The following is a 57671-nucleotide window of genomic DNA, read 5'->3' on the forward strand; positions in this document are numbered from 1 at the left end:
CCCGTTACGGCTTCAACAAAATGACCCCGAAACTGTTTTTTACCGATCTGCTGAAAAACACCCTGCTCGGCGCTGCAATTGGCCTGCCTCTGATCTGGGTGGTGCTGATGCTGATGGAAAAATCCGGCAACCTGTGGTGGCTCTATGCGTGGCTGGTCTGGAGCGGTTTTCAGCTGTTGATGCTGGTGCTGTACCCGAGCGTGATCGCACCGATGTTCAATAAATTCACCCCATTGACGGACGCCGGCCTGCGCGCGCGTATCGAGGGCTTGATGCAGCGCGTCGGCTTTGCGTCCAAAGGTTTGTTCGTCATGGATGGCTCCAAGCGCAGCGCCCATGGCAACGCCTATTTCTCCGGCTTTGGCGCAGGCAAGCGCATCGTCTTTTTCGATACCCTGCTGGCGCGCCTGGCGCCGCATGAAATCGAAGCTGTGCTGGCACATGAACTGGGCCATTTCAAGCTCAGGCACATCGTCAAGCGCATCGTCGTGATATTCGCGGTGTCGTTAGTATTCCTGGCCTTGCTGGGTTATCTGAAGCAACAGCTGTGGTTCTTCACCGGCCTCGGTGTCAATCCGTTACTGCTGTCCGACCTGTCGAATAACGATGCGATGGCGCTGATTCTGTTCGCGCTGGCACTGCCGGTTTTCACCTTCCTGCTGTCGCCGCTGTCATCGATCACTTCACGCAAACATGAATTCGAAGCAGACGCATTTGCTGCCAAATATACCAACGCCGACGATCTGGTTACAGCGCTGGTGAAACTGTACGAGGACAATGCCTCGACGCTGACGCCGGACCCGCTGTTCTCGGCTTTCTACGATTCGCATCCGCCCGCTGCGGTGCGCATTAAAAAACTGATCGCTGCAAAACCGATCGCGACACATGGTTGATCACTACAAACCCAAGCCTGGCAAAGCTGCAAAAGCCAGCATCGCCAGCGCCGTCGGTGTCGTCATCGCCGCCCATGGCCGCCATTATCTGGTCCATGCGACGGTGGATGCCAAGATGTTGAAACTGCACTGCGTGACCCGTGGCAAGAAGAGCGATGTGGCAGTCGGCGATAAGGTCAATCTGAACATGACCTCGCAAAATCAGGCCGTGATCGAGTCGATCGCTGAACGACGCAGCCTGTTATACCGCTCGGATCAGTACAAATCCAAGTTGCTGGCAGCCAACGTCACGCAATTATTTATCGTGGTGGCAACCGAACCCGGCTTTTCCGACGATCTGATTTCGCGCGCGCTGGTTGCGGCCGAAGCGGCGGGCATAGCCGCCCACATCATATTGAACAAGACCGACATCGTTGCCTCCCTGCCAAGAACACGCGAACGCCTGCGCGCCTATGCCAACCTTGGTTATCCGGTACATGAAGTGTCGGCCATCGGCATGCCGGAGCAAACCATCGCAACCCTGATGCCGCTGCTGCAAGGCCAATCGACGATCCTGATCGGCCAGTCCGGCATGGGAAAATCATCGCTCATCAACCTGATCGTGCCGGATGCCGCTATTGCCACCAGGGAAATTTCAGCGGCACTGGATACCGGCAAACACACCACGACCTTCACCCGACTGTATGAGGTCAATCCCTCCGCCAACGACGAAACCACCATCATCGACTCGCCGGGATTTCAGGAGTTTGGCTTGTACCAACTGAGCGAAGGCATGCTGGAACGGGCGTTCCGCGAATTTGAACCGTTCCTTGGCAAGTGCAAATTCTACAACTGCCATCACCTGACAGAGCCGAATTGCGCCGTCCTGCAGGCGCTGCAGGAGGGAAAAATTGCCGCCATGCGTCATCAGTTGTACAAACAACTATTGCATGAATCATCACAAACGCTATATTGAGCCCGTCCCGCAGCGCTGCCGCCGGCAACCATCAGAACGCCATCTGACAGGGTATCTTTTTAAGCAATATCCCTTATAATCGAACAGGTTAGAAACTTCGGCGGCAGGTCCAACACTGGCCGCCGTTTTCATTTATGGCAATCAAACACTACCTTCAGTTTTCCGACTTCACGCTGGATGAGTATGAGTACGTGATCGAACGTACCCGCGTCATCAAACGCAAGTTCAAGAATTATGAGCCGCACCATCCGCTGCTCGACCGCACGCTGGTCATGGTGTTCGAGAAAAACTCGACCCGCACCCGCTTGTCGTTCGAAGCCGGCATGCATCAGCTCGGCGGCGCGGCAATTTACCTGAATACGCGCGACAGCCAGCTCGGGCGCGGCGAGCCGGTTGAAGACGCCGGTCAGGTGATGTCCCGGATGTGCGACATCATCATGATCCGTACCTTCGGTCAGGACATCATCGAACGCTTCGCTGCCAACTCGCGCGTGCCGGTCATCAATGGCCTGACCAACGAACATCATCCCTGCCAGGTACTGGCCGACGTGTTCACCTACGTGGAACAGCGCGGCTCCATCGCCGGCAAGACCGTCGCCTGGATCGGCGACGCCAACAATATGCTGTATTCATGGTTGCAGGCGGCGCAGGTATTTGGCTTCCACGTGAATATCTCGACCCCCAAGGGCTACGACCTCGATCCGACCCTGGTGAGCGCCGACAGCCGGCACTACACCTTATTCGACAACCCGTCGGAAGCTTGTGCCGGCGCGCACCTGGTCACGACCGACGTCTGGACCAGCATGGGTTACGAAGCTGAAAACGCCGCACGCCTGAAAGCCTTCGACGGCTGGATCGTCGATCAGGCCAAAATGTCGCGTGCACAGCCGGATGCCCTCTTCATGCATTGCCTGCCGGCGCATCGCGGCGAAGAAGTTTCGGCCGAAGTCATCGACGGCCCGCAGTCAGTCGTGTGGGATGAGGCGGAAAACCGACTGCACGTACAGAAGGCGCTGCTGGAATACCTGGTGGTGGGAAAACTCGATTCCTGACACCCGGGCCAGCACATTGAAGCGGTATGCCACGCAGCATCTGAAGCGGCATAATGACGATTCAACGCCGGGTGAATGCCACACACTTAAACAACACTGAAACATTAGAAAGCGAACCATGAGCGACGTAAAAAAAGTAGTTCTCGCCTATTCTGGCGGCCTCGATACTTCAGTCATTTTGAAATGGCTGCAAGATAACTATCAATGTGAAATCGTCACGTTCACCGCCGATCTGGGCCAGGGTGAAGAGCTGGAGCCGGCGCGTCAAAAAGCGTTGAAGTTCGGCATCAAGCCGGAGAACATCTACATCGACGACGTGCGTGAAGAATTCGTGCGCGACTTCGTGTTCCCGATGTTCCGTGCCAATACCGTATATGAAGGCGAATACCTGCTGGGCACCTCGATTGCGCGTCCGTTGATCGCCAAACGCCTGATCGACATCGCGCGTGAAACCGGTGCAGACACGATCTCGCACGGTGCGACCGGCAAAGGCAACGACCAGGTCCGTTTTGAACTCGGCGCCTATGCACTGATGCCAAACGTCAAGATCATTGCGCCGTGGCGTGAGTGGGATTTGCTGTCGCGTGAAAAACTGCTGAAATACGCAGAAGACGCCGGCATCGAAATCGACATGAAACACAAGCAAGGCGGCGCACCGTATTCGATGGATGCCAACCTGCTGCACATCAGCTTCGAAGGCCGTCATCTGGAAAACCCAAGTGCCGAAGCCGAAGAAAGCATGTGGCGCTGGACCGTCAGCCCGGAAGCCGCACCGGATCAAGCCGAATACCTCGACATCGAATACGAAAAAGGCGACATCGTTGCACTGAACGGCCAGCGCATGTCGCCGGCCACGGTATTGACTGAGTTGAACCGTCTCGGCGGCAAGCACGGCATCGGTCGTCTGGATCTGGTCGAGAACCGTTTCGTCGGCATGAAATCGCGCGGCTGCTACGAAACCCCAGGCGGCACCATCATGTTGCGCGCGCATCGTGCAATTGAATCGATCACCCTGGATCGCGAAGTCGCCCATCTGAAGGATGATCTGATGCCGCGTTACGCATCGATGATTTATAACGGTTTCTGGTGGGCTCCAGAGCGTATCGCACTGCAAACCCTGATCGACCAGACCCAACAAAGCGTCAACGGCTGGGTCCGCATCAAGCTGTACAAAGGCAATGTGATCGTCGTATCGCGCGATTCCAAAACCGATTCGCTGTTCGACATGAAGATCGCTACTTTCGACGAAGACGGCGGCGCTTACAACCAGGCGGATGCCGGCGGCTTCATCAAGCTCAATGCATTGCGTCTGCGGATTGCCGCGAATGCGCGTAACCAGCGCGGACAATAAAGCTGAGGCAGTCACGGAAAGTCACTTGATGCCCATCAAGTGATGCAATAAATCAGCCCCATATCGCTATGGGGCTTTTTTTGCGCAAACTAATTCATTGTTACAGCCAGGGAACACATTCTCAGGCACGCAATTCTGCCGGCTTGTTGCGCCACACAACGGCGCCATGAAACGCCATCAGCGCGACCGCAATCCATATCGGCCCGTAAGTCCACAGGCGCCCGCTTGAGAATGGCTCGTCGAGAAACAGCAACGCCACCACCAACAGCAGAACCGGCTCGACATAGCCTAACAGCCCGAACACCGCCATCGGCAACAGTCTTGACGAGAGTAAATAGCAACTTTGCGCGACTGCACTGAGTATGCCCAAACCTGGCAACAGCAACCAGAACCGCGGTTCGGCCAGCAATATGCCGAGAGGCGGATTGCTGAAGTACAAAAAAAGCAGCGCCAGCGGCAAGATGCAAGTGAGCTCGGCGATAAAAACGATCAGCGGCTCCAGATTGATTTTTCTGCGCAGCATAAAGTACGGCGGATAACCCAGCGCGACCAATAACGTCGGCCATGAAAAAGCCTGTGCAATCAAGAATTCGTGCAGAACCCCGCATGCGGCGAAACCAACCGCAAGCCACTGCAGCAAATTCAGGTGCTCGCGGTAAACAACGCGTCCTGTAAACACCATCGCCAGCGGCAAAACAAAGTAGCCTAGCGACACATCGGTCGCCCTGCCATGCAGCGGCGCCCAAGTGAAAAGCCACAGTTGTATTCCCATCAAACCCGCACTGACCGGCAGCATCAGCCACAGCCGCGGCTCTCTCCTTAAACGCGCCGCAAATTCACCTAAAGATGTCCGGTGTTTTGGTTGGGCGACGAAAAAAAGGATTCCCAAAAATGTCCATAGGATGCGCCACGCGAAAAGATCGTTGCCGTTCAGCGGAGATAACAGCGTGACGTAGCCGGACAGGAATGCGAACATGAACGAGGCCGCCAACGACAGCAGGATGCCGCGACCTGAAGAAATTTGACTCATTGAAATAGTAGATCCCGCCTTGAAATTTGGCATAATTGTGCCGGCTTTATTACTTTCACCCATTCCACCACGACAAGGTTCTCCCATGAGCGCGCAATTCGATCACGTATCCGTCCTGAAACAAGCCAGCGTCTACTTTGACGGAAAATGTGTTTCGCACACCATCATCCTCGCCAACGGCAGCAAAAAAACCCTGGGCGTCATCCTGCCTTCGTCACTGACATTCAATACCGGCGTAGCCGAAGTAATGGACGTCACCAGCGGCATCTGCCGCGTGCGCCAAAAAGGGCAGCAACTGTGGACCAAATATGTCGCCGGCGACCGCTTTGATGTTCCGGCCAATTCCAGCTTCGAGATTGAAACTATCGAGACCGTCAACTACGTTTGTCATTACGCATAACATTGCAACGGCAAGGAAGCGCCATGCCAATTGAAAAGGGCATTCGATTTATCGAATGCCCTTTTTTGATCACACAAAAATCGGCTCAGGCTCCAGCGCCACGCCAAAGCGCGCCATCACATCAGCCTGTACCGCTTGCGCCAGGCGCACCACATCCTGTCCGCTGGCGCCGCCCAGATTCACCAGCACCAGCGCCTGTTTCTGATACATTCCCACCGGTCCCAGCGTCCGGCCTTTCCAGCCGCATTGATCAATCAACCAGCCGGCTGCGAGTTTGAAACGGCCGTCCGCTTGCGCATAGCTGACCAGTTGCGGATGTAGCGCCAGCAATGCATCGCGTTGTGGCGCGGGAACGATCGGATTCTTGAAGAAACTGCCGGCGTTTCCGAACACTGCAGGATCGGGTAACTTGCGCGTGCGGATGGCGATCACGGCGGTGCTGATGTCGCTCGCGCCAGGCGTCTCGATGCCGCGCGCCGCCAACTCTTGAGAGACCTCGCCATAACGCACATCGGCTTGCCAGCGCTTGGGCAGTGCAAACGTGACATCGAGCACGACGGCGCGGTCGCGCAAGCGATGTTTGAATACGCTGTCGCGATAGGCAAAAGCACAATCTTCACAGTGCAGGGTCAGGATCTCGCCGGTAACGAAATCAAATGCTGTCAGGGCATGAAACCGGTCTTGCATCTCGACGCCGTAGGCACCGATATTTTGAATCGGTGCCGCTCCCACGTTGCCAGGAATCAGCGACAGATTCTCCAGGCCGCCCAATCCTTGCGCCAACGTCCATTGCACCAGGCCATGCCAGTTTTCTCCGGCCGCTGCACGGACATAGGTCGCATCGGCATCCTCGCCGACGATCTGAATACCTTGATTGCAGATATGCAACACCAACCCGCCAAAATCCTGGGTCAGCACCAAATTGCTGCCGCCGCCCAGCACCAAACGCTGCAATTGCGACAATTTCGGGTCGGTGCCAAGCCGTTGCAGATCAGCGACTGAAGACACGGGCAAATAGGCGTAAGTCTTGGCATCTATACCAAAGGTGTTGAACGCGCGCAGTGAAAAATTGGTCTGTACCGGCAAATCGGCTGGCGGCAGGGTGTCGGGGATGGTGATTGAGCTCATAGCCCCGGGATTATAGACGCAAGTCGCAGCAACATAGCTAAGTGTAAGGAGTTAAGACATAGCCACCCGGTTTCTTGTCCGCTAGAATGCAGGATAGAATGTGCGGTGGATGACAAGTCATGCAGCGGACCGCACAGCAAAATTAGCAGCAAGCAATCAGAAACTATTAAGGAAATACCCAAAATGCCATCATTTGATACCGTCTCAGAAGCCAATCTCGTCGAGGTCAGGAATGCCGTCGATCAGGCCAGCAAAGAGATCGCCACCCGCTTCGACTTCAAAGGCAGCGATGCCCGCGTCGAACTGAAAGAACGCGATCTGACGGCGTACGCCGATTCCGAATTTCAACTGGCACAAGTACGCGACGTGCTGACCGGCAAGCTGGTTAAACGCAATGTCGATGTGCGCTTTCTGGATATCGGCAAGATTGAAAAAACCGGCGGCGACAAGGTCAAGCAAGTCATCAAGATCAAGAACGGCATCGAATCCGAGGATGCCAAGAAAATCGTCCGCGTGGTAAAAGACAGCAAGCTGAAAGTACAGGCCAGCATCCAGGGTGACGCGGTCCGTATCACCGGCGCCAAGCGCGACGATCTGCAAGCGGCGATGGCGATGCTGCGCAAGGAAATTGCGGACCTGCCGCTGGAATTCAATAATTTCCGCGACTAACCAATCCCCATAGTCTGGACGATCTCAATCGCGGAAAAGCGCTGGCCAGCCATCCTTTTCTGCCCATCTGCAGTCAATCTCCGTTCCCGGAAAGTCGAAGCCCATGCGCTTGCTCACCCTGACTGCCAGTGTTTTGCTGTGTACCACGGCGCTAGCGGCGCAAGCAACCGACATCGGCGTGGTTGGCCTGTTTCCCGGCAAGGCGGTGCTGGTCATTGATGGCGCCGCGCCCAAAACCTATTCGGTCGGTGACAACATCGGCGGAGAAGTCCGCCTGACTGCCGTCACCGGCTCAACCGCGTCGCTGCTGGTAAAAGGCAAGCTCCAGATCATCGGTATCGGCGAGTTCGTCAGCCGCAGTGCGCCAGGTGCCAGCGCCAGTGCGACATTGAAGGTCAATGGCCAGGGTCACTTCGTCGCGCAGGGCCAGATCAACGGCGGCATCATGACGCTGCTGGTGGATACCGGCGCAACCGTGATTGCATTGCCGGCGGCCGATGCCATCCGGCTCGGCATCGACTATAAGAAAGGCCAGAGAGCCACAATGAACACCGCCAACGGCTTGACATCGGCTTACCGTGTCCAGCTGAATACGGTAAAAATCGGCGATATCGAACTGAATCAGGTCGATGCCGTGGTGCAGGAAAATGGCCTGTCGTTTGCACTGCTCGGCATGTCATTCCTGAATCGCACCGAGATGCGCCGCGAAGGCGACATGATGGTACTGACCAAACGATTCTGATAACGGATTACAACACAAAGGGTCTGTTCGGATAACCGGACAGACCCTTTTCACCTATCAGGAAGGCATGCCGTCCAACAGGTCTATTTACGCCACACTCTTCAGCAAACGGCGTTGCTTGACCGCCTCAGCCAATCCCTCCAGCACGGCAATACTTTGTTCCCAGCTGATGCAACCGTCGGTCACCGACTGGCCGTAGGTCAATTCCTTGCCCGGCACCAGATCCTGACGACCGGCGACCAGATGCGACTCGACCATCACGCCAACGATACGATCGTCGCCGGCGGCGATTTGACTGGCGATATCGGCACACACCGGGATCTGGTTTTCAGGCTTCTTCGAGCTGTTCGCATGCGATGCATCGATCATCAGGCGTTGCGCCAGGCCGTTGGCGGCGATGTCCTTGCAAGCGGCGTCGACACTCGCGGCATCGTAGTTCGGCGCTTTACCGCCGCGCAGAATGATGTGGCAATCCTCATTCCCGTTGGTCGACACAATCGCCGAGTGACCGCCTTTGGTGACCGACAGGAAGTGATGCGGCTGCGATGCTGCTTTCATTGCATCAACTGCAATTTTGACGTTGCCGTCGGTACCGTTCTTGAAGCCGACCGGGCATGACAGGCCGGATGCCAGTTCACGGTGCACTTGCGACTCGGTGGTACGCGCGCCAATCGCGCCCCAGCTGATCAGGTCGGCGATGTATTGCGGACTGATGACATCGAGGAATTCGGTCCCGGCCGGCAGACCCAGCTCATTAATGTTCAGCAACAGCTCACGCGCCATACGCAAACCATCGTTGATACGGAAGCTGTTATCCATGTACGGATCGTTGATCAGACCTTTCCAGCCAACGGTGGTGCGTGGCTTTTCGAAATACACACGCATGACGATTTCCAATTCGCCTTTCAGACGGTCGCGCTCTCCGACCAGACGACGCGCATATTCCATCGCTGCCTTGGTGTCATGGATCGAGCAAGGACCGATCACCACCATCAGGCGATCGTCCTGACCGTGCAAAATGCGGTGCAACGCAATGCGCGAATCGGCCGCCGTCGTAGCGACTTTTTCGGAGCAAGCAAATTCGCGGATCAAATGGGATGGGGGGGTTAACTCTTTCATTTCTCGAATGCGCAAGTCGTCGGTGCGTGGCATTTTTTTCTCCTGGCTCAAAAGTGACTGGGTATAAAAAAACCGCCATCGCGGGCGGTTTTTTTGAAATTTCGGTTTGTTCCGTTATTACGAACGCTTACCGCTTTTCACCGCCGTGGGGCTGGAATAGCTAAAGTAAAAATAAAAGTAAGCGTGTGCAAAAGACATTTTTTTGGGTAACAAGTTGAAAATCTGTGTCAGATAGTGCAGCAATTCTGAAAATTTGGCAAGTCCGCTCAGGCCACCATCTGAAAAAATAGTGAGGCACACCGACGGAAATTGCCACTCGCGAAACAAATCAATGCCAATCGGCAACAAAATAACCGAATGCGACTGACCGCTACCCTTCTCCGGAAATCTGCGCTGCTTCAACTGCGGCGACTGCCAGCGTACCTTTGGTCACCATGAGGATATGTTGAATGCCATCTTCGTCATAGACTTCGCCAATAGCTTCAAAGCCAAAACGGCCGTAGAAACGTTGCAGATGCGCCTGCGCACCAATCTTGATGGCATGCCCCGGGAACAGGCGAGCGGCCTGTGCCATTGCCTGATCCATCAACTGCTGACCGGCGTTGACGCCGCGTAAAGCCGGTGCGGTCACCACCCGGCCTATGGATGGCTGTTGATAAGCCAAACCTGGCGGGACGATGCGCGCGTAGGCTCCCAGGCAGCCATCGGCCAGATAACCAAGACCATGCCAGCATTCCGGATCAATGCCATCCGCGTCCTGAAAGACGCAAGCCTGCTCAACCACAAACACACGCTGACGCAACGCCAGCAGGTCGTAGATCTGCACCGCACTCAACGCGTGAAACGGTAGCCACGACCACTGCAACTCCGGCTTATCGCCGCTAACAAGCGCTGTCGCCATCTTCTGTCCCTGTTCTTTTAGGCAGTTCCGCCAACCGTCACGCCGTCAATCCGCAACGTCGGCTGCCCCACGCCAACCGGCACGCTTTGACCTTCTTTACCGCAGACACCAACGCCCGGATCGAGCCGCATGTCGTTACCGATCATCGAGACGCGATGCAATACGTCAGGACCGTTGCCGATCAGGGTGGCGCCCTTGACCGGATAAGTGACCTTGCCGTTCTCGATCATGTAGGCCTCACTCGCCGAGAACACGAATTTGCCGTTGGTGATATCGACCTGGCCACCGCCGAAGTTCACCGCATACAAGCCGTTTTTGACCGACGCCAGAATCTCGGCCGGGTCTTTGTCGCCCGCCAGCATGTAAGTATTGGTCATGCGCGGCATCGGTATATGGGCGAACGATTCGCGACGGGCATTGCCGGTCACCGGCATCTTCATCAGACGCGCGTTCATGGTGTCCTGAATGTACGCTTTCAGGATACCGTCTTCAATCAGCGTGGTGCACTGGGTTGGATTGCCTTCATCATCGATGTTGAGCGAACCTCGGCGATCCGCCAGCGTGCCGTCATCCACCACCGTCACGCCCTTGGCCGCAACCCGCTCGCCAATGCGGCCGGAGAATGTGCTGGAACCCTTGCGGTTGAAGTCGCCTTCGAGTCCGTGACCAATCGCTTCATGCAACAAAATCCCGGGCCAGCCATTGCCAAGCACCACCGTCATCGGACCGGCCGGCGCCGGACGTGCGTCCAGGTTCACCAATGCCGAAGCGACAGCTTCAGCTGCATACTTTTCCAGCAAGGCATCCGTAAAATAACTATAGCTGTAACGGCCGCCGCCGCCACTGCTCCCCATTTCACGACGGCCGTCCTGTTCCGCAATAACGGTGACAGACAAACGTACCAGCGGGCGGATATCGGCGGCGATAACGCCGTCGCTACGCGCCACCAGCACTACGTCGTACTCACCTGCCAGGCCCGCCATGACCTGCACGACGCGCGGATCCTTGGCGCGGGCGATGCGTTCGACACGCTCCAGCAATTTTACTTTTTCAGTGGCGTCCAGCGATACCAGAGGATCGTTCGGCAGATACAGGGAACGGCCGCCGCTTTGCTGCATGGTGCCGGCAATTTTGACCTTGCCGGCGCCTTGACGTGCAATCGTACGGGTAGCGATAGCGGCGTCGCGCAATGCCCGCTCGGAGATTTCATCGGAATAGGAAAACGCCGTTTTGTCGCCCGAGATCGCACGTACGCCGACGCCCTGATCTATCGAGAAGCTGCCGGTCTTGACGATGCCCTCCTCCAGACTCCAGCCTTCGCTCTTGGTGAACTGGAAGTACAGATCGGCGTAATCCACCTTGTGCGTAAACATGGTCGCCAATGCTTTTTGCAGGCTGGATTCATCGAGGCCGAACGGGGTCAGCAGAACATCGCGAGCGACGGCGAGCGCGCCGAGATTGGGTTCAAATGGTTTCATATTGTTGAGCGCCTTGCGATGTGGACAGATTAAGACGGATTGTAGAGCATCCGATTGGGATATGCAGCAAATGGACCGAAGCTGAATGGTCTAACGTAATGCCAACAGGCATTTGAAGCATTTTTCCGGACCGGTAGACAACACGGCTACAAACCCAATGCCTTTTGAGCGGCATGCCGAAGTTGCATCACAAGCTGGCAAGTATCGATTGCCAGCTTGCGCGGGACTGCGACTAATACTGCTACTGCATGAACCAGCCGTGGCTGACGACTATCGATTGTCCGGTCAGCGCATTTGACTCGAAGCCGCCAAGGAAGATCGCTGTCTGTGCGACGTCATGCACAGTGGTGAACTCACCGTCAACGGTATCTTTCAACATCACGTTCTTGATCACCTGGTCTTCGGTGATCCCCAATTCCTTGGCCTGCTCCGGAATCTGCTTCTCCACCAGCGGGGTACGAACAAAGCCCGGACAAATGACGTTGGCGCGAATCTTGTTCTTGGCCCCTTCCTTGGCGACCACTTTTGCCAACCCGATCAGGCCATGCTTGGCAGTGACATACGGTGCTTTCAGCGGCGACGCTTCATGCGAATGTACCGATCCCATATAAATGATCGAACCGCCATTCCCGGCCTTGATCATTTCCCGCATGGCCGCACGCGTGGTGAGGTAAGCGCCATCCAGGTGAATCGCCAGCATTTTTTTCCAGTTATCCAGGGTCGAATCGACGATAGGCGCGATGATCTGAATCCCGGCATTGCTGATCAGCACGTCGATGCTGCCATAGGCGGCAACCGCATCTGCGATGCCTTTGTCAACCTGCGCTTCATCGGTAACATTCATGGCAACCGCCATTGCCGTACCGCCGGCCTGGGTGATTTCGTTGGCGGTCGCGGTCGCGGCGTCCAGCGCCAGATCGGCGATCACTACCTTGGCGCCGGCGCGCGCGTATTCAATGGCAATTTCTTTACCGATACCGCTGGCTGAACCCGTAATCAGTGCGACTTTATCTTTGAGAGACATGGCATTCCTTTACTTTGAGTTGGCGAGATAATCATAAGCAACAGTGCCTAGCGGCAAAGTCAGATCGGACAAAATGTGTACCGCAGACAGTACTTCGAGTACCGGCAAATCGGCTATCGGCGCCAGTGCGTGCGGGCGCAGATCCAGTGCGCCGGGGCCGCTCCAGGCGCCCTTGATCGTAATATCGGTCAGGCTGTACTGAACGATTTCGCAAATGCGCGGCGTACCGTCGACATGAGGAATAATCTTCAGCAGGAAGCTGGGCGCTTCGAGCGATTTTTTGATGGTGTCGTTGTCCAGCGCCTTGTGCTTGTATCCCATGGTGCCAATGGCAATCTGGATGTCGCTGTAAGACAACGTGCCGACCATCGTATCCTTATGCACTCTTAGCTGCGGTTCACCCATCTTCTTCGGAAAACCCCACAACTCGCGACCACCGGCAATCGGCGGCTGATCATTCAAATACATGCTGTGCACATAGCCCCCGGCTACACCGTCCAGCGTTACCGGAATCACCTGACCCGATTCACAATAGTGACCGAAGCCGGTTGAATCCGGCATCTTGATGAATTCGAATTTAACGACAGGCTCAACAAATTGCAGTGGTGCAGGAATGATTTTCTTGAGCGCTACGGGGTCGGTACGGTAAGTAATAATCAGGAATTCCCGGTCGACAAAGCGGTAGGGGCCGGGAGGAAAAGCAGGGTTATGCAACGGCATGGCAAATGCATTCCGGCGGATATCGTTTTCAGTCATATATCTCCCTGATGATGAAAAAACTACTACGGGCAATATTGCTCTTTCGACTCAAGCATTTTACAGAGATGTTTGCAGGCAGGCAGAACCCGGCCTGCATTCAAAAGTATGGTCACAACTTGCGGTGCCGCAACGCCGGCAAACTCTCCCGCACCCCCTGCATGAATTGAGGGTCGATGTCGCCGCTGACAACCCCTTCACCGTCTGCCAGCAGCGCTTTAATTTCACCCCATGGATCAATCAGCATGCTGTGGCCCCAGGTGCGGCGGCCGTTTGGATGGTCACCGCCTTGCGCTGCCGCCAGTACGTAACACTGGTTTTCAATCGCGCGGGCGCGTAGCAGGATTTCCCAGTGGGCTTTGCCGGTGGTGTAGGTGAAGGCGGCCGGCATCACGATTAAGCTGCAGGCGCCCATCGCGCGGTAAAGCTCGGGGAAGCGCAGGTCGTAGCACACCGAGAGGCCGACTTTGCCGCACGGAGCGTCGAAGGTGGTGACGTCTTTGCCGTAGGAGATGGTGCGCGCTTCGTCGTAGGATTCGTCGCCTTTGGTGAAGTTGAACAGGTGAATTTTATCGTAGTGGCTGACGCGCTGGCCGTCAGGGCCATACACGAGAGTGGCGTTGAGGACTTTGCCTGCTTCTTCCGAGACCAGCGGCAAGGTGCCGCCGATTAAGTGGATGTTGTGTTCTTTTGCCAGTTCGGCCATGAAACTCTGGATCGGGCCGTCGCCCAGCGCTTCGGCGATGGCGACTTTGTCGCTGTCTTGCCATCCCATGATGGGCCAGTATTCCGGGAGCAAGACCAGTTGCGCGCCTTGGTGAGCGGCCTCAGCGACCAATCTGCGGGCGCTGCCGAAGTTTTCCTCGACCTCGGGTGTCGATACCATCTGGATGGCGGCGATTTTGAATGGGGTTGTGGCTTGAGTCGTCATGTCGATACTCCGAGTCGGGTTTGATTTCGCTTGCGTCCGTCATTGTTGCAAGCGCTGGATTACATTCTACGCATCCGCTACCGGCTGCCAACGGGAATTGCAGGACCGGCCTTGCTTCCAGCCGGCTCTTCCTTATGTCCTGCCTTCGTGACTATCGGGTCATTCCACGGACCGGTAATATCATATTCAAAAGTGAAAGCACGCATCAACGGGTCGCGCAGGAACAATTGCGCTAAAAATGTACCGATGCCAACCACCGGATTAATCGCCAGCACCGCCAGCGACGCTGCACCGGCGTTGATTTCCGGTAGCACGGCGACGTGCAGGTTCTGTGTTTCCTTGGCGATATCGGCGTTACCGCTCATCAATACCGTGGCGGCAACACCGCGCATCTTGAAGTTGTCCGTGCTGGCCTTGCCCTGCGCAATGGTGGCGGTGCCGACCATGTTGTCGAAGGCGAAACCTTCCGAGAACACGTCACGGAAATCCAGAGTCAGACGACGTGGCAATGACTGCAGGCTGAGCACGCCGAGCAGCTTGGCGGCACCGGCGTCGACTTTGAGGAACTGGCCTTCTTGCATGTCCAAATTAATCTGGCCCGACAATGACGGCATATCGATTGAAAATGGCAACCCCTTCCAGGTGACATCGCCATCCATGCGACCTTTGGTCCCCCGCAGCACGTGGGCAAAACCGAAACGCTCCAGCAGTTTTCCGGCATCGTTAACATCTAGCGCATAAGTCAGATTAGTCGTGTTGCTGTCGTTAATTGTGGTCCATTTGCCGGCGGCTTTTAGCTCGGCATCGGGATTGCGGATCGATAATTGCTGTATGCGCCATTCAGTCCCGACATCGGCGCGTACGTTGTTGGCGGCCAGTTCCAGTCGTCCAAGCTTCCTGCCCAATAGTTGAAAATCGTCAGCAACGATGTCGAGCCCCGGTATCTGGGTCGCGGCATCCTTGCTTTCCAATATTTCTTTTACGTCCGAAGCGGCATTTTCCGGAATGATCAACGACGACAACCGTGCAGTTACCTTGCCCAGACCACGCCCGGAGCGCGACTCATTCCACGTGACGTAGCCGGACGCTTGTGCCGAATCGATGTTCACCTGCCAGACATTTTTTTGACGCGAGGCACCGACCACCACGTTGTCCAGCTTCTTCCCCATGACGATCAGCTCGGTAGCGCGTGCCGCAACCACCTCGGGTTCAACGTATTGGGCAATGCCGGATAGCTGCGTCGCATCGGCGGCGGCTTTGCTGGCGCTGGCGTCATTGGCCGCGCCGGCCAGACTACTCCACGCGTCGACGTTGACTGATTTTGCATTCAGATTGATCACCAGTCCGCTGTCCGGCTCCGGTACCGGTGTATTGATGCCGATACCGCCGCGCAGCACTTTCCATTCGGCATCTTTTTCGACTGATTTCTGCCGTTGATAACGTGCCGCGATCGCGGCCCCCAGCGACACGCGGATCTCATCGCGCAGAAGCAATGGGTCGTCGGACAACACGCCAACCCATTCAAATTTGAGCGGCAAGCTGTCGTTGACGGCCTTGCGTAGAGGCGTCGGGAAATTTAATGCGATCCCCTGCATGCTGGATTCAATCAGCAGCTCGGTGTGATGATCGCGGATTGTCACGGTCGCGCTGTAGCGGCTGCTGCCGCTGGCGCGTCCTAAGACATTTTGCGCACCAGCGCTCGGATAAGCCGCACGCAAACCATCCAGCGACGCACTGCCATCGATCCTGATCTTGCTCTGACCGTCAGGCTGGGTACCGCCGCTGGCCTGGGTCGGACCACCCAGGAAAGTGCCCTTGAGTCCATTCAGACTGAATCCTTTTTCATTGAATTCAAGCGTGCCGCTGACGTTTTGCATCGGTGGGATAATCTTTTGCAAGACCACGTCGTTGTTCAAAAACTGCAACGCACCATTGACCTTGGTATCGTTCGCATGCGCCAGCGGAATGTTCAGGCTGAGTTGCAGTTTGGCGTTGCCCTTGCCCTCAGACTCATTGGTAAAGCCGCCGATCCAATGCTCAACCGGACTGTTGTTGGTGAACGCCAGGAAATCCTTGAGTTGGCCGGCACCATTCCCTTCGATGTTGAGCATGCCGTCGTGCGACAACAAATCCGGCACCGTCGCGACCACGCCAGTCAACGCCACATTGGAGGTCTTGGCATTGTCGGCCTTGATTTGCAATCGGGTGCGATCCAGCGCGATGGTGCCGTTGATTTGCTCCAGGATGGGCCATAAAGGCTGCTTGCCGTCCTGACCAAAATGGCCAGGGTCGTATTCCATCTTGCCGTTCTCGATCTTGCCAAGAACGGTAAACACACCTTTCGCTTTCGCGCTGGGATCATTCGCCGCTGTGTTGAACGGAAATTGGGCCAGATCGCCTTTAATCTTGATCGTCGCATCGCGCGCTTTACCGTCCTTCAGGGCGCCGACCAGCCAGTCACGCAAATGATCCGGCGTATGCAGTGGCAGGTAAGCCCCGATCTTGTTTAATTCAAATTCACTGATCTTTGCGGTCATGTCAATTACGCCTAGTGCCGCGCCGTGACGCTCTTCCAATGGCAGCAAATGGCTGCCTGACAGCGAACCGACCAAACCATCCTGCACGAAATTCATGCTATCGATTTGCAGCAGCAGGTTTTTCCCATGCGCCTGTGGCGCTGCTTTTACATCTGCTTTTTCTGGCGCACTATCCTGAAAATGCCAGCGCGCCTGCAGGTTCAGGCGATCGAATGGCAATACCGGCTGCGTAAAATAGCCCGGCAACGACAATCTCAACTTTTCCGACGCCAGACGCAGGTTCCCGCCCAGTTCGCTGGCGTCGATGCTGCCAGTCAGGTTATCGACACCGGGTATCCCCGGCACTGCTGCCTGCGCCGGCTGGGATGCCGTTTTTGGCTGCGCGGCACGCGGCGGCTGCGCATTCACGGTGAGGCCCTTGAACCGTCCTTTGACACGGTAGGACACAATCGCCGGATAAGCGCCCTGCCATTGCGCAGAAAAATCCTGCAACTGCCCATGCGGCGAAAAATCGTTCAGCATCTGAATCTGTGGCCTGCTCAGCGGCAAGCGTTGCGCGAAATCCGCGATGGTTTGCAGATCGAGATTTGCCGCGCTCAACGTGTATTTTTCTGGCTGTTTGCCCTTCGCCGGCACATACGACTCATTGATCGTGGTACGCGGCAAGGTCAAGCCGTCGCTGGTCTGCAACGAAAAATCCATCAATGAAATTTGATGTCCATTGGCGCCGAAGGTCGGTGTACCGTTTTCCGGCATCAGTCCAAGCTCTTCACGCGCGGAAATCCTGCCCTTCACTTTGCGCAATTCCAGCGGCGCCAAATCCTTGCGCAAGCGGGTCGACAAGCCTGACAATTCCAGGTCGGCGGTGAAATCAAGCACCTTGGCATGGTCCAGGTCGAGCCAGGCGCGCACCGAACCGTTGCCCTGATAAATTTCAATCGGATAATCGACCCAGGCTTTCCAGATGGTCAGATCGGTATCACGCAGATTGGCATACAGCGTACCTTTCCAGCGTGTCACATCCGCCTTTTTCCGGGCAAACACAGGGTGCACGAAATCGGCGCGCACATCGATCGGCGCGGCAAACGCCGTCGGCGGCGTCGCCTGTACCGACAGCTGATGATGGCGCCAACGATTGCGCAACACCAGATTCACGTTATTGAGCGCCAGTTCCGGCGCTGCGCGCAACTTGTCGTTCCAGCGTATGCGCCCCTGCCGAATCACGATTTGATGCTGCGCCAGCACCCATTCGGCACCGGCACCACCGTTCTCGGCCTTGGTATTAATCGGAATCCCGGCGACGAACAGATTGCCTTGTGCATCCCGTTCCATCTGCAGGTCGGGCCGCTCGATTTCGAGTGCATCCAGACGCAGCGCGCCCACCAGCAACGAGCGCCATGACAGCGTAGCGACGACTTCCGGCAAACTCAACGCGGGCAAATTCTGCTGATCGTGAACAATGACGCCGGTCAATCTCAGACTGGGCTTCAAGCCGTGCCAGGATGCCGCAATGGCGCCTATCGAGATCGGCGTGCCGACAGTATGGCTCGCGATCTGTTCGACGTTACTTTTGTAGTGGTCGATATTCGGCAGGACCGCGTAACGCAGGGTCAGGAACAAGCCGCAAAACAGGAAGTATGCCAGCACCAGCGTCTTCAGGACAAACCCGACCAGATGATGCGTCAGCAGATTGATGCGGTCGTAGGCGCCAGCAATCTTACGCCGGTAAAGCGTGACTCGACTGACGGCTGGAGGCGTATTTTGTTGCTCTTGAGACATCAATCAATGTGAAAAATTGGAAATTTAGAAACGAGCAACTTAGAAAAAAAAGCAACAGATAACTAAGTGAAAACTCAAGGTAAAATAAATCTGCTTTACAGATACAACCTTGGTCTGACCCCGAACCGCCCCATATGTTCGCACGGATCGTTGTTGATAAATGTTAAAAACCGACAAAAGTATTTCAAATCGACCGCATCGCCCCATCAACCCGCGCGCAACTCTCATTCACTCACTTACCAACTATCGTCAAAGCTGTGACTCACTCTCTCATTAGCACCACTGCCGCTTCCCATTTCTACGCCCGCTGGGTCAACGCTGAAGCCGGTCGCGCAGAAAAAATCGCTGCTCTGGCAGGATTATCCTTAAGCCAGGCGCCTTTTGCACGGCTGTTACAAAATGAAACAGATGCCGGTATGGCATTACCGCGAGCGATGCGACGCCTGCGTAACTTGATAGTCTGCACGCTGATCGAGCGCGACCTGTCCGGCGTTGCCGATTTGGAGGAAGTCGTCAGCACCATGACCGCATTCGCCGATTTCGCGGTGCAAACCCATTTGGCCGCCATCATGGAGGAAATGATAACGCTGCACGGCACGCCGATCGGCGAAGAATCCGGCCTGCCGCAAGAATTGATCGTCCTGGGCATGGGCAAACTCGGTGGCGGCGAACTGAATGTGTCGTCGGACATCGACCTGATTTTTGTGTATGCCGAGGACGGCGACACCAGGACCGGCGATGCTGCGCAACGCGCGCTGTCGAATCACGAGTTCTTTGTGCGCCTTGGTAAAAAGCTGATTGCGGCGATATCGGAAATCACCGAAGACGGCTTCACTTTCCGTGTCGATATGGCGTTGCGGCCGAACGGCGCGTCCGGCCCGCTCGTCGCCAGCCTGAATATGGTCGAAACTTATCTGGTAACACAAGGACGCGAATGGGAACGCTATGCCTGGTGCAAGGCGCGTGCGATGACCGGGCGCGCCGAGGATATTACGCTGCTGGAAAACATCTCCCGCCCTTTCGTTTTCCGGCGCTATCTGGATTACGGGTCGATCGACGCCATGCGTCTGATGCACGGGCAAATCCGGGCCGAAGTAAAACGCCAGGAAGCCTTGCATCCCGACCGCAACAACAACGTCAAGCTGGGTCGCGGCGGGATCCGCGAAATCGAATTTCTGGCGCAGGTATTCCAGCTGATACGCGGTGGCCGCGACCATGACCTGCGCGACCGCTCCACGCGCAAGACCTTGCGCACGCTGGTCGAGAAAAATCTGCTGAGCGCCGAGGTGGTCGAGGAGTTGCTGGAAGCCTACGACTTTTTACGCGATCTGGAACACCGCTTGCAATACCTGGATGATGCCCAGACGCACACGCTGCCGGTCAGCGCCGGCGAACGCCTGATCATCGCCCAGGCGATGGGGTTCGGCGATGTCGAGACCCTGCTGAGCGAGCTGGAAAAACGCCGGGTACTGGTGGCCGCCCAGTTTGATGCCATCTTCAGCGACAAGCAAAATGGCCAGTCCGACGACCCGGATAGCGACGCCGACTGTGCCCTGTGCGGATTGAGTGACCGCGACAGTCTTGAAACCATCGAAGCCACGCTGACTGCACTCGGCTTCAACGACGCCATCGACAATGCCCGTCGGCTTGCATCGACCTGGCAATCTTCGCGCATACAAAGTCTGCCGGAAATCAGCCGTAACCGTTTTACTGCATTAATCAACGTTGCCTTACCGATTATCGGCAAACTGCCGGAGTCCAAAAACAATGTCGAATCGACCGCGCAGCTCACCACGCTTGGCCGCTTGCTGGATTTTCTTGAGGCCATCGCCCGCCGCGCCGCCTACCTGGCGTTGCTGACGGAATATCCGCACGCTTTGTTACGCGTCATCCGCATGATAGGCGCCAGCGACTGGGCCGCCAAATTTCTGACGCGCCACCCTATCCTGCTCGATGAATTACTCGACAGCCACAGCCTCAACACGGTGCCCGACTGGCCGGTATTTGCGCAGGACTGCCGGCGTCAGCTGGACGCTGTGGCCGGCGATACGGAACGCCAGCTCGATCTGCTGCGTGAACTGCACCATGCCCAATTGTTCCGGCTGCTGGCACAGGATCTGGAAGGCAAACTCAGCGTCGAGGTCCTGGCCGATTATCTCTCCTTGCTGGCCGACATTCTGGTCGACACCACGATTCAGTCGGTCTGGCAAACTTTCCCCAACCGTCACCGCGAAGTGCCGAAATTTGCCGTGATCGCCTACGGCAAACTAGGCGGCAAGGAACTGAGCTACGCCTCCGACCTGGACGTGGTTTTCCTGTATGACGATGACGATCAGGAGGCACCGGCACTGTACGCGAAACTGGCGCAGCGCTTTATCACCTGGATGACCAGCCATACCTCGGCCGGTATCCTGTTCGATATCGATACCGCCTTGCGTCCGGATGGCGCCAGCGGTTTGCTGGTGTCGTCATTCGCCACGTTTGAAAAGTATCAACGCAATTCAGCCTGGCTGTGGGAACATCAGGCCTTGACCCGCGCCCGTTTCTGCGCTGGTGACAACAGTATCGGCGAGCGTTTTGAAGCACTGCGCGTAGACGTCTTGCGGCAAGTCCGTGATCCGCTCAAGCTGCTGCAGGGCGTACGCGACATGCGGCAAAAAATGCACGAGGCCAACCGCAATCGCAGCGCACTATTCGATCTGAAGCACGATGCCGGCGGCATGATCGACATCGAATTCCTGGTGCAGTTTTTGATCCTGCGTTACTCCGCGTCCCATCCAGCGTTGGCCGCCGACATTGGGAATATCGCATTGCTCAAGTTATGTGGCGAATTGGGGTTGATTGATGCAACGCTGGCCGGCGCAGTGGCGAATGCTTATCGCCACTACCGCAAGCTGCAACATCAGCGCCGCCTGCAAGGTGACGAACGCGCACGCGTGGCGCCGGATTGGGTGGCGTCCGAGATGACGGTGGTGAAGAAATTGCTGGCGACGGTGTTTGTGACAGATGCAGATCAGGCATAAACCGATTGCGAGAAGAGCGCCATTTTTCCCGGCTTAAAGAGCGGGTCTTCCGCTCTGGCTTTGGTAACGGCGACTTACTCCTTTGGCGCAACGCCAAACTCCTCTTCATCGTCGCGCAACGCCAAATGCCCTGCATCCAGTTCTGCCAATAATTGGCGCGCCCGTTCTACAAAGGCCGATGGCACCTGTAGTCGGACGCCGCCGGTTGCAATCGACCACAGCGATTGCACCTGACTCATATGTGCATCTACGACGAAAGCCGGAATGCCATCCGAGCGCAGGCGTCCCTGCAAAATATGCATGTCGGATGGTATCAGCGAGGTCGCGATAGTTTCGAAATCCCCGGATCGGATCGCGTCCGTACCGTTGAGAGCGTCAATTTCGGCGCAAGGCAATATCGTGCTGGCGGCGTTCATATGCGTACTCCTCATGCTCAGAAACGACTCAATCGACACTACTCAGCGCTACTGTATCAAATCGGCGGCTTCACCGCCGCCAAATTAATCAGCGTCTCTTCACGTTCGCGTGCCGGCTCGATCCTGAATACACTTTCTGCCAATCCCAGATCCTCGCGGCTCCACCACAGGTAAGGATAAGAAATCGATTGTTCGGCAACCTCAAACCCGCTGGCGCGAATCAACGCCAGATATTCAGGCGCGGTTTTTTGCACCGCCATCGGGTGACGAAACAGCAAACGGATAAGCCATGAATGAATATACCGCCGGGTCGACTCGGCGAACAACAGCACCCCGCCCGGCTTCAGTACCCGAAAAAATTCCTGGATGGCCTGCTCCTGCTCGATCAGGTGATGAAAGGTCTGATGACAGAACAGCAGATCGACGCTGTTGTCGTCAAAAGGCAGATCCGAACTGGTGTCGTGCAACAACTCGACTTCGATGCCCGCGAGTTGCGCTTCCTGCGCCGATTTTTGCAGCATTTCCGGATCGACATCGATCCCGATCAAGCGCCGCGGCGCAAAACGCTTGTGCAATTTCGGCAGCGAACGCCCCCAACCGCAACCCACATCCACCACGACCGGATACGACGCCCGGCGCGTTGGAATCAAACGCTCGACATCCTTGATCGCCCGCTCAAGCACATGCCAGGTCCAGACATTGGTTTGCAAAAACCAGATGCCGAAAGCGGTCTCGGGGACATGCGGATACGATGCAGCGGAACTAACGACAATGGGTGCGCTCATGCAAGCTTTCTGGGATCAAGTCTTTGGTGTTGCGTATTCAGGCAGACGTTGCCAAGTGAGCCGCATTATAAACAAATGCCTTAGTACCAAGCGATGGTACTTAAATACGTTCGCTTTCTTGCGCAAAAAAGCCCCGACTCGCGGGGCTTCTTTGGCAGCAACCAGTTTGGTACAGATTACTTGGCTGACATCAATGCCACAGTGGTATCCAGCATGCGGTTCGAGAAACCCCACTCGTTGTCGTACCAGCTCGACACTTTGACCAGGCTACCGGACACTTTAGTCAATGTCGCATCGAAATTCGACGATGCCGGATTGTGGTTGAAATCGACCGATACCAGCGGTTCGACGTTGTACGTCAGGACGCCCTTGAGTGCACCTTCCGACGCTTCTTTCAGGATCGCATTGACTTCGTCAACAGTGGTTTCGCGCGCAGAGACGAACGACAGATCGACCAGCGAAACGTTGATGGTCGGCACGCGAATCGCGAAGCCGTCGAGCTTGCCGTTAAGTTCCGGCAATACCAGGCCGACTGCCGCAGCGGCACCGGTTTTGGTCGGGATCATGCTCATGGTGGCCGAACGGGCGCGACGCAAATCTTCGTGATAGACGTCCGTCAATACCTGGTCGTTGGTGTAAGAATGTATCGTGGTCATCAGGCCATTCACGACACCGATTTTGTCGTTCAGCGGCTTGACCAGCGGTGCCAGGCAGTTGGTGGTGCAAGAGGCGTTCGAAATCACGGTGTCGCTCGATTTCAACACGTCGTGATTGACGCCGAAGACGACAGTGGCGTCAACGTCTTTGCCGCCGGGTGCCGAGATGATGACTTTCTTGGCGCCACCCTGGATGTGGGCGCTGGCTTTTTCCTTGGTGGTGAAGAAGCCGGTGCATTCGAGCACGACGTCAATCTTCAGCTCGCCCCATGGCAGCTCGGCCGGATTACGTTGCGCAAATACTTTGATGCGGTCGCCATTGACGACGATAGCATCGCCGTCAACCGTTACCGTGCCTGGAAATTTGCCATGCGCCGTATCGTATTGGGTCAGGTGTGCGTTGGTTTTCGGGTCGCCCAGATCGTTGATCGCGACGATCTCGATGTCATGTTTTTTGCCGCCTTCGTAATGCGCGCGGAGGATGTTGCGGCCGATGCGGCCATAGCCATTAATTGCAACGCGAATAGTCATGCTTTTCTCCTAGGGTATGAACAATAATTTAAGGCGATTACTAGAAACCACCTTCACTTAACTCGTATCGTGCGCCAGCCGTAGCCAGCCTCCCGCAAATCCAGCTCATCCCAGCTAAATGCCTGCTCGGTCAGCAGTTCCGCACCGAGCCTGGCATAAAATTCCCGGGCGATGTTATTTTGCGCCAGCACCCATACCAGCATGCTGTTGGCACCGGCGCTTGCCAGCGTTGCCGCCACATGTGCCACCAGCCGGCGGCCGATACCGGCGCGCTGTACCGATGGAATCAGATAAATCGCGGTCAATTCGCTGTCGAAGCCGAGCTTCGGTTCACGCAACGTCATGCCGGCTGCGAAGCCGACAATTTCGCCCTTTATTTCAGCCACGAAAACACAGGCGGCATCCGAAGCCGCATTCAGTATGCGCGTCCACAGCGCTGTGCTTTCTTCGACTTTCATGCCATCCAGATAAGCATCAGGAACAATGCCGCGATAAGTGGCCCGCCAGCTGTCGATGCGCACTGCCGCGATCACCGCCGCATCGGCGACGGTGGCGCGACGTACCGAAAAATCACCAACGATGTTGGTGAAATCGGTGACCTCAGTTACCTCAGCTACCCGAGTAACATTCCTGGCCTTCTGTATCTCCACGCTCATGCGATGGTCAGTTTGACTTTGGCAACCACATTTTCAACGGTGAAACCGAAGTGCTTGAACAGCACGCCGGCCGGTGCCGACTCGCCGAAGGTATCGATACCGACAACAGCGCCTTCCAGACCAACGTACTTGTGCCAGCCGGCAGTGACGCCCGCTTCGACCGCGACACGCGGCAGACCGCGCTCCAGCACGCTAGCTTTATAAGCGGCTTCCTGACGATCGAAAACGTCGGTGCTTGGCATTGACACCACGCGGACTGCGATGCCCTCTGCCGCCAGTGCGTCCGCAGCCTTGACAGCCAGATCCACTTCGGAGCCGGTCGCGATGATGATGGCTTTCGCATCTTGCGCGTCTTTCAACACATAACCGCCGCGCTGAATATTCGCGATTTGCGCTGCATCGCGTGGTTGATAAGCCAGGTTCTGACGCGAGAAAATCAATGTGCTTGGGCCATCCTGGCGCTTGACCGCCTGGCCCCATGCCACCGCCGATTCAACCGTGTCGCATGGACGCCAGTTATCCAGATGCGGGATCAGGCGCAGGCTCGATACATGTTCAACCGATTGATGGGTCGGGCCGTCTTCGCCGAGGCCGATCGAGTCATGCGTGAACACGAAAATCGACCGCAGCTTCATCAGCGATGCCATGCGCAACGCATTCCGGCTGTAATCGGAGAAGGTCAGGAAGGTCGCCCCAAACGGAATGTAGCCGCCATGCAAGGCGATGCCATTCATCATTGCGCTCATACCGAATTCGCGCACGCCATAGTTGATATGGTTGCCGGGCTGGTCCGCACGCACTGCGACACATTCTTTCCAGTTGGTCAGGTTCGAGCCGGTCAAATCAGCCGAACCGCCGAGGAATTCCGGCAACACCGGCGCCAGCGCCTGAATCGCGTTTTGGCTGGCTTTACGGGTGGCGATGGTTTCCTGCTTATCGACGCAAGTGGCGACGTAGGCACTCAGCGTCTGTTCGAAATTGCCAGGCAATTCACCCTTCATGCGGCGCGTCAGTTCAGCAGCCTGCGCCGGGAATTCGGCGCTGTAGACAGCGAACAAGGCATCCCACTGCGCTTCGAACTGTTGACCTTGCGGCTTGGCATCCCAAGCCGCGTAAACCTCGGCAGGAATTTCAAACGGCGCCGAAGCCCAGCCCAGTACTTCGCGCACAGCGGCGATTTCTTTGTCGCCCAATGCCGCGCCATGGACCTTGTCGGTACCAGCCAGATTTGGCGAACCCTTGCCGATAATTGTTTTGCAGCAGATCAAAGTTGGCTTGTCGGCCAGCTTGGCTTGATGGATGGCAGCATTCACCGCTTCGACATCGTGACCGTCGACACTGCGGATCACATTCCAGCCATACGCTTCGAAGCGTTTTGGGGTGTCATCCTTGAACCAGCCTTCAACGTGACCGTCGATCGAGATCCCGTTATCGTCATACATCACGATCAGTTTCGACAGGCGCAGCGTACCGGCCAGCGAACATGCTTCGTGCGAGATGCCTTCCATCAGGCAACCGTCGCCGACGAAGGTGTAAGTGTAGTGATCGACAACCGGAAATCCTGGGCGGTTGAACTCGGCTGCCAGCAGTTTTTCTGCCAATGCCATACCGACCGCGTTGGTCAAACCCTGACCCAGCGGACCTGTGGTGGTTTCGATACCCGGTGTGACGTCAACTTCCGGGTGGCCCGGTGTCTTCGAATGCATTTGACGGAAGTTGCGCAGCTGATCCATCGGCAGATCGTAGCCGGTCAGGTGCAACAACGCATATTGCAGCATCGAGCCATGACCGTTCGACAACACAAACCGATCGCGATTGATCCACTTTGGATTGCCGGGATTGTGGCGATAGTGCTTGGCCCACAGCGCCACTGCGATTTCCGCCATGCCCATCGGCATGCCTGGATGGCCGGAATTGGCTTTTTGTACTGCATCCATTGCCAAGGCGCGGATCGCGTTGGCCATCTTCGAGGTCGGGAGTGTGGAGGTCATGGTTTTTACGGTTAGGCAATGATTGGACGGGGTGCAGCCAGCGGCGGAATGGAAATGGATGGCTGCAAAGCGCGATATTTTACCAAAATGCCGCCGCCATCGCTTCATTTCCGCGCCGCCAGGCCGCATTTTACCCATTCACAGGAAGTAAAATGCGGAGCTTCATACGCCAATCCGCGGCCGCGTTCAAGTTGCGTGTCTGCCGCTGCCGTTGCAATTGCGATGCGTTCTTGCGTCAACTCGGGCAGACCTTCGCCCATTCCACGCATGCGAAATTCGGCCGGCCCGGAATGGCGGATTACGCGATACTCCTTCATACTGAGCGATCTTGCAGCTGCCTGACCCTGCCCCACTCATACCTTTTTTCAGCCTATGCCTCGTTTCTACGTCTCCACCCCGCTTGAAATTGGTGCCACCCTGGCGCTGCCGGAACCGGTCGCGCATCACATCCAGGTGCTGCGTCTGGCGCTCGGTTCGCCCATTACATTATTTAACGGTGCGGGTGGCGAGTACACCTCCACCATCGCCAGTATCGAAAAAAAACGCGTCAGCGTCGACATCAAAACCTTCTCGCCGCGCGAAGTTGAATTGCCGTACGTCATCACGCTGGCACAAGCGTTGCCGGAAGCGTCAAAGCTCGACTGGATCATCGAAAAAGCGGTTGAACTGGGTGCCGCGGCGATTCAGCCTCTATCTGCGCAACGCTGCGTGGTGCGACTGACGGCTGACCGGGTCGAGAAGAAGCAGGCGCATTGGCAGGCGGTGATTGTTTCCGCAGCCGAACAAAGCGGGCGCAATCGATTACCTCATCTGGCGCCACTCACCTCGCTCAATGAATGGCTGGGTCAACAGGATTTACATAAACGGATTCTGTTATCGCCCCGTGGTGAAGAGTCGTTATCGGACTGGGCTCGCCATCAGCCACCGCAATCGGTGGCATTGCTGATCGGCCCGGAAGGCGGCTTTACCGAGACCGAGGAAAATACGGCCTGTGCACAAGGCGCTTTGATGCTGTCCATGGGAGCCCGGATTTTGCGTACCGAAACGGCTGGCCTGGCGGCGCTGGCAGCGCTGAATGCGATCTGGGGCGAGATGTAAAGGCTATGGGGGGCAAGCTCTTGATTTCGCAGCATATGCTTTCAATATGACAACTACTCAAACCCATTTCGGCGTTGTAAGATGACGCCGTTGGTTGTAGCGCACGGCGAGGCTTGCATCACCTTTCAACCCGCCTCAACTTGTTGTTCACTTTTTACTCAGGAGAAAATGATGGGGCTATTAGACGGCTTGCTTGGCGCAATCGGTGGTGCCCAAGGGCAAGCAACGCAAACGAACGATCCTAAGGCGATGCTGATCCAGGCGGCGCTGAGCATGCTCACCAATCAATCAGGTACCGGCGGTTTGGGTGGCTTGCTGAGTCAATTCCAGAATGCCGGACTCTCTGATGTGGTGAATTCATGGGTCGGCAACGGCGAGAATCAGCCGGTATCGGCTGATCAAGTGCAACAGGCATTGGGTGGTGGCCACCTCGAACAACTGGCACAGGCAGCCGGCCTGTCCCAAGACGAAGCCGCCGGTCATTTATCAGAAATCCTTCCCGAGTTAATTAACAAGCTGACACCAAATGGCCAGGTTCCGGCAGCTGGTGGCGGCTTGGGAGATCTGGCAGGCATGCTGGGCAGCTTGCTGAGCGGCAACAAAAACACCTGAAACCGCTAAGCGGTCAGCGGATTCAGATGAACTTTCTGCAAAAATCGCCCCGAGGGGCGATTTTTTTATCTGTTTTGCTGCGTTTCCAGGCCGATACTGAAGAAGATCCGTCAACCATTCGAATGCAAGGCGCGGCTTGAGCCTCGAAAGCATTTATAATCCATGGTTTTGCAACACCTATCCCGGTCACTTCCATGAAGGTATTTCGCGGACTTCCCAATGCTGAATCGCGTGCACCCTGCGCGTTAACTATCGGCAACTTTGACGGCGTACATCGCGGCCATCAGGTATTGCTCGCGCACGTGCGCAAAGCCGCCACGGATTTGGCGCTGGATGCCGCAGTCATGACATTCGAGCCACATCCGCGCGAATTTTTCGCGCAGCTGTCGAACCATCCGGTCAACTTGCCAACCCGCGTCGCCAATTTGCGCGACAAGTTGCAATCGCTGGAGCAAGCCGGTATCGACCGCGTCATCGTCGAACATTTCAACGCCCATTTTTCCTCCCTCTCGCCGCAAGACTTTATCGAAAAAGTACTGGTGCAAGGCTTGCACGTCAGATGGCTGATGGTTGGTGAAGATTTTTGCTTTGGCGCCCGCCGTGCCGGCAATATCGTGACACTGATCGAAGCTGGTAAAAAACATGGTTTCCAGGTTGAAACCTTGCGCAACGTAATGAATGATGGCACGCGTGTCTCATCGTCTGCGGTACGGGCGGCGCTGGCAGCCGGCGACTTCGCTCAAGCGCGTACCTTGCTCGGCCATCCATATTCGATATCCGGACACGTTGTTCACGGGAAAAAGCTGGGGCGGGCGATCGGTTTTCCGACCTTGAATTTGCGTGTCCACCATAAACAACCTGCACTGTCCGGCATCTTCGTGGTGCGCGTACACGGTCTGACGGAACAGCCGCTACCGGCCGTGGCCAGCATCGGCACCCGCCCCACTGTCGACAAAAGCGGGCGAGTACTGCTGGAAGCCTTTATCCTCGACTACAGCGGAGACTGTTACGGCAAGTTGGTGACGGTTGAGTTTTTGCACAAACTGCGCGATGAAGAGAAGTACGTCGATCTACCGACCTTGACGGTAGCGATCGAGCGCGATGTCGAGAATGCGCGCGACTATTTCCGCCAGCAGGATAGCGCCGCGATTTCTGCGACCGACCGAATTTGACGCAGTCCGCTTGCAAGCCGCCTCGCTTCGATTTCCCGCGTCCGGCAGACTCATATTGGTGCCATTGCTGTAGTCTCACAGACCACCACTTTGCCGCAGACGTCCACTGAATTCCATTGAAGAAAAATTATGTCCGACCAGCCAACTCAAACACCTAAGCCAGACAGCAATAAGGCCGCAAAAGCAGCCAAACCGCAAAGCAAGTATCCGGTCAACATGACCGAAACCGCTTTCCCGATGCGCGGCGACCTTGCCAAGCGCGAACCGCAATGGGTTAAGCAGTGGCAAGAAAAAAAGGTCTACGAGCGGATTCGCAAGGCTTCCCAAGCGCGCCCGAAATTTATCCTGCATGACGGCCCGCCGTATGCCAACGGCGAAATCCATCTTGGTCACGCAGTTAACAAAATCCTCAAAGACATGATCGTCAAAGCCCGCAATATGGCTGGCTTTGACGCGCACTACGTGCCGGGCTGGGACTGCCATGGCATGCCGATTGAAATCCAGATCGAAAAGAAATACGGCAAGAATTTGCCGGTCGCGGAAGTGCAAGCGAAAGCACGCGCGTACGCCAACGAACAGATCGACTTGCAACGCAAAGACTTCATCCGGCTCGGCGTGTTGGGCGAGTGGGACAATCCGTACAAGACGATGAACTTCAGCAACGAAGCCGATGAGTTGCGCGCGCTCGGCACGATACTGGAAAAGGGTTACGTATATCGCGGCCTGAAGCCGGTCAACTGGTGTTTCGACTGCGGCTCGGCGCTGGCTGAAGCGGAAGTCGAATACCAGGACAAGCGCGATCCATCGATTGACGTCGGGTTCCCGTTTGCCGAACCGGAAAAACTGGCTGCCGCGTTCGGCCTGGCGAAATTGCCGACCGATAAGGGTTATGTCGTCATCTGGACCACCACGCCATGGACCATCCCGTCCAACCAGGCGCTTAACGTCCATCCGGAGCTGGAGTACGCACTGGTGCAAACCACGCGTAACGGCGAACCGTTATTGCTGCTCCTGGCGCACGATCTGGTCGCTGCGTGTCTGCAACGTTACGGTCTTGAAGGCAGCGTCATCGCCACCTGTCACGGCGCAGCGCTGTCCCTGATCAATTTCAGGCATCCGCTGGCCAGCGCAGATCCCGGCTACGACCGTTTGTCGCCGGTTTACCTGGGCGATTACGTCACCACCGATAGCGGTACCGGTATCGTTCACTCGGCGCCTGCCTACGGTATCGAAGACTTTATTTCATGTAAAGCGCATGGCCTGAAGGACGACGACATCATCAGCCCGGTAATGGGCGATGGGCGCTATGCGTCATCGTTGCCATTGTTCAGTGGCATGACGATCTGGGAAGCGTCGAAGCCGATCTGCAGCAAACTGGAAGAAGTCGGCTCGCTGTTCAAACTGGAGATGTCCGATCACAGCTACATGCATTGCTGGCGGCATAAAACGCCGATCATCTACCGCGCAACGTCGCAGTGGTTTGCCAGCATGGATAACACGCCAGAAGATGGCGGAGACAGCTTGCGCAAGACGGCAATTCAAGCGATTGAAGACACCTCCTTTTTCCCGGCATGGGGCAAGGCGCGCCTGCACGGCATGATCGCCAATCGCCCCGACTGGACGCTGTCACGCCAACGTCAATGGGGCGTGCCGATGGCCTTCTTCGTCCATAAGGAAACCGGCGAACTGCATCCGCGCACCGCCGAACTGCTGGAACAAATTGCGCAGCGTATCGAAAAAAGCGGTATCGAAGCGTGGCAAGCACTCGACCCGAAAGAGCTGCTCGGCGATGAAGCTGACCTGTACCTGAAAAACCGGGACACGCTGGACGTCTGGTTTGACTCCGGCCTGACGCATCAAACCGTATTGCGTGGATCGCATAAATTGCAATCGCAATTCCCGGCGGATCTGTATCTGGAAGGTTCGGACCAGCATCGCGGCTGGTTCCACTCTTCGTTGCTGACCTCGTCGATGCTGAATGGCCGTGCGCCCTACAAAGCATTGCTGACACACGGCTTTGTGGTCGACGGCGAAGGCAAGAAGATGTCGAAGTCGCTCAAGAACGGCATCGAGCCACAGAAAGTATCGGACACACTTGGCGCCGAAATCCTGCGCCTGTGGGTGGCGTCCAGCGATTATTCCGGCGAAATCACGATCTCCGACGAGATCCTGAAACGCGTGACTGAATCCTATCGCCGCATCCGTAACACACTGCGTTTCCTGCTGGCCAACACGTCCGATTTCAATCCATTGACCGATGCTCAGCCAATCGCCGGGTTGCTGGAAATCGACCGCTACGCGATCGCCAGCATGACCCAATTGCAGGCCGACATTCTGCAACATTACGAAGACTACGAGTTCCATCCGGTCATCTCGAAATTACAGATGTATTGTTCGGAAGATCTGGGTGGCTTCTACCTCGACATCCTGAAAGATCGCCTGTACACCGGTGGCGTCACCTCGCAGGCACGACGCTCAGCGCAAACTGCAATCTGGCATATCACGCAAGCCTTGCTGCGCCTGATTGCACCAACCCTGTCATTTACCGCCGAAGAAGCCTGGTCGTTCTTTGCCAGCAAAGATGCTTACGCTGAAAGCGACGAAACGATATTCACGCAGACCTATTACACGCTGCCGGTGATTGACGACGCCGCGGCATTGATCGAAAAGTTCAGCGCACTGCGTACTTTGCGTGCCGACGTCACCAAACAACTCGAAGAAGTGCGCGCTGCCGGCGGCATCGGTTCATCGCTGCAAGCGGAAGTAGAGCTGAAGGTCAGCGCCGGCAAGTATGCGTTGTTGAACAGTCTTGGCGACGATCTGAAATTTGTCCTGATCACCTCGGCAGCAACCGTCACCGAAGTCGCATCGGAAGCTGAAGAAGCAATTCTGGTGACGCCATCGACACAACAGAAATGCGAGCGCTGCTGGCACTATCGTGCCGATGTCGGTAGCCATGCCGAGCACGCGGGTCTGTGCGGCCGTTGCGTTTCCAACCTGTTCGGCAGCGGTGAAGAACGTCATTTCGCCTAGTCTGCCCCTGCGGCCTGAAGTCAGCCCACAGGGCTCTCAGGTCGCCACCACTCTCGCTTGCTGAAACCCACATCTATGGCCACTAAAAAACGTTCTTCCGCATCCTCCTCCAAATTAAGCGCCGGCCTGCTGCCCTGGATGGGCATCGCAGCTATCGTGATTCTGATCGACCAATTGTCCAAGGTCACCATCACGCGCATGTTCAGTTATGGCGAATCGCGTGCGGTCACCAGTTTCTTCAATCTGGTATTGGTGTACAACCCGGGCGCCGCATTCAGTTTCCTCGGCTCTGCTTCCGGCTGGCAGCGCTATCTGTTCACTGCAGTTGGCATCGCGGCCGCGATCTTCATTACGTTCCTTCTGAAGCGCCACGCCGGTCAGCGCATGTTTTGTACATCGCTGTCACTGATACTCGGTGGCGCGCTCGGCAACGTCACTGACCGTATCGCCTATGGTCATGTGATCGATTTTCTGGATATTTACATTGGCCGCTGGCATTGGCCCGCATTCAATATCGCCGATAGCGCGATTTGCATAGGCGCGGTATTGTTCGTCATAGATGAGTTGCGTCGCGTGAATAAATAGGCGAATTGCAGCAAATGGTTTCAGACTGTTTTATCCCGGGAGTAATGATGGATCTCGCTGGTAAAAAAATCGTACTCGGCCTGACCGGAGGCATTGCCTGCTACAAGGCGGCCGAATTCACACGCGCATTAATCAAGGCAGGCGCATCGGTACAAGTCGTCATGACCCAGGGCGCACTGCAATTCATTACGCCGGTAACGATGCAGGGCTTGTCGGGACAACCGGTATTTACCGATCAGTGGGACGCGCGCATCGGCAATAACATGCCGCACATCGACCTGACGCGCGACGCCGATGCAATCGTGATTGCGCCCTGCTCCGCTGACTTTATGGCGAAGCTGGCGCATGGCGTGTGCGATGACTTGCTCTCGACTCTGTGCGTGGCGCGACAAGCAACTTTGCGATTATTGGTGGCACCGGCGATGAACGTCGAGATGTGGCAAAACCCGGCGACGCAACGCAATGCCAGGCAGTTGCTCGCGGATGGTATCCAGTTGCTCGGCCCCGCTGCGGGCGAACAAGCCTGTGGTGAATTCGGTCTGGGCCGGATCCTCGAAGCCGACCAATTGCTGGAAGAAGTCGTCGCCTTCTTTCAACCCAAAGCGCTAAAAGGAAAACGCCTGCTGCTCACCGCCGGCCCGACGTTTGAAGCGATTGATCCGGTGCGCGGCATTACCAATCTTTCGTCCGGAAAAATGGGCTATGCGATTGCCCGCGCCGCGCGTGAAGCCGGTGCCGAAGTCATGCTGATCTCCGGCCCAACCGCACTACCGACGCCATACGGCGTGCAACGCATTGACGTCCTCAGCGCCCAGCAAATGCACGATGCTGTGCTGTCGCACGTCGCCCGCCAGGATATTTTTGTGGCGGTCGCAGCGGTCGCGGATTGGTATGTCGCCAATGCCAGCGACCAAAAACTGAAAAAAAATCCCGATGGCAGCACCCCGGAACTGGTGTTCGCGCAAAATCCGGATATTCTCGCGACAGTCGCCGCACTGCCTTTGCCACAGCGACCTTACTGTGTCGGCTTTGCCGCAGAATCTGAAAATCTGCTGCAATTTGCCGAAACAAAACGCAAAAAGAAAAATGTGCCGCTATTGGTTGGGAATATCGGCCACGATACATTTGGCAAAGACGAGAACCAACTCGTACTATTCGACGTCCAAGGTCATACCAGTTTGCCTCGCGCCAACAAGCTGCAACTGGCACGTCAGCTAATTGCGGAAATTGCGGTACGCCTCGCTTGAATCGCCACCTTCCCGCTGCCATCGCTGAATGGCCGTTTGGACGGCGATTTCAGCCACCTTTCTCAACAGATAATGAGCCGATAGATTTATTACATGAAAACAATAGACGTAAAAATTCTCGATCCACGCATGCAGGATCAATTGCCGGCTTACGCAACCGAAGGTAGTGCCGGCCTGGATTTGCGTGCCTGCCTCGATGCACCACTGACCATCAAGCCGGGCGAAACGCATTTGATCCCGACCGGCCTGGCGGTTCACATCGGCGATCCGGCATATGCCGCAATGATCTTGCCGCGTAGCGGTCTGGGCCATAAACATGGCATCGTTCTAGGCAATCTGGTCGGGTTGATCGACTCGGATTATCAGGGCCAGCTGATGGTTTCGACCTGGAATCGTGGCGCGGCTGAATTCGTTCTACATCCAATGGAACGTCTGGCGCAACTCATCGTAGTACCGGTAATGCGTGTCGGTTTTAACGTCGTGGCAGAATTCGACAGCAGCGAACGTGGCGCCGGCGGCTTCGGTAGCACCGGGAAACACTGATGGAGAAATCTATGAAGGCAACCAGCTATGGCAAATGGTTTGAAATGAAGCGCTATGCTGTGGCGTTACCACTCGTCTTGCTGACCGCCTGCGCAACACAACAGCCAAACGGTGTCGCAACAGCGCCGCCAACCACTGGCAAAACGCAACCAGCACCGCAGCCGACATCGCGTCCAATCAAGGCGCCGACAACTCCGCAACAAACAGAACTTCGCGCACTGGTGACGCAGCAGGACCGCCTGTACGCTGTAGCAGCGCCATTGTTGGTAAATAACGCAGTGCTTTGCCGCAACAATGCGCGCAACCTGCTCGGCTTTACTGCAAAAACAAAATATTCTTATTCAACCGAATTCGTTGAAGCGGCACAAGCTTCTTTAGGCCTGACCGACCAACTGCAGGTGACTGGCGTATTGGCTGGTAGCGGTGCGGCACAGGCTGGCGTCAAACCTGGCGATCTACTCACCGCAATTCAAGGCAAACCGGTCCCCCAAGGCCCGAATGCCGAACGAGAAGCGGCATTGATGCTTGGACCATTGGTCAGTCGGCGCACTACGATTGATCTGGGATTGACGCGGAATGGGCAAGACGTCAGCCTCAGCGTACCGCTGACCCGGGCCTGCGCCTTTGGCATCGAATTAGGCAATACCGATAACGTCAACAGTTATGCCGATGGACGCCGTGTCCTGATTACATCAGGGCTGTTGAAATTCGCCCAGACTGATGACGAACTCGCGTATGTCATCGCCCGCGAAATGGCGCATAACTCGTTGATGCACGTGGTGAAACAACGCATGACCGCCACCATGAGCGGGATTATCGACAACCTGATACGTCTGCGCCCCGATACCGGTTCGCTATCAGGCAGTGCCGGCGTCAAACCGTATACCCAGCAACTTGATGTCGCCGCGGACAAACTTGCACTGTACATGGTGGCGCGCGCTGGCTATCACGTCGATAATGCAGCGGCGTTCTGGCAACGCCTGGCATCGCAATATCCAGGCAGCGTACCAAACGGCCATACCGCGATCCATCCCGCCACTGCTGCGCGTATGGCAATCATCCAGAAAACCATCTCGGATATCGATGCCAAGCAAGCTGTTGGTACGTCTCTGATTCCTTGATGTCCGACCGCATCGCGCACCGGCCATCTGGTGCGCTGGATTCGCCATAGTCCCGTCGCTAAAGCATTGCTGATATATTTCCAGATCTGTTAAAAAGCCCGAATCACGGACGTGAACTCGGGCTTTTTCATTCGGCAACGGCGGTCTGGATACTATCTCACCACCACTATTCAACCTCAACCGTTTCTTGGGGCGTTGCCGGCTTGGCGGAGTTCTTTGCCGGAAATTCCAGTTTGATCTGATCTTTCTCGTCCAGATCAACCGTAACCCGGCCACCGGCAACCAGCTTGCCAAACAACAGTTCATCGGCCAGCGCCTTACGTATCATGTCCTGAATCAAACGTGACATCGGTCGTGCGCCCATCAGCGGATCAAAACCTTTCCGCGCCAGGAATTTACGCAAATTCTCGGAGAAGACTGCTTCCACCTTCTTCTCGTGCAATTGCTCTTCCAGTTGCATCAGGAATTTATCGACCACGCGCAGGATGACTTCCTCATCCAGAGCGCGGAAGCTGATGATCGAGTCAATGCGGTTACGGAACTCTGGCGTGAACATCCGCTTGATATCCGCCATCTCATCGCCGGCTTCCTTCTTCTCGGTGAAACCGATGGTACGCTTCTGCAGACTCTCTGCACCAGCATTGGTGGTCATAATAATGATCACATTGCGGAAGTCCGCCTTGCGTCCATTGTTATCGGTCAGCGTGCCGTGATCCATCACCTGCAACAGAATATTGAAAATGTCCGGATGGGCTTTTTCGACTTCGTCGAGCAGCAGCACCGCGTGCGGTTTCTTGGTCACAGCCTCGGTCAACAAGCCACCCTGGTCGAACCCGACATAACCCGGTGGCGCACCAATCAGACGACTGACCGCGTGACGCTCCATGTATTCCGACATATCGAAACGAATCAGCTCGATACCCAGGATGAAGGCCAGTTGCTTCGCCACTTCGGTTTTGCCTACCCCGGTCGGGCCAGAGAACAAGAACGAGCCAATTGGCCGGTCGGTCTTGCCGAGGCCGGCACGCGCCATCTTGATCGCTGATGCCAACGCATCAATTGCGGGATCCTGACCGAACACCACATTTCGCAAATCACGGTCTATGGTCTTCAGCTTGCTGCGATCATCCTGATTGACTGTTTGCGGCGGAATCCGAGCGATCTTCGAAATGATGTCTTCAATCTCGGTTTTGCCGATGGTTTTCTTTTGCTTCGACTTCGGCAACACGCGTTGCGCCGCACCCGCTTCGTCAATCACGTCGATGGCCTTGTCCGGCAAGTGACGATCATTGATAAAGCGCGCCGCCAACTCGGCTGCGGTAGTCAGCGCAATCGCCGAATACTTAACGCCATGATGCTCTTCAAAGCGGGATTTCAAGCCGCGTAAAATTTGTACGGTTTGTTCGACTGTCGGCTCGTTAACATCGATCTTCTGGAAACGACGTGAGAGCGCATGATCTTTCTCGAAGACGCCGCGGAATTCAGTGTAAGTGGTCGCACCGATACATTTCAGCTGGCCGCTGGAGAGCGCCGGTTTCAACAAATTCGATGCGTCCAGCGTACCGCCCGAGGCAGAACCGGCACCGATGATGGTGTGGATTTCATCGATAAACAAAATACCGTGTTCGCTGTCTTTCAACTGCTTGAGCACCGCTTTCAGACGCTGCTCGAAATCGCCACGATATTTAGTGCCGGCCAGCAACGCGCCCATATCCAGCGAGTAGACAATCGCATTGCTCAAAATTTCGGGGACATCGCCTTGTGTGATCCGCCATGCCAGGCCCTCGGCGATAGCCGTCTTGCCCACGCCGGCTTCACCGACCAGCAATGGATTGTTTTTGCGGCGACGGCACAAAGTCTGGATCACCCGCTCCACTTCAAACTCGCGACCTATCAGCGGATCGATCTTGCCTTCGGACGCCAGCTTGTTCAGGTTTTGCGTAAATTGGTCTAACGGACTTTCTTTTTGCTGACCTTCGGCCTGCACCTCTTCCACACCTTCCGAAGATTTCTGTACATCGCCGACCTGATCCTTGCGTACGCCGTGCGAAATGAAATTCACGACATCCAGGCGCGTCACGCCCTGCTGATGCAGATAATAAACGGCATGCGAATCTTTCTCGCCGAAGATGGCTACCAGCACGTTGGCACCAGTGACTTCCTTCTTGCCGTTGGAAGCCGACTGCACATGCATGATCGCGCGCTGGATGACGCGCTGAAAGCCCAGTGTCGGCTGCGTGTCGACTTCGCCCGAGCCCGGTACCGTGGGCGTGTTGTCACCGATGAAAATCGTCAACGTCTTGCGCAGATCTTCAATGTTGCCAGCACACGCGCGCAGCACTTCTGCCGCCGATGGGTTGTCCAGCAGCGCCAGCAGCAGATGCTCCACAGTGATGAACTCGTGTCGTGCTTGTCGGGCCTCAACAAAAGCCATGTGCAAACTTACTTCCAATTCCTGCGCAATCATGCTTCCTCCATCACGCATTGCAGGGGATGTCCTGCTTTTCGCGCGTGCGTTAATACTAAATCGACTTTTGTGGACGCGATATCTTTCGAGAACACACCACACATGCCTTTACCTTCGCGATGCACTTTGAGCATAATCTGCGTCGCAGTCTCGCGATCCTTGTTGAAGTATTCCTGAATCACAGCAACGACGAATTCCATCGGTGTGAAATCATCATTCAACAAAAATACCTGATACATAGGGGGCGGCTTGAGCTTTTGCTCCTGTCGCGTCGCTACCGTTCCATCTTCATGCTTGGTTACCATGCGTCTATTCTAAATCGTTCATACAGATGCGCAGCACAATCTCGCTGCGAGGCACTGAGCTAAATCCAAATTAATTTAATAGTACGCGCTTTCTCACTGCAATGCAGATGACGTTACAACGATAGAATTCAAGAGCGGTTTCTGGAAGAAAAACGTGACCGAAATCATCGGCTTGATTAGCGGCAACAAATTCACTTGACTTTTCTTTTTTTAACGAGAAGAATGACATTCATTGATGAGTACGTTTTACTTGTTAATAGAAGTGAGCAAGTTTTAGAAGGGGCAGCGTTACGCGAGGCTTCTTGCTTTTACGGCTCGTGTGATTAGTCATTATTTGAAAGACGCTATTTTATGGCAACAGGTACAGTCAAGTGGTTCAACGACTCTAAAGGCTTCGGCTTTATCACTCCAGATGATGGCGGTGAAGATTTGTTCGCACACTTTTCCGCAATCCAGATGAACGGCTTCAAGACCCTCAAAGAAGGTCAAAAAGTACAGTTCGAAGTCACGCAAGGCCCTAAAGGCAAGCAAGCTTCTAACATTCAAGCACCTTAATGAACCTAAGATGCTTTTTGTAAAAAGCCCCACTTCGGTGGGGTTTTTTTATGTGCTGACCGCGTAAATTACGCAAGCCCCGCAACAGGCAAAAAAAAGCCAGAACTAGGTTCCGGCCTTTTCATATTTCATATCGCTTTACTGATTTACATGTTCTCGATCAACACGTCGCCAAAGCCCGAGCACGAAACTTGTGTCGCGCCTTCCATCAGGCGGGCGAAGTCGTAAGTGACTTTTTTCGACGAAATCGATTTTTGCATCGATGCGATGATCAGGTCAGCGGCTTCCAGCCAGCCCATGTGACGCAACATCATTTCAGCCGACAGAATCAGCGACCCTGGGTTCACATAATCTTTGCCGGCATATTTTGGTGCGGTACCGTGGGTTGCTTCAAACATCGCAACGGAGTCCGACAAGTTAGCGCCCGGGGCAATACCGATACCGCCAACTTGCGCTGCCAGCGCGTCAGAAATATAGTCGCCGTTCAGGTTCAGCGTTGCAATCACACTGTACTCGTTTGGACGCAATAGAATCTGTTGCAGGAACGCATCAGCGATCGAATCCTTGACGATGATTTCGCGACCGGTCTTAGGGTTCTTGAATTTCGCCCATGGACCGCCATCAATCAACTCTGCACCGAATTCTTTTTGCGCCAATGCATATGCCCAATCACGGAAGCCACCTTCGGTGAACTTCATGATGTTGCCCTTGTGAACAATGGTCACGGAAGGCTTGTCATTGTCGATTGCGTATTGAATCGCCTTGCGCACCAGACGTTCGGTACCTTCACGCGATACTGGCTTGATGCCGATACCGGATGTTTCCGGGAAACGAATCTTCTTGACGCCCATTTCCTTGATCAGGAAATCGATCAGCTTCTTGGCGCCCTCGCTGCCTTCTTGCCATTCGATACCAGCGTAAATGTCTTCTGAGTTCTCACGGAAAATCACCATGTCAGTTTTTTCCGGCTCACGCACTGGCGATGGCACGCCTTTGAAATAACGCACTGGGCGCAGACAAACGTACAGATCGAGTTCCTGACGCAATGCCACGTTCAGCGAACGGATACCGCCGCCAACCGGGGTAGTCAACGGGCCTTTGATCGAAACGACGTAGTCCTTGATAGCAGCCAGGGTTTCTTCCGGCAGCCAGACATCAGGACCATAGACGTTGGTCGACTTTTCACCGGCATACACTTCCATCCAACTGATCTTGCGCTTGCCAGCGTAAGCTTTGGCAACCGCCGCATCCACGACCTTGATCATGACCGGGCTGATATCCACACCGGTGCCATCGCCTTCGATGTAAGGAATGATTGGGTTGTCTGGAACATTGATCGAATAATCGGCGTTAACGGTGATTTTTTTGCCTTCAGCAGGCACTTTGATATGTTGGGACATTCGGTATCTCCAGAGTTAAGGCGAAAAGGTCGGCTCGAATGCTTAGCTTTCACATTAAGCCTAGTCTTATATAAGACATAAGACAGTCATTTCGTATTATGCACTAGTATTTTACTAGGCGCTACATTTTTGCGACACTACGGCATGCCTCTCATCCTATTCAACAAACCTTTTCAGGTAATGTGCCAGTTCTCACCGCACCCGACACGCGAGACCCTGGCTGACTATCTCACCATCCCGAACATTTACCCGGCAGGACGGCTTGATGCCGACAGTGAGGGGTTACTATTGCTGACCGACGATGGCAAGCTACAACACAACATCAGTCATCCCGCCCTTAAGCAACCGAAAACTTACTTAACCCAAGTCGAAGGCATTCCTGACAAGGAAATGCTGAGTCAGTTGCGAAACGGACTTGATCTGGGCGACTTTGTGACACAACCATGTGAAGTGCGGAAAATTGAAGCACCGGGCTGGTTATGGCCGCGCACCCCGCCAATCCGCGAACGACTCGATAAGCCCACCAGTTGGTTGGCGCTGACCATCACCGAAGGCAAGAATCGACAAGTACGACGGATGACAGGAGCAGTTGGCTTGCCAACGCTACGCTTGGTCCGGATCGCCATCGGGAAAATTTCCTTGGAAAGTCATCCGCTTTGGCCTGGTGAGTTCAGCGAAATCGATCCATCTGAGCTGACTCGCCTGAAGAAAGACTAACTGGCTAAAGAATGTCGCTGTCGCTTTCTTCGCAGATGACGTGCGGCCAGCCTGCATGTTTATGAAAAACATTATTTTTTGCTTTTTTTCAAAAAAGCCTGTCAACCAGATGCCAACCTCACCGTTAATGTCAGTGATTCGAATGAATCATCGATGCACTTACATGATTAATAATCAAAAGGATTCTAAAATGTCTAAACTGATCGCTGTTTTGGTAGCTGGCCTGTTCGCAACTTCCGTTTTCGCTGCTGATGCTGCCGCTCCTGCTGCTGCTCCAGCTGCAGACGCTCCTGCTGCTGCAGCTCCAGCTCCTGCTAAAAAAGCAGTAAAGAAAGTAGCACACAAAAAAGCGCACAAAGCCAAAGCTAAAGCTGCTCCAGCTGACGCCGCGCCAGCTGCTGATGCTCCTGCTGCTCCTGCCAAGTAATTCAGGCATCAGCTTCAATAAAAAAGACAGGCGCTGCCTGTCTTTTTTATTGCCGCCAGTTTCTAGATACGAAAATGCAATCTTGCATCAATACCATTCTTTTCCGTATGGCTACCTCACCACCCTCTCGATGCAACCACTCTGTATAATCCTTTGAATCAAAAAAAGGACCCTATCAACATGAGTAGATATCGCGCACCTCTAGCCGTCACGGCATTCGTACTGGCAGTCCTAAGCGCCACTTTCGGTGTTATCCCAACTGTAGCTGCTCAGCAAAGTCAGCGCTTCCCAGTTATTTCACTAAATGCCGGCATACACCTGATCAACGCCGAAGTTGCTTCGAACGAAGCGCAGCGTGAACAGGGATTAATGTTCCGCAAACAGATGGCACCTAACGAAGGAATGGTGTTTGTATTTGACGCGCCGGCTGGCGTCTGCATGTGGATGAAGAACACGCTGATCCCGCTATCCGTTGCTTTTCTGGACAAAAAAGGCGCAATCATCAACATAGAAGAGATGAAGGCGCAGACCCTGGATTCACACTGCGCTGAAAAAGCTGCGTTCTATGCGCTGGAAATGAATCAAGGCTGGTTCAAGCAAAGACACCTCAAACCCGGTACGGTGATTGAAGGTTTGCCGCAACCATAGTCAGTGCTCAGGCCTATCGAGCTAGTCCGAATATGCGATATACGCTAGCCGACTTTATCCCAACGGGGGAGCCCAGTAGTTCGTATGCCACAGATTTGATCGGCCTGGGCCCGGCGAGGCTTCGCCCAACGGCCGCATGCTGCGCGAAGTGAAAATAAAAAGGAAAATCCCTGGATAACCGAAGTTATCCAGGGATTTCTTTGTATTCAGCAATAACCGCCAGACTAGCCGACGGTCTATATGCTTACGCTGCCAGTGCCTTCAGAGCTGCGTTCAGACGGCTCTTGTGACGTGCCGCTTTGTTCTTGTGAATGATTTTCTTGTCTGCAATACGGTCGATAGTCGACACGGAATTTTGCAGAACCAGAGTTGCAGCAGCTTTGTCGCCACCAGCAATTGCCTTACGAGCAGCTTTGATTGCTGTACGCAGAGTCGAGCGCTGGCTGGAATTATGCAGGTTTTGAGCGACTGCTTGACGAGCACGCTTACGTGCTTGTGCGGTATTTGCCATTTATATTTCCTAAAACGAGGTCGGGAATGCTTACGCGGCAAAACAAACCAGACCGCGACGCAGAATTCTGTAAAGCCACGGATTATAACCACATTTTTAGCAATGGGCAAATCAATCTTGACTGTCTCCGCATTTTGCGGTCGCCCGGCAACAAGCATAGCGCCCGATCGCAGAAAAATATCTTTCCATTAATTTCCCACAGGGATTGACGGCGCAGCTGGCCCCATCGGCCTAAGCCATTGCATATAGTCGATATACAGATACCGCCGCGACACACCAACCCGCAAGGCTTTGTGACAAAGCTGTGTGCCGGCAACATCAGCGGCTATAATGCCGCTCCATGAACTTGCATAAAACGCTTGCCACCGTCTCTGGCATGACGATGTTGTCGCGTGTGGCGGGCCTGATTCGCGAAATTTTATTTGCGTCTACTTTTGGCGCCTCAGCCTACACCGACGCATTTAATATCGCCTTCCGCATCCCTAATTTATTGCGTCGATTATTCGCAGAAGGTGCTTTTTCCCAAGCTTTTGTGCCAATTCTGGGCGAATACAAAAACAAGAAAGGTCAGGACGCGACCAAGCACCTGGTCGATCATGTTGCCACCGTCATGACGTGGGCGATGCTGTTTACCTGCATCATCGGCATCCTCGGATCACCGTTGCTCATTTATTTTATTGCAACCGGCCTGAAAAATGATCCGCACGCGTTCAATGCGTCGGTAGTGATGACACGCATCATGTTCCCGTATATCGGCTTCATGTCATTTGTGGCATTGGCGGGCGGCATTCTGAATACCTGGCACGAATTCAAAATCCCGGCGCTCACTTCCGTCCTGTTGAATCTGGCATTCATCGTCGCTTCGCTTTTCGTCGCGCCCTACATGGCACAGCCAGTCTACTCAATGGCTTTGGCGGTACTGGTCGGCGGCATATTGCAAGTGGCGATTCAAATCCCGGCGCTACGCAAAATCGGCATGCTTCCGCGCATTATGTTTAACCCCTTTGTCGGTCTGCGTGACAGCGGTGTGAGACGCGTACTCAAAAAAATGGGGCCTGCGGTCTTTGCTGTCTCCGCCGCCCAGATCAGTCTGATGATCAATACAAATATTGCATCACGCCTGCCACACGGTAGCGTCTCCTGGTTATCGTATGGCGATCGCCTGATGGAATTCCCGACAGCGCTGCTGGGCGTTGCACTCGGCACGATATTGCTGCCCAGCCTGTCCAAAGCCAACGCCGCCGCCGATCATGGCGAATACTCGTCGCTACTGGACTGGGGCTTACGACTGACCTTCCTGCTGGCGCTACCTTCTGCGGTCGGGCTTGCCACCCTATCCGTTCCGCTAACGGCGACGTTGTTTCATCACGGAAAATTCGACGCCATCTCGGTCGCCATGACCAGCAGAATTCTGATCGCTTATGGCGTCGGTTTGATTGGTCTGATTGTCGTCAAAATTCTGGCGCCCGGCTTTTACGCCAAACAAGATATCAAAACCCCCGTCAAAATTGCCATCGGGGTGTTGATTGCCACGCAGCTGATGAACTCTATTTTTGTCCCCATTTTTGCAGTTGCCGGGCTAGCGCTGTCAATCAGTATCGGCGCCTGCCTGAATGCCGGCCTGCTGCTGTGGAGCCTGCTCCGTCGTGGCATTTACAAACCGGAAAAAGGTTGGATTTTATATTTTATGCGCCTGCTTGGCGCGCTCCTTCTCATGGCCGCGGTCGCGCTATGGAGTGCGGCCCAATTCAACTGGGTCGGCCATACCAGTTCCATAGCACGCGTCGGCGCATTGCTGGTCGTCCTTGCAGCCTGCGGGGTCGCCTATTTCGGGGCATTGCTCGCAATGGGATTCCGCTTTCGCGATTTCAAACGGATCTCGCGCTGACCATTCAGCTAAACGACCTTGAACATATTTTGGTAGCATGGACACTATGAAGATCTCGTCCCTAGACTACTTTACGACGCTGGTACAACAGGCCAACGATGTGCCGCTATTTGAAGCGGCACTTGCGATCGCGCAAGATGCTTATCCAGAGCTGGACTTGACGGCAGCGCAAATCGAGTTGGACCAGTTTGCAAATATATTGCGGCAACGCATGCACTCCGACGCCTCACTGATCCAAAAGCTACAACTGCTGAATCATTTCTTTTTCCAAGAGTTGGGCTTCGCTAGCAACGTCAATAATTATTACGATCCGGACAATAGCTACCTGCAACGCGTTATTGCCTCACGGCGCGGAATTCCGATTTCCCTGGCTGTTGTATACATTGAATTGGCGCAGCAGGTCGGCTTGTCAGTGCGCGGCATTTCCTTCCCGGGGCATTTTTTGATGAAGTTAACGGTCCCGTCCGGCGATATCATCATTGACCCGCTGAATGGGGTCAGCCTGTCGTACGAACAGCTGGAAGAGCGACTGGAGCCGTATTTGCGACACGCGCCCAATCAGGGCCAAGAAAAGAAAATATCGCTACAGCCATATTTGCAAAATGCGCAACCGCACGAAATTTTGGTACGCATGTTGCGTAATCTGAAAATAATATTCATGCAGGGAGAGCAATGGGAGCGCCTGCTGATACTACAGCAGCGGTTGCTGATTCTATTACCGAATGACGCAGTTGAACTGCGCGATCGTGGCCTTGCGTTTGCGCACCTGGACTGTCCACAAGCGGCACTCGACGATATTGAAAACTATCTGATGCAACGACCGCATGCACAAGATGCGGCCGCGTTGCGCGAGCAGGCAAGTGAACTGCGAAAAGCCTGCAAGCGACTGAATTAATAAATTGCTTGGCTCAGAGTCAGCTTCAGCAGGCACACCTAAATCCAGGCATGCCCGTGTCTTCTGACTTAACCTTTGCTACGCGCGTCAATCACTTCCCACTTTTCCAGCGCATCCAGCAACAATCCATCGAGTTCGGCAAAACGCACATTCAAGCGTTTTACTTCATCCGGCTTCTTGACATACAACTCAGGATCAGCCAACTGCTCGGTAATGGTTTTTTGCTCAGCTTCCAACTTCGCAATCAGCACAGGCAACTCTTCCAGCTCGCGCTGCTCCTTGTAACTGAGCTTTTTCTGCTTAGGCGCCGGCGGCTGCGCGGTTTCGGCTTTAGGCTCAAGTTTCGCCTCTCCTTTCGCTTTGGCAGCCAACGTTGCCGGGCTAGGACGGACACGCTCCCAATCACTATAACCACCGACATATTCACGCCACAATCCGTCTCCTTCGGCGGCAATCACTTGCGTTACCACGTTGTCGAGGAAAGTCCGGTCATGGCTGACCAGGAACACTGTGCCCTTATAATCTTCCAGCAACTCTTCCAGCAATTCCAATGTGTCGATATCCAGATCATTGGTCGGCTCATCCAGCACAAGCACGTTGGCCGGCTTGGCAAACAGACGCGCCAGCAACAGCCGGTTGCGCTCGCCACCGGACAACGACTTAACTGGCGACCGTGCGCGTTCAGGCGCAAACAAGAAGTCATTCAGATACGTCATCACATGCTTGCGCTGACCATTGATCTCGACCCAGTCGCTACCCGGCGCGATGGTGTCTGCCAAACTGGCTTCATCGTTCAACTGCGCGCGCATCTGGTCGAAGTATGCGACCTGCAGCTTGGTCCCTTGCTTGACCGCGCCGCTGTCCGGTTGATCTTCACCCAGAATCAGCTTCAACAGCGTGGTCTTGCCAGCGCCGTTGTGTCCAATCAGACCAACCTTGTCACCGCGCAAAATGGTCGCAGTGAAATCACGTACGATCACTTTGTCACCAAAGGCTTTGTTGACATCGGTTAACTCGGCGACGATCTTGCCGGAGCGTTCGCCGGCCGACACATCCAGCTTGACCTGTCCTTGCTGATCACGTCGCGCGTTGCGATCCAGACGCAACGCTTCCAGACGCCGTACGCGGCCCTCGTCGCGTGTACGACGGGCTTGCACACCTTTGCGTATCCAGATTTCTTCTTGTGCCAGAAACTTGTCAAACTTGGCGTTTTCGACTTCTTCAATTTCCAGTTGCTCAGCCTTACGTACCTGATACGCTGTGAAATTGCCGGGAAAAGACAGAATCCGGCCCCGATCAAGTTCGATGATGCGCGTCGCCACGTTATCCAGAAAACTACGATCATGGGTAATGAACAGGACGCTGCCCTTGTAATCGCGCAACAATCCTTCAAGCCACATGATCGAGCTGAAATCCAGGTGGTTGGTCGGTTCATCGAGCAGCAATACATCCGGCGCACTTACCAGCGCACAGGCCAGGGCGACACGTTTTTGCATCCCGCCTGACAGCGTTCCCATCAACGAGTCTTTATTCAGGCTCAACCGGTCCAGCGTAGTCTCGACCTTGTTCGTCAGGCTCCAGGCGTCGGCGGCATCGAGCTTGCTCTGGATCTCATGCATGCGCTCCATGATGGCGTCGTCGTCATCGCCGCCAAACTGACCTGTCAGCGCGTCGTATTCGTTCAATAAAGCCTGCATCTCCCCCATTCCGGACGCCACCGCATCAAACACCGACATCTCAGGCACAAAATGCGGCTCCTGGTCAACATAAGCGATCTTGATGCCCTGTTGCATCACCATCAAACCATCGTCCAGCCTGGAAACCCCGGCGATGGTTTTTAGCAAGGATGACTTACCAGTGCCGTTACGACCGATCAGGCCGACCCGCTCACCCGTATCCAGAGAAAATTCAGCGCGATCCAGTAGCGCAACGTGACCGAACGCAAGCTGCGCATTGGTGATAGAAATGACTGCCATAGTAGAAAACCAGAAAAAAGAAAGTCTGCGGAAATCACTACGCAGCCAATTAAATGAATGAAGTGCGCATTGTACCGATAGCCGAGGCCATATCGCTATTAGTTGTGTACTTGACAGGTGCTTGTTGTTGCATATTACGGGTAGTCGGCCGCGTGTCGCTGTCGTTGGTCGCCCGTAGTTGAAATGAAAATCAACGCAATATGTATTAGATGGCGACTGTCGTCATTTGTATGCTCAGCCAAAAGCGGACATGCGGGTGGTTCAACGATTTCCGGCAGCTTGAGTAACGCCGCTTGAGTACACCCGGCCGGTGCCAGCGGGGCGGACAGAAAAGCCGGTTGGCGCGCAAGGGCTTCCGGGGGGGTGAACCAGGCAATGCTAGCGGCAGTGTGGTCGGCTAGCGCATCAACTTGCCATCCCGCCCTATGACGGTAATATCAACAAAACTCGACCCCACCCGGTTTTTCGGGTCGAAAGTCACCTGAAATCCGCCAGTATCAAAATTGAGGCTGACCAGAGCAGCCATCAAACCTTCGCGGCTGATCGTCTTGCTGCGCTTTAGACCTTCGACCAGTACCTTGGCGCCTAAAAATTCTTCAAAGCTGGTGTAGGACGGTTTTGCGTCTTTGGGACCGTACTGTTTCAGTAGCGCCTGATACTCCTTGACCACCGGTATGACGTCGGAAAAAGGATAAGGCACCACCTGGGTGATCGCGACACCGCGCACCATTTCAGCGCCACTGAGGCGCGCCAGCTCTTGCGCATTCACCACCGAAATATTGAACATCAGCGGGGATTTGCCGGTGGCATGGTATTGCTTGATAAATGCAGCAGAGGATTTATTGACCGAGATCAGGGCAATCGCTTGCGGGTCTGCTGCAGCAATGGTTTTCACGGCTTGCGCCACGTCATCCGTATTTTTCGGATAATTGCCAAGGGCAACGGCTTTCAGCCCTTGCTGTCTGAGCGCCGCTTCGATCCCGGCTAAACCGGCTTTGCCGAATGCGTCGTCTTGATACATCACCGCAATGCGTTTCATCCCGTTGCGCACGAAATAATCCACCATCACGCGAGTCTCGTCTGCATAGCCGGCGCGCAAATGGAATATGTAGGGATTAAACGGGGTGCGCAGGGTTTCGCTGCCGGTGTACGGTGCGATGAGCGTCACGTTGGCCTTGGCCAGCACGCCATCTTGCAGCAGCTTGCCTATATTGCCGGTGCCTGCGTAGCCAAATAAGGCGACTGCCTTGTCTGTATCTAGCAGCTCCTGGGTCAGCGCGACGGTTTTTTCGACCTGATACGCATCATCTTTCACCACATGCTTTATGCGCCGGCCTTTGATGCCGCCCTTCGCATTAATGTAGTCAAAATAAATCTGGCCGCCCAGCACCATCTCACGCCCGGTATCAGCGAGCACGCCGGAAAGCGGCGCTACTTGTCCAACCACAATATCCTGCGTCTGGGCGATGGCAGGACCCGAACCCAGCGCCGCAACCAGGGCTGTCATGGCGAAAAAAGAGCGCAGTGATGCAGTTTTTAATAAAGTCAGCAACATTCGATAGCCCGGACAGAGGTGATTGCGTTAAGAGAAGAGGATTTGTTACGTATTTTAACGTAAATACTAAATGTGCAACTGTTTGCCAAACAGACACTTTCGACATAGCACTTATATCCAACTCTTGATAAGTGCGGCCTAGGCCGTTTTTTTCGGAGAAATAATTACTCGCCCTTTTTCCGCGACATCTTCAGGCTTGAGGTTGGTATAACGTTTCAAGTTACACCAATCCTTATGCCCGGTCACAACCGCCACTTCGGGGATCTCCCATCCGGCCTCAAACAGTGCGCTCACGCAAAAATCGTCGCCAATTCGATGGCAGATGGCCGACGTTCGCGTTTTTTCCCCGGCCTCGACCAGATTAAATGTTTCAGCATTGGTCTTGCCTTCGCTACTGTATCCGGAATATTGGCATCCAGCATGCCGGCCATATGCCGCAAGACTGTGCCGAGTCTTGATAACTCCATGTCAACCGTGTAGCCACCGACGCCAGTACGGTAGTGCTCAATTAACAGTACCCGGCTCAGCTTTAACGCCGCAGAATTCCCTGAATCAATACTTATCTCGGTAGCGCGTGCCCATTTCTCCGTTTCTGCGCTTAGTTCTAAAGGTTTTTGCTATACTCTTGCCTTTGATGCGAACTTGAGCGCGCCAACGTTTGCCTACAGCCAAGTTGGATGCCATACGATCTTTTTTTTGCGGTCGGGGATTGTAGTAAAGCTGTAGCACAACCAACGTTAGAGCGCATGATTTAGCATGAAAAAGAATGATAAGGAGAGAAGCGAAAAACATCTGCAAGTCTTTGAATTAATTGAATTCAGCCATTAAAATCAAAGACTTGTTCCACGCCGTAAATCTCTCTCCCTCGCCATAGTTCAATGGATAGAACGAGTGCCTCCTAAGCGCTAGATACAGGTCCGATTCCTGTTGGCGGGACCACCCAGCTTTTTCAGGTGCTCCCAAAAATTGCCGCAAGCATGATTGAAGAGCTGACTTTTCACGATACGCGGCACGATGCGATCACGCTGCTAGCAAAAAAACTCAATGTACGTGAACTTGCCAGGATGGTCGACCAGCATGACCTCTGGATGCTGCATGCAGCACGTCAGTGAAAGCATGAGCATCGGCCCAACGGCGTTCCGCCGCTAGAGGAAGGATTGCCGCTCAAGGAATCAACGCTGCAACGCGATTTACGTCAAACCTGCCAACAGCTTGCGAATCTCGGTGACGGTGAATCCGCGCAGTGTCTGCGTGCGGACATTCCCCAAGCTGGCCGTTTTCAGATTCAAGGACATCATGGCATCTTCGGGGCCTTCCGAAACCAATACAAGGTCGTAAGCGCCTGTCGTCCAATGCGCACTTTTCACCGTGATGCCTTTACTTTCGGCCGACGCTTTGAATGCCTCGAAACGATCAGGTGAATCTTTGATGTTGCGAGCACCCTGGTCGGTGAAATTCACCAACGTGATATAGGCAGACATAGCTATTCTCCTTGCTGTGCAAGTTGCGTGAATAAACCGGCGGTCACTGGGGGTATTGCTGAGGCGTCGAGGAAGGCCGCCATGGCCTCAGCCTCAGAGCATGGATCCTGTATCAAAATAAATATAGGCCGCAAGGGGAAAATATCAAGGCCGCAACGCTGTGCTCGATGGCCCAATCCTTATTGTTCTGGCTGGTGAATCTGACCCCGGTCTGACTGCCCGGTACGGAACACGACATTAGACGGCCCCACCGGTCCGTACTTTCAGAAGATGTCGCACCAACTTCCCCTTTCGTTGATCAAAAACGGTAGAACGTGATGGTTTCTGCCCGGCCCTTGCAGGCCATCGGGATGTCAACTGCCATTTCTGATAGGTTGTATTTAGTTGCCTTTGATATACATTGGTTAGGCTATCTAATTTTGCAGATAGACGGTGGCAGCCAGTCAAAGGGCGACCGCTACAACTTTGCAGGGGGGGCGTTTTGAAAATGAGCCCTGTACATGTCTACATGGCTTATCGCGTCAGCAATACGTTCGGTTACGGTAGTGATAGGTAATGATATTCACATCTTGCTTTAGATATAAAACCAATTAATCTAATAGGGTGAAATAATGACAACCAAATTTACTGAAATCCAACAAAAAGCATTGAAGTCAATAACTTTGTCTACCAGCTCCACATGGGCATCGCTTGGCGGCGCATTCCGTGGGATCGCTGCGCCAAACTATTATGCGGGCAACCTGTTTGCGTTCACACGGAATACCGATAATTCGCTGGGAATGTGTACTGTGTCGCCTTCCGAATCAGGCTCGTGGACCAAGCTCGGCGGCCAGCTTCTCTCGAATCCGGCGTCAGCAGCATCGCCTAACGGCACGTTAGGCGTGATCGGACTGATGCAAGGCAACGTTGTCGAAGTTAATTACGTGGATCCGTTTGGCGGGGTCCAGACCGGATTCAGCAACTTCGCCGGCGGCACGCCATCGGGGGTTACTTGGACCGGTTCACCGGTATTGGCGGTGAACAGCAATAATCGGATTGAAGCGTTCATGTTCGATAACAAGGGCACTATGTGGCACTGCTACCAAACCAGTGTAGGATCCACGATCACGTGGAGCAACTGGTCGGTGCTCGGAAGTACGTTCTTGACCAGCGCTTCTTTCCAAGTCTATTTGAATAACAATACCGGGGCTTTGCAGGCAGTTGCAATTGGCACCGATAATCAAATATACCAGATGGTTCAATACGCCGGCGGCGGCCACGATGGCTGGAGCTCACCGACCCAGGTCGGCACTCTCCCGTCAGTTACGCCACAGTTCACGCTTGGCGCGGCAGCGGCTTACAACACCAGTACCGCCCTTTCAGTGTTCTCAGGCTTCAATAGTCAATCGGGCGTCTCGGCAAATCCGCTGATGTACTCCTCCGGACCCAACTCAAAAGGAACATGGACCAACCTTACGCTATCCGACAATCCAATTTCGACTTCTGCGCCTATCATGCTGAGCAACCAGGGCGTTCCGCAGTTGATTTACCAATCTTCTACCAATGTGGGTCAAGTGTTGCTCCTTTCGCAGAACACTGCGGCCACTAGTTTTTGGAAACCCCAGCAAGACGTGGGTTCGCAAAATGGCGATCTTAGCGGCCAACTGTCCGGCGTCGTCAATAATGGCAACGTGGCACTATTCCAGTGTGGGAAAAGCAGCGGCCAGCTTTACTATATCAACTACACCCCCAGCTAAATAGCAGCATCGCTACTCAGCTTTGACCTTAGCCGGCTCCATGCAGGAGCCGGCTATTTACATCAAGAATCCCAGGTCCAGCAAACTTCGGCGCTTTATCATTTTTCCGGCTTCAGCTTATTCTCATCGCCATTGGGATTGAAGGTAACGCGGCAACGTGCATGAAGAAAAAAGCAGCCGTCAATATCAGCTCATCCAGCAGCGCATTGTTTCGCAATTTAGGCGGGAGCTGCTACGGCACCGCCGCGGTAATCTATTGGGGAAACGCGCTGTTTGCATTCGTCCAAAATGCCGACCATAACTTGGGTTTATGTGCGATAGATTCAACGGGCGCAGCATCATGGAGCGCTATCCCCGGCGCGCTCAACTCCAGCCCCGCAGTAGCGGCATCGCCGAATGGCCGCATCGCTGTTATCGCTCTAATGGAAAACCGGCAGATTGCGATCAGCTATGTACAACCGTTCCAAGGCAGCCACACCTTGTTTGCGACCATCGGCGGAGAGCTCCCGTCTGGCATTATTTTCACTACATCCCTGATTCTGGCCGTCAATGCAGATCAACGTCTTTGGGCATTCGCAGCCGACAGCAACGGCAATCTGTGGCACACCTTTCAGCTCCAGCCAGGCGCCACTATCAATTGGAGCCACTGGTCGATCCTCGACGAAAAATTCACGACCATTGCTAGATTCAATGTTTTTTTGAACACCAATACGTGGTGTTTACAAGTCGTTGCATTGGGTCCGGATAATTTGATGTATCAAGCGATTCAATCTGCGGATGGCGACAGTTGGAGCGAGTTCCAAGTAATCGGCACAGACCATCCCCAGTTCGTCAACGGTCTATCTGCATGCATGTCGGCTAGCGGGAACCCATGCTATGCGGGTTACAACGCTGACATGCGCTGCCTTAACGCTTCTCTGCTATTTTGTTCTCCGCAAGACGCAGCATGGACCGCCTTAACCATCAGCCAGCAAGATCAACCGTTAGCGACAAACGTGCCGGTTTTGATCGACAATAACGGCACGCCACAAATACTATTTCAAAACATTCCCGGTCAGATTCTATTGATCTCACAAAGTCTTATGGGGGTCGGATTCTGGAAAGAAGCGCAAGCCATAGGCGTAGCAAATTCAAATTTCACCGGCAACCTGAGCGCCGTCGCCAACTTGGGCAAAGTTGCTATCTTCAGCCCAAGCATCGATGGGAGTCTGTATTTCATCAACTGGAATCCGGGCACGCCTCAATCAGGATTTACATACCAGCTTTCTCGTCTCATCCAAAAGGCGCCAACGCGCTTAAAACTGTTATTCCACCACAAAATGTAAAAGAGCGGCCAATACGATCGAAATTCAATTCAAGCAGTTGCCACTACAGGCGCTGATGCAAATAGCCGCCGCGCCGGTCCAGTCTGACCTCTCGCACTGGCCGACATTGACCAATTCTGCAGGTGGCGCACTAGCACATTTCTAAACAAGCACGATTCTCTAGGCTCGACGGCTCTCCCAAAGTGCTAATTCAATTTAATATTACGGTTGTCAGTCCAGTTGGATGAGTCAATCCAGAGCTGAAGAGAACGCTTGAGGAGACTAGTTAAAGGGCTCAAGCTGAGTCCGATTTTGTGAGAGGGCCCACTTCATGTCGAACCAGATGTCGCTGCCCGGTTTTAACTCTCCGCCAAAACCGACGGATCACCTCTTTTTTGCGGTCTTGCCCGAAATCCATGTTGCTATGCGCATTGAGCACTTAGCCGATGCGCTACGCCTCAAGCGTGCCATGCAAGGGGTGCCGTTGCCTGCCGGACAGCTGCACATTACGCTTCTTGGCTTGGGCGCTCATGTCGGGCTGCCGCAAGGTCTGCTTGCTGCTGCAACTTGGGCCGCTTCGCAAATTACACAAGAGGCGTTTACGGTTCGGTTCGACAATGTGCTGACCTTCCGTAGCAAATCCCAAGTGTCTGGAAGGTATCCCACTGTCCTTTGCTGTAGCCAGGCCGCAATTGGTTTGGAGGCCCTGCATCAAGGCCTGGTAGATACTTTGCGCCGTATCGGGTTCAAGAGCATGTCCACAAGTTTTACACCGCACATGACCTTGCTATATGACAGCCAAAAGATTCTCAAACATGCGATCGAGCCGGTCGAATGGGATGTGCGCGAGTTCATGCTGTTGCGCCGGCATATTGGCCAGCGGTGTCCTTATTCTGTCCTAGGCAAGTGGCCTTTGCGTGATGAGCATCATGCTGGCACCAACTTGACAGGCGCTGCAGTCAACTAGGAATCGTTGGTCCAATGCGGCCGGGCCTGCCAAGTGCTATGACAAGAATTCATCTATGTGGTTGGCCAGATGGTCGGCGATGTTGGCGAGTACAGAGGTAAGCTTCCATTCAGGTCCGTGTTGACGGCAGAGGCAATCTGACTGGGTAAATAGGACGCCAGCTGCATCCACGAAGATGTTCCGTCAAGCCTGGCAGGAAGCGCTGCCCATCGGCATAGGGGGCAGCCGTAAAGGCTGCGCCCACCGGGTCACCGGAGGCAGTCACCCGCCTCCGGTTCCCACAGAACGTAGCGTGCGGATTTCCCGCACTACGCTCTTCAGCAGTTGATTCACAGCACCGCGATAGCTTGCAACGCCCGATAGGGCAGATGCAGCTTTGGTCGCATTAACGGAAACCGCGCCTTGATCTGATGAAACGCATCCCATGTGATGCCGCCTGAGCGACTTCGGCTACTCAGCATTTTGCGCCAGTATCTCTCGACTCCCCTATGAACTTGCATCATCGCCCGGAAATTCCCGGCAATGCCATAGTAAGCATAGTGGCCGCGCAATACCCGATTGAGCTTGTCCGCCTGTTCCCGAATCGACAAATGCCTCACCTGTCGCATCAGGTCCTGCAGGGTCGCCAGACTACGTCGCAATCGCGATTTCTCCGTGCGCATCCCTACTTTGAATCTGCCCTTCAGGTTTCGCGTGCAGTACAGGGTGAAGCCCAGAAAGTAGATCGTCTCTGGCCGCTTCCTTCCATAACTACCCGCATCCCGTTGCGCAAAGCGGCCAAACGCGACGAGCTTGGTCTTCGTCGGTTCGAGAGCCAAGCCAAACTTCTCCAATCGTTTGCGCAAAGCGTCCTGAACCCGTCGTGCATCGGACTCGTATTGGAAACAGATCACAAAGTCGTCGATATAGCGCACCAAGTAAGCCTTGCCCTGCAAGTGCCGCTTCACCACGCGTTCAAACCACAGGTCAAGCACGTAATGCAGGTACACGTTACTCAGCAACACGCTGATCGAACCGCCTTGCGGGGTTCCCTCCTCACTTTGATGCACCTTTCCGTCTTCCAGTACGCCTGCCTTGAGCCATCGCCGGATCAGACTGATCATGCGCGGGTCTCCTACCCGATGCTCCACAAATCGAAGCAACCAATCGTGATTCAAGCTCCCGAAGAAGTTCTTCAAGTCCGCTTCCAGCACCCAACTCACTTTGCGACCAGCGACCACTTCATTTAGTGTCGCCAACGCTTGGTGGGCATTCCGCTCAGGTCGACCACCAAACGAACATTGCATAAAATCCTGTTCGTAGATGACGGATAAGACTTGGGCGACACTGCGCTGCAAGGCCCGGTCGGCCACAGTCGGCACACCCAATGGGCGCATTTCCTGTTTGCCGGGCTTCGGGATATACACACGCCGGATATCCGGCGCCTGATACCCTTGGCGGTGGACAGATTGAAGCATTGGCCCAATCCAGTCCTCAAAGCTCTCCTTCGCCTCCGGCACTTTCTGCCCATCCACACCTGCCGCCGAGCGACTTGGAATCTTCCACAGATTCGTCCACACCCGATCTTGCGTGATGTAATGGGCCAGCGAGGTAAATCGGAGGGCTGGTTCACACCGAGCTTTCGCTGCTATTCGTTCGAGTCCCGTTTCCATGGCGGGTGATTCTTCTCTTTGCATAAAAGACCTTACCTCCCTTTGTATGGAGTCCATGTTGCCCACGAACGATTCAACTACTGCTGGCCGCTTCCCCATGTGATCGGCTCTCCCGACCTCAGAGTACTATCAGCCAGTCTGACTTCCGTCAGGTCGTCAGGCCATTCTGCCTTCTCGGCCCGTCTGGCCTTACAAGCTGCGCTTGAACCTGACGGATCTCCCTTGTTCACATGAAATCCTTTGGTTGCATGCTGGCGGTACGAACCCCGGAAGCATCCCAGCACACTTGCCCTGACGTGTGCTGGAATACTGCCTTCCCCATTGACAGATAGAGTCGGCTACTTCGATCAGTGTGATTTCGGGGTTATCTTTCCATTCACTGATGTTCCGGCCTACAACCTCCCTGTCTACGCTTCGCAGTGGCCGTTACCGGACACCACGCAAGACTCGGTACACGGCTGCTGGCTAAGCTTTGCCGCGGCTGCCATTTCAGGCAACTGAATTTCATGCGCTTGCAAGGCGCAACTGCCACACCACCCGGCATGCGGGTCCGCACCGGGCGGTTCGAGAAGTTGAGGTCAAGACAGGCGAGGCACTCCCAGACGGTCATAGTACGCGATCGTCAGCACCGTCTTCAGAAGGCGGTCACTGTTACGCCACCAACAGCGGCTATTCGCCGCGACGGCTCGTGCTGCCTCGGCGCTTGCGCCTAACGCTTGCAGTTCCCGATGCATGGTTGTCCCGCGTTTCCAGTGCTTGAGCTGGATAGCCCGCAGCCTGTGACGCAGCCATTCATCGAGTGTCCGCCAGACCCCGGGCGTTTGCGCCAGCCGGAAATACCCCTTCCAACCCAGCAGATAAAAACGCAATCTTTCCACCACTTCCGACATGCTGCGCCCACCGGATCGTCGGGTCAGTTCCCGGATGCGTTGCTTGAACGTGGTCAGCGGTTTGGCCGCTAGCTTCCGTTTGA

50 protein-coding genes, 1 tRNA gene and 1 pseudogene (2 of these 52 cut by a window edge) are annotated in these 57671 nt (G+C 54.8%); 27 read left to right on the plus strand and 25 right to left on the minus strand.

Annotated elements, in window-relative coordinates:
* The 4 genes from AC3CHX_RS21280 to AC3CHX_RS21295 form a co-directional block, all read left to right on the plus strand.
* Positions 1-893, plus strand: partial view of a M48 family metallopeptidase gene (locus AC3CHX_RS21280; protein WP_488629991.1) — the 3' portion only. Its footprint begins 394 nt before the window's first position; 893 of the gene's 1287 nt are visible here — the last part of the coding sequence; its start codon lies off the left edge, out of view; the stop codon is at positions 891-893.
* Positions 886-1848, plus strand: a complete 963-nt coding sequence (gene rsgA / locus AC3CHX_RS21285; RefSeq protein WP_488629992.1) for a ribosome small subunit-dependent GTPase A — start codon at positions 886-888, stop codon at positions 1846-1848. The genes AC3CHX_RS21280 and rsgA overlap by 8 nt, the downstream gene beginning before the upstream one ends.
* Before the next feature lie 134 nt (positions 1849-1982).
* Positions 1983-2900: an ornithine carbamoyltransferase gene (gene argF / locus AC3CHX_RS21290; protein ID WP_488629993.1), complete on the plus strand. Its 918-nt coding sequence runs from the start codon at positions 1983-1985 to the stop codon at positions 2898-2900.
* Positions 2901-3018: 118 nt separating this feature from the next.
* Positions 3019-4251: an argininosuccinate synthase gene (locus tag AC3CHX_RS21295; protein ID WP_488629994.1), complete on the plus strand. Its 1233-nt coding sequence runs from the start codon at positions 3019-3021 to the stop codon at positions 4249-4251.
* A gap of 121 nt (positions 4252-4372) precedes the next feature.
* Here AC3CHX_RS21295 and rarD read toward each other — a convergent pair whose 3' ends face one another.
* A complete protein-coding gene (gene rarD / locus AC3CHX_RS21300; protein ID WP_488629995.1) occupies positions 4373-5281 on the minus strand; it encodes an EamA family transporter RarD in 909 nt (302 codons plus the stop codon).
* 85 nt (positions 5282-5366) lie between these two features.
* Here rarD and ppnP point away from each other — a divergent pair, with 85 nt between their 5' ends.
* A complete protein-coding gene (gene ppnP / locus AC3CHX_RS21305) occupies positions 5367-5681 on the plus strand; it encodes a pyrimidine/purine nucleoside phosphorylase (protein WP_488629996.1) in 315 nt (104 codons plus the stop codon).
* Between the two features lie 69 nt (positions 5682-5750).
* Here the strand turns inward: ppnP and murB are convergent, their stop codons facing one another.
* Positions 5751-6809, minus strand: coding sequence for a UDP-N-acetylmuramate dehydrogenase (murB, locus tag AC3CHX_RS21310; protein ID WP_488629997.1), 1059 nt, complete (start codon positions 6807-6809; stop codon positions 5751-5753).
* A 183-nt stretch (positions 6810-6992) separates the two neighbouring features.
* Between murB and AC3CHX_RS21315 the strand changes: the two genes are divergently transcribed.
* Positions 6993-7478: a YajQ family cyclic di-GMP-binding protein gene (locus AC3CHX_RS21315; protein ID WP_488629998.1), complete on the plus strand. Its 486-nt coding sequence runs from the start codon at positions 6993-6995 to the stop codon at positions 7476-7478.
* 103 nt (positions 7479-7581) lie between these two features.
* Positions 7582-8220 carry a retropepsin-like aspartic protease family protein gene (locus AC3CHX_RS21320; RefSeq protein ID WP_488629999.1) on the plus strand — a complete coding sequence of 213 codons (639 nt, stop codon included), beginning with the start codon at positions 7582-7584 and terminating at the stop codon, positions 8218-8220.
* Between the two features lie 87 nt (positions 8221-8307).
* On the opposite strand, the gene aroG is transcribed toward AC3CHX_RS21320, so the two are convergent.
* The 8 genes from aroG to AC3CHX_RS21360 form a co-directional block, all read right to left on the minus strand.
* The gene (gene aroG, locus AC3CHX_RS21325; protein ID WP_488630000.1) at positions 8308-9372 is read right to left on the minus strand and encodes a 3-deoxy-7-phosphoheptulonate synthase AroG; all 1065 of its coding nucleotides are present in this window, start codon (positions 9370-9372) and stop codon (positions 8308-8310) included.
* Between the two features lie 84 nt (positions 9373-9456).
* The gene (locus tag AC3CHX_RS21330) at positions 9457-9741 is read right to left on the minus strand and encodes a hypothetical protein (protein ID WP_488644972.1); all 285 of its coding nucleotides are present in this window, start codon (positions 9739-9741) and stop codon (positions 9457-9459) included.
* Positions 9710-10240 (minus strand): GNAT family N-acetyltransferase, encoded by a 531-nt coding sequence (locus AC3CHX_RS21335; protein ID WP_488630001.1) that lies wholly within the window; start codon positions 10238-10240, stop codon positions 9710-9712. Before AC3CHX_RS21335 ends, AC3CHX_RS21330 begins: the two co-directional genes overlap by 32 nt.
* Before the next feature lie 17 nt (positions 10241-10257).
* Complete coding sequence (tldD, locus tag AC3CHX_RS21340) at positions 10258-11718, minus strand: metalloprotease TldD (RefSeq protein ID WP_488630002.1); 1461 nt, start codon at positions 11716-11718, stop codon at positions 10258-10260.
* Positions 11719-11959: 241 nt separating this feature from the next.
* Positions 11960-12742, minus strand: a complete 783-nt coding sequence (locus tag AC3CHX_RS21345) for a 3-hydroxybutyrate dehydrogenase (protein ID WP_488630003.1) — start codon at positions 12740-12742, stop codon at positions 11960-11962.
* Between the two features lie 9 nt (positions 12743-12751).
* A complete protein-coding gene (locus AC3CHX_RS21350) occupies positions 12752-13498 on the minus strand; it encodes an acetoacetate decarboxylase (RefSeq protein WP_488630004.1) in 747 nt (248 codons plus the stop codon).
* 112 nt (positions 13499-13610) lie between these two features.
* Positions 13611-14429, minus strand: a complete 819-nt coding sequence (locus AC3CHX_RS21355) for a carbon-nitrogen hydrolase family protein (protein WP_488630005.1) — start codon at positions 14427-14429, stop codon at positions 13611-13613.
* A 77-nt stretch (positions 14430-14506) separates the two neighbouring features.
* A complete protein-coding gene (locus AC3CHX_RS21360) occupies positions 14507-18745 on the minus strand; it encodes a YhdP family protein (RefSeq protein ID WP_488630006.1) in 4239 nt (1412 codons plus the stop codon).
* Between the two features lie 245 nt (positions 18746-18990).
* Here AC3CHX_RS21360 and glnE point away from each other — a divergent pair, with 245 nt between their 5' ends.
* Positions 18991-21768, plus strand: a complete 2778-nt coding sequence (glnE, locus tag AC3CHX_RS21365) for a bifunctional [glutamate--ammonia ligase]-adenylyl-L-tyrosine phosphorylase/[glutamate--ammonia-ligase] adenylyltransferase (RefSeq protein WP_488644893.1) — start codon at positions 18991-18993, stop codon at positions 21766-21768.
* A gap of 74 nt (positions 21769-21842) precedes the next feature.
* On the opposite strand, the gene AC3CHX_RS21370 is transcribed toward glnE, so the two are convergent.
* From AC3CHX_RS21370 to tkt, 5 genes are all read right to left on the minus strand, one after another.
* Complete coding sequence (locus tag AC3CHX_RS21370) at positions 21843-22184, minus strand: putative signal transducing protein (RefSeq protein ID WP_488630007.1); 342 nt, start codon at positions 22182-22184, stop codon at positions 21843-21845.
* Positions 22185-22240: 56 nt separating this feature from the next.
* A complete protein-coding gene (locus AC3CHX_RS21375) occupies positions 22241-22969 on the minus strand; it encodes a class I SAM-dependent methyltransferase (protein WP_488630008.1) in 729 nt (242 codons plus the stop codon).
* A 176-nt stretch (positions 22970-23145) separates the two neighbouring features.
* Entirely contained in the window at positions 23146-24156 is a 1011-nt protein-coding gene (gene gap / locus AC3CHX_RS21380) for a type I glyceraldehyde-3-phosphate dehydrogenase (RefSeq protein ID WP_488630009.1), read from the minus strand.
* Between the two features lie 53 nt (positions 24157-24209).
* Entirely contained in the window at positions 24210-24812 is a 603-nt protein-coding gene (locus tag AC3CHX_RS21385; protein ID WP_488630010.1) for a GNAT family N-acetyltransferase, read from the minus strand.
* Positions 24809-26803: a transketolase gene (gene tkt / locus AC3CHX_RS21390; protein ID WP_488630011.1), complete on the minus strand. Its 1995-nt coding sequence runs from the start codon at positions 26801-26803 to the stop codon at positions 24809-24811. The genes AC3CHX_RS21385 and tkt overlap by 4 nt, the downstream gene beginning before the upstream one ends.
* 372 nt (positions 26804-27175) lie before the next feature.
* Here tkt and AC3CHX_RS21395 point away from each other — a divergent pair, with 372 nt between their 5' ends.
* The 8 genes from AC3CHX_RS21395 (at position 27176) to AC3CHX_RS21430 (ending at position 36214) form a co-directional block, all read left to right on the plus strand.
* Positions 27176-27901 carry a 16S rRNA (uracil(1498)-N(3))-methyltransferase gene (locus AC3CHX_RS21395; RefSeq protein ID WP_488630012.1) on the plus strand — a complete coding sequence of 242 codons (726 nt, stop codon included), beginning with the start codon at positions 27176-27178 and terminating at the stop codon, positions 27899-27901.
* Positions 27902-28069: 168 nt separating this feature from the next.
* Complete coding sequence (locus tag AC3CHX_RS21400; protein WP_488630013.1) at positions 28070-28513, plus strand: YidB family protein; 444 nt, start codon at positions 28070-28072, stop codon at positions 28511-28513.
* A gap of 194 nt (positions 28514-28707) precedes the next feature.
* Positions 28708-29685, plus strand: coding sequence for a bifunctional riboflavin kinase/FAD synthetase (locus AC3CHX_RS21405; protein WP_488630014.1), 978 nt, complete (start codon positions 28708-28710; stop codon positions 29683-29685).
* 129 nt (positions 29686-29814) lie between these two features.
* Entirely contained in the window at positions 29815-32718 is a 2904-nt protein-coding gene (gene ileS, locus AC3CHX_RS21410) for an isoleucine--tRNA ligase (protein WP_488630015.1), read from the plus strand.
* Between the two features lie 75 nt (positions 32719-32793).
* Positions 32794-33303 carry a signal peptidase II gene (gene lspA, locus AC3CHX_RS21415; protein ID WP_488630016.1) on the plus strand — a complete coding sequence of 170 codons (510 nt, stop codon included), beginning with the start codon at positions 32794-32796 and terminating at the stop codon, positions 33301-33303.
* A gap of 47 nt (positions 33304-33350) precedes the next feature.
* Positions 33351-34550: a bifunctional phosphopantothenoylcysteine decarboxylase/phosphopantothenate--cysteine ligase CoaBC gene (coaBC, locus tag AC3CHX_RS21420; protein WP_488644894.1), complete on the plus strand. Its 1200-nt coding sequence runs from the start codon at positions 33351-33353 to the stop codon at positions 34548-34550.
* A gap of 93 nt (positions 34551-34643) precedes the next feature.
* Positions 34644-35093 (plus strand): dUTP diphosphatase, encoded by a 450-nt coding sequence (gene dut, locus AC3CHX_RS21425; RefSeq protein WP_488630017.1) that lies wholly within the window; start codon positions 34644-34646, stop codon positions 35091-35093.
* 11 nt (positions 35094-35104) lie between these two features.
* The gene (locus tag AC3CHX_RS21430) at positions 35105-36214 is read left to right on the plus strand and encodes a M48 family metalloprotease (protein WP_488630018.1); all 1110 of its coding nucleotides are present in this window, start codon (positions 35105-35107) and stop codon (positions 36212-36214) included.
* A 166-nt stretch (positions 36215-36380) separates the two neighbouring features.
* On the opposite strand, the gene clpA is transcribed toward AC3CHX_RS21430, so the two are convergent.
* Together clpA and clpS are read right to left on the minus strand one after the other, a co-directional pair.
* Positions 36381-38681 carry an ATP-dependent Clp protease ATP-binding subunit ClpA gene (gene clpA, locus AC3CHX_RS21435; RefSeq protein ID WP_488630019.1) on the minus strand — a complete coding sequence of 767 codons (2301 nt, stop codon included), beginning with the start codon at positions 38679-38681 and terminating at the stop codon, positions 36381-36383.
* Positions 38678-38986, minus strand: a complete 309-nt coding sequence (clpS, locus tag AC3CHX_RS21440; RefSeq protein WP_488630020.1) for an ATP-dependent Clp protease adapter ClpS — start codon at positions 38984-38986, stop codon at positions 38678-38680. Before clpS ends, clpA begins: the two co-directional genes overlap by 4 nt.
* 351 nt (positions 38987-39337) lie before the next feature.
* Here clpS and cspE point away from each other — a divergent pair, with 351 nt between their 5' ends.
* A complete protein-coding gene (gene cspE / locus AC3CHX_RS21445) occupies positions 39338-39541 on the plus strand; it encodes a transcription antiterminator/RNA stability regulator CspE (protein ID WP_009665919.1) in 204 nt (67 codons plus the stop codon).
* Positions 39542-39687: 146 nt separating this feature from the next.
* Here the strand turns inward: cspE and icd are convergent, their stop codons facing one another.
* Positions 39688-40941, minus strand: coding sequence for an NADP-dependent isocitrate dehydrogenase (gene icd / locus AC3CHX_RS21450; RefSeq protein WP_488630021.1), 1254 nt, complete (start codon positions 40939-40941; stop codon positions 39688-39690).
* Positions 40942-41085: 144 nt separating this feature from the next.
* Between icd and AC3CHX_RS21455 the strand changes: the two genes are divergently transcribed.
* From AC3CHX_RS21455 to AC3CHX_RS21465, 3 genes are all read left to right on the plus strand, one after another.
* Positions 41086-41658 (plus strand): pseudouridine synthase, encoded by a 573-nt coding sequence (locus tag AC3CHX_RS21455; RefSeq protein ID WP_488644895.1) that lies wholly within the window; start codon positions 41086-41088, stop codon positions 41656-41658.
* A 61-nt stretch (positions 41659-41719) separates the two neighbouring features.
* Entirely contained in the window at positions 41720-42085 is a 366-nt protein-coding gene (locus tag AC3CHX_RS21460; RefSeq protein ID WP_488630022.1) for a hypothetical protein, read from the plus strand.
* 180 nt (positions 42086-42265) lie between these two features.
* Entirely contained in the window at positions 42266-42733 is a 468-nt protein-coding gene (locus tag AC3CHX_RS21465) for a DUF192 domain-containing protein (RefSeq protein WP_488644896.1), read from the plus strand.
* A gap of 244 nt (positions 42734-42977) precedes the next feature.
* Here the strand turns inward: AC3CHX_RS21465 and rpsT are convergent, their stop codons facing one another.
* Positions 42978-43244: a 30S ribosomal protein S20 gene (gene rpsT / locus AC3CHX_RS21470; protein WP_488630023.1), complete on the minus strand. Its 267-nt coding sequence runs from the start codon at positions 43242-43244 to the stop codon at positions 42978-42980.
* A gap of 340 nt (positions 43245-43584) precedes the next feature.
* On the opposite strand from rpsT, the gene murJ reads away from it, so the two are divergent.
* A complete protein-coding gene (gene murJ / locus AC3CHX_RS21475) occupies positions 43585-45132 on the plus strand; it encodes a murein biosynthesis integral membrane protein MurJ (protein ID WP_488630024.1) in 1548 nt (515 codons plus the stop codon).
* A 46-nt stretch (positions 45133-45178) separates the two neighbouring features.
* Complete coding sequence (locus AC3CHX_RS21480; RefSeq protein WP_488630025.1) at positions 45179-46027, plus strand: SirB1 family protein; 849 nt, start codon at positions 45179-45181, stop codon at positions 46025-46027.
* A gap of 68 nt (positions 46028-46095) precedes the next feature.
* On the opposite strand, the gene AC3CHX_RS21485 is transcribed toward AC3CHX_RS21480, so the two are convergent.
* The 3 genes from AC3CHX_RS21485 to AC3CHX_RS21495 all read right to left on the minus strand — a co-directional run bounded on the left by AC3CHX_RS21485 (position 46096) and on the right by AC3CHX_RS21495 (position 49852).
* Positions 46096-48003: an ATP-binding cassette domain-containing protein gene (locus AC3CHX_RS21485; protein WP_488630026.1), complete on the minus strand. Its 1908-nt coding sequence runs from the start codon at positions 48001-48003 to the stop codon at positions 46096-46098.
* Positions 48004-48400: 397 nt separating this feature from the next.
* A complete protein-coding gene (locus AC3CHX_RS21490; protein ID WP_488630027.1) occupies positions 48401-49558 on the minus strand; it encodes an ABC transporter substrate-binding protein in 1158 nt (385 codons plus the stop codon).
* 138 nt (positions 49559-49696) lie between these two features.
* On the minus strand, positions 49697-49852 hold the full coding sequence (locus tag AC3CHX_RS21495) for a hypothetical protein (RefSeq protein ID WP_488630028.1): 156 nt from the start codon (positions 49850-49852) through the stop codon (positions 49697-49699).
* 570 nt (positions 49853-50422) lie between these two features.
* Here AC3CHX_RS21495 and AC3CHX_RS21500 point away from each other — a divergent pair.
* Both AC3CHX_RS21500 and AC3CHX_RS21505 read left to right on the plus strand, forming a co-directional pair.
* Positions 50423-50497: transfer RNA gene (locus tag AC3CHX_RS21500), tRNA-Arg, on the plus strand.
* Between the two features lie 38 nt (positions 50498-50535).
* Positions 50536-50670 (plus strand): hypothetical protein, encoded by a 135-nt coding sequence (locus AC3CHX_RS21505; protein WP_488630029.1) that lies wholly within the window; start codon positions 50536-50538, stop codon positions 50668-50670.
* Between the two features lie 78 nt (positions 50671-50748).
* Here AC3CHX_RS21505 and AC3CHX_RS21510 read toward each other — a convergent pair whose 3' ends face one another.
* The gene (locus AC3CHX_RS21510) at positions 50749-51039 is read right to left on the minus strand and encodes a GYD domain-containing protein (RefSeq protein WP_488630030.1); all 291 of its coding nucleotides are present in this window, start codon (positions 51037-51039) and stop codon (positions 50749-50751) included.
* Between the two features lie 611 nt (positions 51040-51650).
* Between AC3CHX_RS21510 and AC3CHX_RS21515 the strand changes: the two genes are divergently transcribed.
* From AC3CHX_RS21515 to AC3CHX_RS21525, 3 genes are all read left to right on the plus strand, one after another.
* A complete protein-coding gene (locus AC3CHX_RS21515; RefSeq protein WP_488630031.1) occupies positions 51651-52775 on the plus strand; it encodes a DUF8189 domain-containing protein in 1125 nt (374 codons plus the stop codon).
* 161 nt (positions 52776-52936) lie between these two features.
* Positions 52937-54100 carry a DUF8189 domain-containing protein gene (locus tag AC3CHX_RS21520; protein ID WP_488630032.1) on the plus strand — a complete coding sequence of 388 codons (1164 nt, stop codon included), beginning with the start codon at positions 52937-52939 and terminating at the stop codon, positions 54098-54100.
* Between the two features lie 310 nt (positions 54101-54410).
* Positions 54411-55046: a 2'-5' RNA ligase family protein gene (locus AC3CHX_RS21525; RefSeq protein WP_488630033.1), complete on the plus strand. Its 636-nt coding sequence runs from the start codon at positions 54411-54413 to the stop codon at positions 55044-55046.
* A 329-nt stretch (positions 55047-55375) separates the two neighbouring features.
* Here the strand turns inward: AC3CHX_RS21525 and ltrA are convergent, their stop codons facing one another.
* Positions 55376-56722: a group II intron reverse transcriptase/maturase gene (gene ltrA, locus AC3CHX_RS21530; protein WP_488630034.1), complete on the minus strand. Its 1347-nt coding sequence runs from the start codon at positions 56720-56722 to the stop codon at positions 55376-55378.
* Between the two features lie 554 nt (positions 56723-57276).
* Positions 57277-57671: pseudogene (locus AC3CHX_RS21535) on the minus strand (group II intron maturase-specific domain-containing protein) (its annotated part continues 201 nt past the right edge of the window); the annotation flags it as partial.

It is taken from the genome of Glaciimonas sp. OK215 (assembly GCF_057787885.1).

What these genes read in the sequence shown, in the direction of transcription:
- rarD (WP_488629995.1), bottom strand. Translation starts at nt 5,281, where the DNA reads ATGAGTCAAATTTCTTCAGGTCGCGGCATCCTGCTGTCGTTGGCGGCC.
- cspE (WP_009665919.1), top strand. Translation starts at nt 39,338, where the DNA reads ATGGCAACAGGTACAGTCAAGTGGTTCAACGACTCTAAAGGCTTCGGC.
- AC3CHX_RS21345 (WP_488630003.1), bottom strand. Translation starts at nt 12,742, where the DNA reads ATGTCTCTCAAAGATAAAGTCGCACTGATTACGGGTTCAGCCAGCGGT.
- icd (WP_488630021.1), bottom strand. Translation starts at nt 40,941, where the DNA reads ATGTCCCAACATATCAAAGTGCCTGCTGAAGGCAAAAAAATCACCGTT.
- lspA (WP_488630016.1), top strand. Translation starts at nt 32,794, where the DNA reads ATGGCCACTAAAAAACGTTCTTCCGCATCCTCCTCCAAATTAAGCGCC.
- rsgA (WP_488629992.1), top strand. Translation starts at nt 886, where the DNA reads ATGGTTGATCACTACAAACCCAAGCCTGGCAAAGCTGCAAAAGCCAGC.
- AC3CHX_RS21515 (WP_488630031.1), top strand. Translation starts at nt 51,651, where the DNA reads ATGACAACCAAATTTACTGAAATCCAACAAAAAGCATTGAAGTCAATA.
- clpS (WP_488630020.1), bottom strand. Translation starts at nt 38,986, where the DNA reads ATGGTAACCAAGCATGAAGATGGAACGGTAGCGACGCGACAGGAGCAA.
- ltrA (WP_488630034.1), bottom strand. Translation starts at nt 56,722, where the DNA reads ATGCAAAGAGAAGAATCACCCGCCATGGAAACGGGACTCGAACGAATA.
- rpsT (WP_488630023.1), bottom strand. Translation starts at nt 43,244, where the DNA reads ATGGCAAATACCGCACAAGCACGTAAGCGTGCTCGTCAAGCAGTCGCT.
- AC3CHX_RS21375 (WP_488630008.1), bottom strand. Translation starts at nt 22,969, where the DNA reads ATGAGCGCACCCATTGTCGTTAGTTCCGCTGCATCGTATCCGCATGTC.
- argF (WP_488629993.1), top strand. Translation starts at nt 1,983, where the DNA reads ATGGCAATCAAACACTACCTTCAGTTTTCCGACTTCACGCTGGATGAG.
- murJ (WP_488630024.1), top strand. Translation starts at nt 43,585, where the DNA reads ATGAACTTGCATAAAACGCTTGCCACCGTCTCTGGCATGACGATGTTG.
- aroG (WP_488630000.1), bottom strand. Translation starts at nt 9,372, where the DNA reads ATGCCACGCACCGACGACTTGCGCATTCGAGAAATGAAAGAGTTAACC.
- AC3CHX_RS21485 (WP_488630026.1), bottom strand. Translation starts at nt 48,003, where the DNA reads ATGGCAGTCATTTCTATCACCAATGCGCAGCTTGCGTTCGGTCACGTT.
- AC3CHX_RS21430 (WP_488630018.1), top strand. Translation starts at nt 35,105, where the DNA reads ATGAAGGCAACCAGCTATGGCAAATGGTTTGAAATGAAGCGCTATGCT.
- AC3CHX_RS21295 (WP_488629994.1), top strand. Translation starts at nt 3,019, where the DNA reads ATGAGCGACGTAAAAAAAGTAGTTCTCGCCTATTCTGGCGGCCTCGAT.
- AC3CHX_RS21370 (WP_488630007.1), bottom strand. Translation starts at nt 22,184, where the DNA reads ATGAACGCCGCCAGCACGATATTGCCTTGCGCCGAAATTGACGCTCTC.
- AC3CHX_RS21460 (WP_488630022.1), top strand. Translation starts at nt 41,720, where the DNA reads ATGAAAAACATTATTTTTTGCTTTTTTTCAAAAAAGCCTGTCAACCAG.
- AC3CHX_RS21320 (WP_488629999.1), top strand. Translation starts at nt 7,582, where the DNA reads ATGCGCTTGCTCACCCTGACTGCCAGTGTTTTGCTGTGTACCACGGCG.
- tldD (WP_488630002.1), bottom strand. Translation starts at nt 11,718, where the DNA reads ATGAAACCATTTGAACCCAATCTCGGCGCGCTCGCCGTCGCTCGCGAT.
- AC3CHX_RS21360 (WP_488630006.1), bottom strand. Translation starts at nt 18,745, where the DNA reads ATGTCTCAAGAGCAACAAAATACGCCTCCAGCCGTCAGTCGAGTCACG.
- AC3CHX_RS21505 (WP_488630029.1), top strand. Translation starts at nt 50,536, where the DNA reads ATGATTGAAGAGCTGACTTTTCACGATACGCGGCACGATGCGATCACG.
- AC3CHX_RS21395 (WP_488630012.1), top strand. Translation starts at nt 27,176, where the DNA reads ATGCCTCGTTTCTACGTCTCCACCCCGCTTGAAATTGGTGCCACCCTG.
- AC3CHX_RS21455 (WP_488644895.1), top strand. Translation starts at nt 41,086, where the DNA reads ATGCCTCTCATCCTATTCAACAAACCTTTTCAGGTAATGTGCCAGTTC.
- AC3CHX_RS21405 (WP_488630014.1), top strand. Translation starts at nt 28,708, where the DNA reads ATGAAGGTATTTCGCGGACTTCCCAATGCTGAATCGCGTGCACCCTGC.
- tkt (WP_488630011.1), bottom strand. Translation starts at nt 26,803, where the DNA reads ATGACCTCCACACTCCCGACCTCGAAGATGGCCAACGCGATCCGCGCC.
- clpA (WP_488630019.1), bottom strand. Translation starts at nt 38,681, where the DNA reads ATGATTGCGCAGGAATTGGAAGTAAGTTTGCACATGGCTTTTGTTGAG.
- gap (WP_488630009.1), bottom strand. Translation starts at nt 24,156, where the DNA reads ATGACTATTCGCGTTGCAATTAATGGCTATGGCCGCATCGGCCGCAAC.
- AC3CHX_RS21480 (WP_488630025.1), top strand. Translation starts at nt 45,179, where the DNA reads ATGAAGATCTCGTCCCTAGACTACTTTACGACGCTGGTACAACAGGCC.
- ppnP (WP_488629996.1), top strand. Translation starts at nt 5,367, where the DNA reads ATGAGCGCGCAATTCGATCACGTATCCGTCCTGAAACAAGCCAGCGTC.
- ileS (WP_488630015.1), top strand. Translation starts at nt 29,815, where the DNA reads ATGTCCGACCAGCCAACTCAAACACCTAAGCCAGACAGCAATAAGGCC.
- AC3CHX_RS21400 (WP_488630013.1), top strand. Translation starts at nt 28,070, where the DNA reads ATGATGGGGCTATTAGACGGCTTGCTTGGCGCAATCGGTGGTGCCCAA.
- AC3CHX_RS21335 (WP_488630001.1), bottom strand. Translation starts at nt 10,240, where the DNA reads ATGGCGACAGCGCTTGTTAGCGGCGATAAGCCGGAGTTGCAGTGGTCG.
- AC3CHX_RS21355 (WP_488630005.1), bottom strand. Translation starts at nt 14,429, where the DNA reads ATGACGACTCAAGCCACAACCCCATTCAAAATCGCCGCCATCCAGATG.
- AC3CHX_RS21510 (WP_488630030.1), bottom strand. Translation starts at nt 51,039, where the DNA reads ATGTCTGCCTATATCACGTTGGTGAATTTCACCGACCAGGGTGCTCGC.
- AC3CHX_RS21465 (WP_488644896.1), top strand. Translation starts at nt 42,266, where the DNA reads ATGAGTAGATATCGCGCACCTCTAGCCGTCACGGCATTCGTACTGGCA.
- AC3CHX_RS21385 (WP_488630010.1), bottom strand. Translation starts at nt 24,812, where the DNA reads ATGAGCGTGGAGATACAGAAGGCCAGGAATGTTACTCGGGTAGCTGAG.
- AC3CHX_RS21315 (WP_488629998.1), top strand. Translation starts at nt 6,993, where the DNA reads ATGCCATCATTTGATACCGTCTCAGAAGCCAATCTCGTCGAGGTCAGG.
- AC3CHX_RS21525 (WP_488630033.1), top strand. Translation starts at nt 54,411, where the DNA reads ATGTCGAACCAGATGTCGCTGCCCGGTTTTAACTCTCCGCCAAAACCG.
- AC3CHX_RS21520 (WP_488630032.1), top strand. Translation starts at nt 52,937, where the DNA reads ATGAAGAAAAAAGCAGCCGTCAATATCAGCTCATCCAGCAGCGCATTG.
- coaBC (WP_488644894.1), top strand. Translation starts at nt 33,351, where the DNA reads ATGGATCTCGCTGGTAAAAAAATCGTACTCGGCCTGACCGGAGGCATT.
- AC3CHX_RS21350 (WP_488630004.1), bottom strand. Translation starts at nt 13,498, where the DNA reads ATGACTGAAAACGATATCCGCCGGAATGCATTTGCCATGCCGTTGCAT.
- AC3CHX_RS21490 (WP_488630027.1), bottom strand. Translation starts at nt 49,558, where the DNA reads ATGTTGCTGACTTTATTAAAAACTGCATCACTGCGCTCTTTTTTCGCC.
- murB (WP_488629997.1), bottom strand. Translation starts at nt 6,809, where the DNA reads ATGAGCTCAATCACCATCCCCGACACCCTGCCGCCAGCCGATTTGCCG.
- dut (WP_488630017.1), top strand. Translation starts at nt 34,644, where the DNA reads ATGAAAACAATAGACGTAAAAATTCTCGATCCACGCATGCAGGATCAA.